The sequence below is a fragment of the uncultured Ferrimonas sp. genome, from assembly GCF_947489035.1.
Lineage (GTDB): Bacteria > Pseudomonadota > Gammaproteobacteria > Enterobacterales > Shewanellaceae > Ferrimonas.
The window spans coordinates 230,076-287,746 of record NZ_CANLCI010000001.1 but is presented as its reverse complement, the minus strand read 5'-3'; the positions used below and the strand labels follow the sequence as shown (position 1 = coordinate 287,746).

At 53.5% G+C, this 57,671-nt stretch carries 51 protein-coding genes (2 of these 51 cut by a window edge); 23 read left to right on the top strand and 28 right to left on the bottom strand.

Going from position 1 to position 57,671, the window contains the following annotated elements:
• Positions 1-588 carry the 3' portion of a branched-chain amino acid transport system II carrier protein gene (brnQ, locus tag Q0796_RS01210; protein ID WP_298439412.1) on the top strand. 732 nt of this gene lie to the left of the window's left edge, so 588 of the gene's 1,320 nt are visible here — the last part of the coding sequence; its start codon lies beyond the left edge, outside the window; the stop codon is at positions 586-588.
• Positions 589-1,365: 777 nt separating this feature from the next.
• On the opposite strand, the gene Q0796_RS01205 is transcribed toward brnQ, so the two are convergent.
• On the bottom strand, positions 1,366-1,734 hold the full coding sequence (locus Q0796_RS01205) for a nuclear transport factor 2 family protein (protein WP_298439410.1): 369 nt from the start codon (positions 1,732-1,734) through the stop codon (positions 1,366-1,368).
• Positions 1,735-1,871: 137 nt separating this feature from the next.
• On the opposite strand from Q0796_RS01205, the gene Q0796_RS01200 reads away from it, so the two are divergent.
• The gene (locus Q0796_RS01200) at positions 1,872-2,747 is read left to right on the top strand and encodes a LysR family transcriptional regulator (RefSeq protein ID WP_298439408.1); all 876 of its coding nucleotides are present in this window, start codon (positions 1,872-1,874) and stop codon (positions 2,745-2,747) included.
• Positions 2,748-2,775: 28 nt separating this feature from the next.
• Here the strand turns inward: Q0796_RS01200 and Q0796_RS01195 are convergent, their stop codons facing one another.
• Complete coding sequence (locus Q0796_RS01195; RefSeq protein WP_298439406.1) at positions 2,776-3,336, bottom strand: TetR/AcrR family transcriptional regulator; 561 nt, start codon at positions 3,334-3,336, stop codon at positions 2,776-2,778.
• A gap of 79 nt (positions 3,337-3,415) precedes the next feature.
• Here Q0796_RS01195 and Q0796_RS01190 point away from each other — a divergent pair, with 79 nt between their 5' ends.
• Entirely contained in the window at positions 3,416-3,949 is a 534-nt protein-coding gene (locus Q0796_RS01190) for a dihydrofolate reductase (RefSeq protein WP_298439404.1), read from the top strand.
• A 38-nt stretch (positions 3,950-3,987) separates the two neighbouring features.
• Here the strand turns inward: Q0796_RS01190 and Q0796_RS01185 are convergent, their stop codons facing one another.
• Both Q0796_RS01185 and Q0796_RS01180 read right to left on the bottom strand, forming a co-directional pair.
• On the bottom strand, positions 3,988-4,485 hold the full coding sequence (locus tag Q0796_RS01185) for a hypothetical protein (RefSeq protein ID WP_298439403.1): 498 nt from the start codon (positions 4,483-4,485) through the stop codon (positions 3,988-3,990).
• A gap of 132 nt (positions 4,486-4,617) precedes the next feature.
• Positions 4,618-6,567, bottom strand: a complete 1,950-nt coding sequence (locus Q0796_RS01180) for a methyl-accepting chemotaxis protein (RefSeq protein ID WP_298439401.1) — start codon at positions 6,565-6,567, stop codon at positions 4,618-4,620.
• A gap of 400 nt (positions 6,568-6,967) precedes the next feature.
• Here Q0796_RS01180 and Q0796_RS01175 point away from each other — a divergent pair, with 400 nt between their 5' ends.
• Complete coding sequence (locus tag Q0796_RS01175) at positions 6,968-8,134, top strand: ricin-type beta-trefoil lectin domain protein (protein WP_298439399.1); 1,167 nt, start codon at positions 6,968-6,970, stop codon at positions 8,132-8,134.
• Positions 8,135-8,238: 104 nt separating this feature from the next.
• Here the strand turns inward: Q0796_RS01175 and Q0796_RS01170 are convergent, their stop codons facing one another.
• Together Q0796_RS01170 and Q0796_RS01165 are read right to left on the bottom strand one after the other, a co-directional pair.
• Positions 8,239-8,385 (bottom strand): hypothetical protein, encoded by a 147-nt coding sequence (locus Q0796_RS01170; protein WP_298439397.1) that lies wholly within the window; start codon positions 8,383-8,385, stop codon positions 8,239-8,241.
• A 111-nt stretch (positions 8,386-8,496) separates the two neighbouring features.
• Positions 8,497-8,868: a VOC family protein gene (locus Q0796_RS01165; RefSeq protein WP_298439395.1), complete on the bottom strand. Its 372-nt coding sequence runs from the start codon at positions 8,866-8,868 to the stop codon at positions 8,497-8,499.
• Between the two features lie 216 nt (positions 8,869-9,084).
• Between Q0796_RS01165 and Q0796_RS01160 the strand changes: the two genes are divergently transcribed.
• Positions 9,085-9,435, top strand: a complete 351-nt coding sequence (locus Q0796_RS01160) for a DUF805 domain-containing protein (protein ID WP_298439393.1) — start codon at positions 9,085-9,087, stop codon at positions 9,433-9,435.
• A 100-nt stretch (positions 9,436-9,535) separates the two neighbouring features.
• Here the strand turns inward: Q0796_RS01160 and Q0796_RS01155 are convergent, their stop codons facing one another.
• The 9 genes from Q0796_RS01155 to Q0796_RS01115 all read right to left on the bottom strand — a co-directional run bounded on the left by Q0796_RS01155 (position 9,536) and on the right by Q0796_RS01115 (position 20,155).
• Positions 9,536-11,662: a type I secretion system permease/ATPase gene (locus tag Q0796_RS01155; RefSeq protein ID WP_298439391.1), complete on the bottom strand. Its 2,127-nt coding sequence runs from the start codon at positions 11,660-11,662 to the stop codon at positions 9,536-9,538.
• Complete coding sequence (locus Q0796_RS01150) at positions 11,659-13,590, bottom strand: EAL domain-containing protein (RefSeq protein ID WP_298439389.1); 1,932 nt, start codon at positions 13,588-13,590, stop codon at positions 11,659-11,661. The genes Q0796_RS01155 and Q0796_RS01150 overlap by 4 nt, the downstream gene beginning before the upstream one ends.
• On the bottom strand, positions 13,587-14,246 hold the full coding sequence (locus Q0796_RS01145; RefSeq protein ID WP_298439387.1) for a transglutaminase-like cysteine peptidase: 660 nt from the start codon (positions 14,244-14,246) through the stop codon (positions 13,587-13,589). The genes Q0796_RS01150 and Q0796_RS01145 overlap by 4 nt, the downstream gene beginning before the upstream one ends.
• A gap of 10 nt (positions 14,247-14,256) precedes the next feature.
• Positions 14,257-14,859: an OmpA family protein gene (locus tag Q0796_RS01140; protein ID WP_298439385.1), complete on the bottom strand. Its 603-nt coding sequence runs from the start codon at positions 14,857-14,859 to the stop codon at positions 14,257-14,259.
• Positions 14,860-14,861: 2 nt separating this feature from the next.
• The gene (locus Q0796_RS01135) at positions 14,862-16,187 is read right to left on the bottom strand and encodes a TolC family outer membrane protein (protein WP_298439383.1); all 1,326 of its coding nucleotides are present in this window, start codon (positions 16,185-16,187) and stop codon (positions 14,862-14,864) included.
• Between the two features lie 14 nt (positions 16,188-16,201).
• Positions 16,202-17,578 carry an HlyD family type I secretion periplasmic adaptor subunit gene (locus Q0796_RS01130; protein WP_298439381.1) on the bottom strand — a complete coding sequence of 459 codons (1,377 nt, stop codon included), beginning with the start codon at positions 17,576-17,578 and terminating at the stop codon, positions 16,202-16,204.
• Between the two features lie 89 nt (positions 17,579-17,667).
• Complete coding sequence (locus Q0796_RS01125) at positions 17,668-18,375, bottom strand: hypothetical protein (RefSeq protein WP_298439378.1); 708 nt, start codon at positions 18,373-18,375, stop codon at positions 17,668-17,670.
• 78 nt (positions 18,376-18,453) lie between these two features.
• A complete protein-coding gene (locus tag Q0796_RS01120) occupies positions 18,454-18,927 on the bottom strand; it encodes a J domain-containing protein (protein WP_298439377.1) in 474 nt (157 codons plus the stop codon).
• 121 nt (positions 18,928-19,048) lie between these two features.
• Positions 19,049-20,155 carry a M14-type cytosolic carboxypeptidase gene (locus Q0796_RS01115; protein ID WP_298439439.1) on the bottom strand — a complete coding sequence of 369 codons (1,107 nt, stop codon included), beginning with the start codon at positions 20,153-20,155 and terminating at the stop codon, positions 19,049-19,051.
• Between the two features lie 1,000 nt (positions 20,156-21,155).
• Here Q0796_RS01115 and Q0796_RS01110 point away from each other — a divergent pair.
• From Q0796_RS01110 to cydX, 3 genes are read left to right on the top strand one after another with little or no spacing between them, the layout of a single operon-like run.
• Entirely contained in the window at positions 21,156-22,769 is a 1,614-nt protein-coding gene (locus Q0796_RS01110) for a cytochrome ubiquinol oxidase subunit I (RefSeq protein WP_298439375.1), read from the top strand.
• Positions 22,762-23,901, top strand: a complete 1,140-nt coding sequence (gene cydB / locus Q0796_RS01105; RefSeq protein WP_298439373.1) for a cytochrome d ubiquinol oxidase subunit II — start codon at positions 22,762-22,764, stop codon at positions 23,899-23,901. The genes Q0796_RS01110 and cydB overlap by 8 nt, the downstream gene beginning before the upstream one ends.
• Before the next feature lie 22 nt (positions 23,902-23,923).
• A complete protein-coding gene (gene cydX, locus Q0796_RS01100) occupies positions 23,924-24,031 on the top strand; it encodes a cytochrome bd-I oxidase subunit CydX (protein ID WP_298439371.1) in 108 nt (35 codons plus the stop codon).
• Between the two features lie 359 nt (positions 24,032-24,390).
• On the opposite strand, the gene Q0796_RS01095 is transcribed toward cydX, so the two are convergent.
• Both Q0796_RS01095 and Q0796_RS01090 read right to left on the bottom strand, forming a co-directional pair.
• The gene (locus tag Q0796_RS01095) at positions 24,391-27,474 is read right to left on the bottom strand and encodes an efflux RND transporter permease subunit (RefSeq protein WP_298439369.1); all 3,084 of its coding nucleotides are present in this window, start codon (positions 27,472-27,474) and stop codon (positions 24,391-24,393) included.
• Positions 27,471-28,568 (bottom strand): efflux RND transporter periplasmic adaptor subunit, encoded by a 1,098-nt coding sequence (locus tag Q0796_RS01090; protein WP_298439367.1) that lies wholly within the window; start codon positions 28,566-28,568, stop codon positions 27,471-27,473. Before Q0796_RS01090 ends, Q0796_RS01095 begins: the two co-directional genes overlap by 4 nt.
• A 113-nt stretch (positions 28,569-28,681) precedes the next feature.
• Here Q0796_RS01090 and Q0796_RS01085 point away from each other — a divergent pair, with 113 nt between their 5' ends.
• Both Q0796_RS01085 and Q0796_RS01080 read left to right on the top strand, forming a co-directional pair.
• The gene (locus Q0796_RS01085; protein WP_298439364.1) at positions 28,682-29,299 is read left to right on the top strand and encodes a TetR/AcrR family transcriptional regulator; all 618 of its coding nucleotides are present in this window, start codon (positions 28,682-28,684) and stop codon (positions 29,297-29,299) included.
• Positions 29,300-29,337: 38 nt separating this feature from the next.
• Positions 29,338-30,204, top strand: coding sequence for a DUF6268 family outer membrane beta-barrel protein (locus tag Q0796_RS01080; RefSeq protein WP_298439362.1), 867 nt, complete (start codon positions 29,338-29,340; stop codon positions 30,202-30,204).
• Positions 30,205-30,263: 59 nt separating this feature from the next.
• Here the strand turns inward: Q0796_RS01080 and Q0796_RS01075 are convergent, their stop codons facing one another.
• The 9 genes from Q0796_RS01075 to dinG all read right to left on the bottom strand — a co-directional run bounded on the left by Q0796_RS01075 (position 30,264) and on the right by dinG (position 37,650).
• The gene (locus Q0796_RS01075; RefSeq protein WP_298439360.1) at positions 30,264-30,824 is read right to left on the bottom strand and encodes a chalcone isomerase family protein; all 561 of its coding nucleotides are present in this window, start codon (positions 30,822-30,824) and stop codon (positions 30,264-30,266) included.
• A 94-nt stretch (positions 30,825-30,918) separates the two neighbouring features.
• Positions 30,919-31,395, bottom strand: coding sequence for a DUF2919 domain-containing protein (locus tag Q0796_RS01070; RefSeq protein ID WP_298439358.1), 477 nt, complete (start codon positions 31,393-31,395; stop codon positions 30,919-30,921).
• Positions 31,395-32,102 carry a DUF3108 domain-containing protein gene (locus tag Q0796_RS01065; RefSeq protein WP_298439356.1) on the bottom strand — a complete coding sequence of 236 codons (708 nt, stop codon included), beginning with the start codon at positions 32,100-32,102 and terminating at the stop codon, positions 31,395-31,397. Before Q0796_RS01065 ends, Q0796_RS01070 begins: the two co-directional genes overlap by 1 nt.
• A 13-nt stretch (positions 32,103-32,115) precedes the next feature.
• Positions 32,116-32,379, bottom strand: a complete 264-nt coding sequence (locus tag Q0796_RS01060; RefSeq protein WP_298439354.1) for a late competence development ComFB family protein — start codon at positions 32,377-32,379, stop codon at positions 32,116-32,118.
• A gap of 10 nt (positions 32,380-32,389) precedes the next feature.
• Complete coding sequence (locus Q0796_RS01055) at positions 32,390-33,304, bottom strand: histone deacetylase (protein WP_298439353.1); 915 nt, start codon at positions 33,302-33,304, stop codon at positions 32,390-32,392.
• A gap of 47 nt (positions 33,305-33,351) precedes the next feature.
• Positions 33,352-34,140 (bottom strand): DUF2057 domain-containing protein, encoded by a 789-nt coding sequence (locus Q0796_RS01050; protein ID WP_298439352.1) that lies wholly within the window; start codon positions 34,138-34,140, stop codon positions 33,352-33,354.
• Positions 34,141-34,156: 16 nt separating this feature from the next.
• Positions 34,157-34,780 (bottom strand): primosomal replication protein, encoded by a 624-nt coding sequence (locus Q0796_RS01045; RefSeq protein ID WP_298439350.1) that lies wholly within the window; start codon positions 34,778-34,780, stop codon positions 34,157-34,159.
• The gene (locus tag Q0796_RS01040; RefSeq protein ID WP_298439348.1) at positions 34,777-35,550 is read right to left on the bottom strand and encodes a TSUP family transporter; all 774 of its coding nucleotides are present in this window, start codon (positions 35,548-35,550) and stop codon (positions 34,777-34,779) included. The genes Q0796_RS01045 and Q0796_RS01040 overlap by 4 nt, the downstream gene beginning before the upstream one ends.
• A gap of 24 nt (positions 35,551-35,574) precedes the next feature.
• On the bottom strand, positions 35,575-37,650 hold the full coding sequence (gene dinG / locus Q0796_RS01035; RefSeq protein ID WP_298439346.1) for an ATP-dependent DNA helicase DinG: 2,076 nt from the start codon (positions 37,648-37,650) through the stop codon (positions 35,575-35,577).
• A gap of 73 nt (positions 37,651-37,723) precedes the next feature.
• Between dinG and Q0796_RS01030 the strand changes: the two genes are divergently transcribed.
• The 13 genes from Q0796_RS01030 to Q0796_RS00970 all read left to right on the top strand — a co-directional run bounded on the left by Q0796_RS01030 (position 37,724) and on the right by Q0796_RS00970 (position 54,149).
• Positions 37,724-40,045: a DNA polymerase II gene (locus tag Q0796_RS01030; protein WP_298439344.1), complete on the top strand. Its 2,322-nt coding sequence runs from the start codon at positions 37,724-37,726 to the stop codon at positions 40,043-40,045.
• A 443-nt stretch (positions 40,046-40,488) separates the two neighbouring features.
• Entirely contained in the window at positions 40,489-41,469 is a 981-nt protein-coding gene (locus tag Q0796_RS01025) for a porin (protein WP_298439342.1), read from the top strand.
• A 127-nt stretch (positions 41,470-41,596) separates the two neighbouring features.
• Positions 41,597-42,748, top strand: coding sequence for a porin (locus tag Q0796_RS01020; RefSeq protein WP_298439340.1), 1,152 nt, complete (start codon positions 41,597-41,599; stop codon positions 42,746-42,748).
• Between the two features lie 268 nt (positions 42,749-43,016).
• Complete coding sequence (locus Q0796_RS01015) at positions 43,017-45,911, top strand: TonB-dependent receptor (protein WP_298439338.1); 2,895 nt, start codon at positions 43,017-43,019, stop codon at positions 45,909-45,911.
• A 59-nt stretch (positions 45,912-45,970) separates the two neighbouring features.
• Positions 45,971-46,237: a hypothetical protein gene (locus Q0796_RS01010; RefSeq protein ID WP_298439336.1), complete on the top strand. Its 267-nt coding sequence runs from the start codon at positions 45,971-45,973 to the stop codon at positions 46,235-46,237.
• 560 nt (positions 46,238-46,797) lie between these two features.
• The gene (locus Q0796_RS01005) at positions 46,798-47,571 is read left to right on the top strand and encodes a DUF3450 domain-containing protein (protein ID WP_298439334.1); all 774 of its coding nucleotides are present in this window, start codon (positions 46,798-46,800) and stop codon (positions 47,569-47,571) included.
• Positions 47,571-48,941, top strand: a complete 1,371-nt coding sequence (locus Q0796_RS01000; protein ID WP_298439332.1) for a MotA/TolQ/ExbB proton channel family protein — start codon at positions 47,571-47,573, stop codon at positions 48,939-48,941. The genes Q0796_RS01005 and Q0796_RS01000 overlap by 1 nt, the downstream gene beginning before the upstream one ends.
• A gap of 2 nt (positions 48,942-48,943) precedes the next feature.
• A complete protein-coding gene (locus Q0796_RS00995; RefSeq protein WP_298439330.1) occupies positions 48,944-49,468 on the top strand; it encodes a MotA/TolQ/ExbB proton channel family protein in 525 nt (174 codons plus the stop codon).
• A 12-nt stretch (positions 49,469-49,480) separates the two neighbouring features.
• Complete coding sequence (locus tag Q0796_RS00990; RefSeq protein WP_298439327.1) at positions 49,481-49,885, top strand: biopolymer transporter ExbD; 405 nt, start codon at positions 49,481-49,483, stop codon at positions 49,883-49,885.
• A gap of 1 nt (position 49,886) precedes the next feature.
• On the top strand, positions 49,887-50,507 hold the full coding sequence (locus Q0796_RS00985; protein WP_298439326.1) for an energy transducer TonB: 621 nt from the start codon (positions 49,887-49,889) through the stop codon (positions 50,505-50,507).
• 14 nt (positions 50,508-50,521) lie between these two features.
• Complete coding sequence (locus Q0796_RS00980) at positions 50,522-51,772, top strand: tetratricopeptide repeat protein (protein WP_298439324.1); 1,251 nt, start codon at positions 50,522-50,524, stop codon at positions 51,770-51,772.
• A gap of 151 nt (positions 51,773-51,923) precedes the next feature.
• On the top strand, positions 51,924-53,723 hold the full coding sequence (locus tag Q0796_RS00975) for a DUF885 domain-containing protein (protein WP_298439322.1): 1,800 nt from the start codon (positions 51,924-51,926) through the stop codon (positions 53,721-53,723).
• A 147-nt stretch (positions 53,724-53,870) separates the two neighbouring features.
• Entirely contained in the window at positions 53,871-54,149 is a 279-nt protein-coding gene (locus Q0796_RS00970; RefSeq protein WP_298439320.1) for an acylphosphatase, read from the top strand.
• On the opposite strand, the gene Q0796_RS00965 is transcribed toward Q0796_RS00970, so the two are convergent.
• Both Q0796_RS00965 and mfd read right to left on the bottom strand, forming a co-directional pair.
• The gene (locus Q0796_RS00965) at positions 54,133-55,185 is read right to left on the bottom strand and encodes a CsiV family protein (RefSeq protein WP_298439318.1); all 1,053 of its coding nucleotides are present in this window, start codon (positions 55,183-55,185) and stop codon (positions 54,133-54,135) included. The genes Q0796_RS00970 and Q0796_RS00965 overlap by 17 nt on opposite strands.
• Positions 55,182-57,671, bottom strand: partial view of a transcription-repair coupling factor gene (gene mfd / locus Q0796_RS00960; RefSeq protein ID WP_298439316.1) — the 3' portion only. 963 nt of this gene lie beyond the right edge of the window; the window shows 2,490 of its 3,453 coding nt (coding positions 964-3,453); the start codon falls outside the window, past its right edge; the stop codon is at positions 55,182-55,184. The genes Q0796_RS00965 and mfd overlap by 4 nt, the downstream gene beginning before the upstream one ends.

The following is a 57,671-nucleotide window of genomic DNA, read 5'->3' as shown; positions in this document are numbered from 1 at the left end:
GTTTCGCTGTTCTACTTAGGCGCAACCAGCTCTGTACTGGGGGCCGGTGCGGATAACGGCGGCGCCATCTTAACCGCCTACGTCGTGCAGGTATTTGGCCAACCGGGTTTGGTGATGTTGGCTGGCGTAGTGAGCTTGGCGTGTTTGACCACGGCAGTGGGCCTGATCTCGGCCTGTTCTGAGTTCTTCTGCGAAGTGATGCCAAAGCTGTCTTACCGCGCTTGGGTTGTGATCACGGCGGTGCTGTGTACCATCGTGGCGAACGTGGGCCTGTCGCAGCTGATTGCGATCTCCATTCCGGTGCTGTTCTTAATCTACCCAATGGCGATGGCGCTGATTGTGTACGCCTTTGCCCGTGGCGTGATCAGCCAGCAAAAGACCGTATTAACCGTACTGATTGCAGTAACGGGGGCGGTTGGGGTACTGAGCGCCTTGAACGTCGCGGGCTTTGCAAAGCCAGTGGTTGAGCTGTTTAACTTCTTGCCGCTGTACGATCAGCACTTGGCGTGGGTGCCACTGACCATCGTGATCCTGATTGTTGGCATGCTGTACAAGCGCGACCAGCCTCAGCTGGCGGCGGCTAAGTAAGCCGCGCCCAGCCTGCGCGGCAGCGGTGGCGTTAATCGCTACCCATGCCATACGCTTGATAAACCACGCCCAGCATCTGCTGGGCGTGGTTGTTTTTGGCGCTTGCTGTGCCAGCCCGCGTGCCACCCGTTGGCGCAGAGCGGCGGGGCATTCAGCAATGGCAAGAAACCGCCGTGGTCACGGGAATGGCAGTAGTGATGTGGCCGTGGCGACGGCCCACTAGCTCGTAGAAAAAAGGGAGGGGGGGATTCTCCCTTTGGGATCCCATTGCCTTAGCACAGCTCAACTTTCGCTCCTTGCACTGCGCCATTCGGCACGGCATCGATGCGCCATCCATGGCTTAGCGATGCACTCGCCACATCCTGTTGCTCAACCTCATTGTGAAGTACACCGCTCAACGCTGTGATGCGGCAGTAAAGCCGGTGCGGCGTATCTGTCACGGCTAAGTCATCATCTGGCGGTGATCACTTTCTGCCGACTTGGTGACGCCGAGTGCAGCAGTGATGAAGTAAAGCCGAAGGCAGGATGCCGCAGAGGCCAGTTAAGCCATGGATGGCGCATCTGGCCGTTGCTGTAACGTAATGCGGCGAGAACGAGGGGCCGTCGTCACCTCGGAGGCGCTCGGGATTGCAAAGGGACGAGTCCCTTGCCCGCCGCCGGGCGGTCCCGGCAATGACCTTTATGCCGCAGCGGGTCATGCACAATAAGTTCAACAGCTAATTGGTACACAGCCTTTTTTTTGCCTAAGTCAATGCCGCCCCGCGCAATGTGAGCGGCTTAGGCGTTGGCTGAAAATTCATCTTCCACTAATTTGGCGCTGCCGTCGGCTTGCAACTGCCACAGTTCGCGTTGGATCTGGCCACTGGCGTTATTCATGGTCCAGTTGGCTGAAAGCACGGCGTGTTTAGCGTCGATCACGTCAAGCTGCACCTGCTGGTATGCCACCTCAGCAAACCCCTGTTCAATGAGCTGCTGCCAAAACCCTTGGATCTGAGCATGGCCTTGGTAATGGCCAAATGGGCGGGCGTCCATCGTGGCCGTGGCTACGTATTGGGCAGCGCAGGCTGCCGCATCGCCTCGATTAAACGCGTCTTGCCACGCTTGGCTGGCTTGTTCAACGGCGGCGATCAGGTTGTGATGGTTCATAAGTGCTCCAAAGAGGGTAACGGGCTGGTCAGCAGCGATGAAGCCAGTGTAGTGGGTGGTTACTGTTAGATATACGGCGGTTATCCTTAAAGATTGTTTGGTAAAATTAAACAATCGGTGGAAAGAGAGAAACCCAGATGCAAGATCACTTACGGCAGATGATGTTGTTTCAAGCCTTAGTCGAGCGTGGTTCCATTACCGCTGCGGCAGAGCAGTTGCAGCTGTCTAAATCGGTATTAAGCCAACACTTAAAGCAGTTGGAAACCGCCTTAGGAGTGCAGCTGTTGCAGCGTACCACGCGCAGGCAAAACCTGACCCCAGCGGGGCAGGCCTTCTATCAGCGCTGCTGCGACATTCAGCAGCAAGCGCAAGCGGCGTGGCAAGACGCCCAACAACAGCAGCAACAACTCAGTGGATCGGTACGGCTAACGGCACCACAGGCGTTGATAGAGCCGATAGTGCAGCAGGTATTGGCTCCGCTGCTGCAGGCGCACCCACAGTTGCAGCCACAGGTGATCGCCGCCGATGAGCGTTTGGGGATTGTGGATCAACAGTTGGATGTTGCGGTGCGGGTGGGGGCGCTGGCGGACTCCAGCATGAAGCAACGTCGCATCGGCCAGTTTCGCGAGCTGCTGGTGGCGAGTCCAGCGTACCTGCAGCAACGGCCAGCAGTGAGTGAAAGCGCTGCCAGTACCCACCATTACATTGCGAATGCGTGGCAAGGGCGGTTGGTTCAGCATCAGCTGTGGCATCAAGATCACGACACCCAATTAACGCTTAAATTCAGCCCAAGTCGATTGGCCAATAACTTGAGTACGGTGGTGGCGTTGGCCACCGCGGGGGCGGGGTTAGCGTATCTGCCCGAATTTGTGCTGGCGCAGCAGCCACAGCTGCAACCGGCGCTGGCGGGTTACTTTGGCAAGCCGGTGCCGGTGTATGCATTGCACGCCTACCAGCAACCGCCGGCGCGGGTGGCGGCGCTGTTGCAGCAATTGCAGCAGCTGCGGTTGTAGTGGTCAACGGGGCGCTGGCGGCCTCAGCTTAGCGGTTTGGGGCGCTTAACCCATCCAGATAGAGGTTAATGGCGGCGCTGCTGTGCGCCACGGTTAACGGCTGCCCACTGCGGTTGCATTGCATCGATAACGCAAAACCGTGCAAGTAATCCACCAACAGATCGCGGGCGGCTTCTTGTTGGGCGGCGGACAAGTTCAGCGGCGCGAGTGCTTGTTCAAACCGCTGGCAAAACACCTGTGCGGGGCCGCTGTCGGCCATGGAGAGCACCGTTTCCAATAATCCGGGGTAGTCGCTAAGCAGTTGTAAATAGCTGTGGCAAAGTCGCTGGATCTGCAGTCGAAAATCCCTGCCGCTTGGCTGATATAACTGGGTAAATAGTTGCAAACACAGTGCTTGCAGCAACGCCGCTTTGTTGTCGAAGTAGTGATACAGCGCCATGGGATCAACCTCAAGCGCGCGACTGACTTGGCGCAGGCTGGGTACTTTACCCTGCTGCTGGAGCAGTTCAGCGGCGCAGATAATGATTTTTTCTGAGCTTAACTTACTGGCTTGTTGACCTTTTGGTCGACCCCGTTGCGGTGTGGTCATGGGCTACTCTTGAATTACAAAATCTACAGTGTAGAATTTTAATCGATTTCTCCCCTGATGCAACAATTAAGAGGTTTCTATGCGCCAACATGTGTTTATTGCAACCAGCTTGGATGGCCGTATTGCCGATGGTAATAACGGTCTGGATTTCTTGCAGCAAACCCCAAACCCTACTGGCGACGATCTGGGCTATGGCGATTTTATCGCCACCGTGGACGCGATAGTGATGGGGCGCAACACCTATGATGTGGTTGCGGCGATGGACATCGATTGGCCTTACCGTATACCGGTGGTGGTGCTGACTAATCGGCCATTAACGCTCACGGAGGAACAGCAACAGCAGGTGCGACCGTGTTGTGGCAGTGTTGCCGAGGTGATGGCGCAGATGAGCGACTGGGGCTACCACAGTTTGTATATCGACGGTGGCCAAATCGTGCAGCAGTTTTTGGCGGCAGATTGCATTGATAGCCTAACGATTACGCAGATCCCAGTGGTGTTGGGGCAGGGGCCACAGCTGTTTGCTGAACTGACGCAGCCGCTGTGGTGGCAGCTTGAGCACAGCCAAGTGTTGCTGGAACAGCTGGTGCAAACTCGCTACCGACGCCAACGTTAACTCACACGTGCGCCGCTGCCGTTACGCCAAGCTGGCGCTTAAAAGCTGCCACGGCAAAAGGGCGTTTCGCTGTTGTTGTCGAGGCAATATTGCTGTTGCTGGGCGGCGCTGATCTGATGTTGTTGGCACCGCGCTTGGTACTCGGCCAGTGTTTGTTGGCGCTGCAATTGTTCCGTGGCGTAATTGCTTTTGCTTTGGGTGTAACTTTGGTTGGCGCTGGCATAGCTGGCTTGCAGCGTATCGAACTTGCGCTGCAACAACTTAATTTTGGCTTGAATGTGATTACAGCCATCGCTGCATTGCCGTAACCGCTGCTGCTGCTTGAGCAGGCTTTGCTGCTGTTGCTGTAACTGCTGATGCTGATCATTAAGCTGTTGCTGCTGTTGGGTTAACTGCTGATGATGCTGGCGTTGATGATCCACTTGCTGCTGCAAGCTGTTGCTGTCGCGAATGCACTGTTCAATTTGGCTTGAGGTCAGATCTGCGGCCAGCAGAGGCAGAGGGATCAGCGCAGCGGCAAGTAACATGGCTTTCAAGGTGGACTCCAATAATGAATGATTTTTACTCAAACTAACTGGAATCCGCGCCGCTGGCTAGGTGCCATGATGTTGATTTCATGAAAAAAGCCCTCGCTTTTGGCGAGGGCTTTTGTGCTTTTGGGTTGGCGCTTAATTTAATTTAAAGCGCGCCATCTCTTGAGTTAACGCTTCGCTGTCGGCGGTCAGCTCTTGCGCCAGTTGAGTCAGTTGTTGCGATACCTGCTGACTGGCGTGATAGATCTCGCTGATCTTAGCCACGTTATCGCTGACGTCGTTAGCCACCGTTGCTTGTTGGGTGGTGGCGGTGGCGATTTGTTCATTCATGCTGTCGATTTCACGAATGTGGGCAACAATGTCGTTTAAGCCGGTTTGGGCGCTGTTGGCGTGGCTGACACTGCTTTGCGCTTGGGCATTGCCGCTCACGATGGTGCTTACCGCTTTGGCGGCTGAGTTTTGCAGATTGTCGGTCATGGTTTTGATGTCTTGGGTCGCTTCTTTTGAGCGTTGCGCCAAGGTCCGAACCTCATCGGCCACCACCGCAAAGCCACGGCCTGCCTCGCCTGCGCGAGCGGCTTCAATGGCGGCATTCAGCGCCAGCAAATTGGTTTGCTCGGCAATGCCGTTGATCACTTCCAGCACCGCATCAATGCCGCTCACCTCGTGCTCCAACTGATTGATCGCCCCTTCCGCTTGGCTCATGTTGTTCGCCAGTTGGTGGATGGATTCCGTGCTGTGGCCCATTTCGCTGCTGCCCAGCTGACTTTGCTGATTGGCTACCGACGAAACCGTTGCGGTTTTACCGGCATGATCGGCAATCTCTGCCACGGTGGCGCTCATTTCCGCCATCGCCGAGGCGGCCAGTTCCGATTGGCGGTAACCCAGATCCACGTCGTGATTCATCTTGGTGGTTAAGCTGGCAATCTCATTGACGGCATGCGCTTGCACGCTGGCGCTTTGCACCACTTGGTGCAGCAATTGCTGGAACTGCGCCATCATCTCGTTAAAGGCTTGGCTGACTTGGGCCAGCTCATCGGTGCCGTCGTTGGTGATGCGGGTGCTGAGATCCAGCTGGGTGCGGGCTTGGGTCACGCCTCGGTAGAGCGATTGAATGCTGTGATGCAGGTAGCGGCTAATCATTAGGGTGATCAGCAGCACCAAAACGGTGGCCGTAATCATGGTGGTGGCGCTGATCAGCAAGCTTTGTTCGGCGGCGCTCATCTTCGCTTCGGTATCGTTGATCAGCTGATTGCCCAGATCGGTATCAAACCGAGCTAAGAGATCAATGCGAGCGGTTGAGGTGGCAAACCACTGTTCGGCGGATTGCGCTGCCAGTTGCTCTGGCATGGCTTTGAAGGCGACTTGACGGAACTGCTCCACTTGTTGCTGGGCATTCGAGCGCAGCAACTGTTGGTAATCATTGCGTAGGGCTACTGGGGAAAACGCCAAGAAACGCTCTTGGTAGCTGTTCTGTTCAGACACCAAGTTGGCAAACTTGAGGAACATTCCCGGCTTAAATTGCGGGTTGCCGAAGGTGGAACTCAGCACCGCGCGCTCAATGCCAGCGCGCTCTTTCATCTGCAAGTAGGCGGCATAGGCGGCGGCATTGATGGCGATCTGTGGATCGGCGCTTTGCATGGCAATCAGATCTACGACCACCAATAACTGTTGGTTTAGATTGGAGTAGTAGGCCACTTCCTCTTTCACGCTGATCTGCAAGCCATCAATGCGGCGGCGCAGCTTATGCAGCTTATCCAGCTCGGCTTGAATGGTGTCGAGCTGACGATTGAATCGGTTGGGCAGAGGATTGTTGCGCAAGAACCGCTGCAGGTTATCAATTTGCTGATCGACGTTGCTGCGCTGGGCGGGCATTTTTTTCGCAAACTGATTGCCATTCGAGCCAAGAAAACCGGCGCTGGCGCCGCGCTCTTTTTGCAGCTCGTGCACCAGTTGGCTTTGCACTAAGGCCAGCCGTGACAGCTGCACCCCTTGTTGCAGCTGTTGCCGCAGCTCCAATTTATTCAGCAGGTAAACGCCACCCACGGCAAAACAGGCTAAGGCCGTAGGTAAGAATACGATCATCAATTTCGTTTTTAAGGACAGATTTTTGATCCAGTTCATCGTTCACCTTTCGCACTATTGTGCTAGTTGCTTTTTTAATTGGTCTAACCAGATAGAGGGCTGATCATTGAGTAATAGCGGCAAAGGTGCAAATTAGATGAATTAAATTTACGTGATCTGGCTCAATTTCCTGTGAATTATATTCTTGCCTTGGGTCTCATTTTTTGAAAGTGGTTTATTTGCGCCCAAGGTGTCCGTTTTTTATTCAAAAATAACGCTTAAAACGGTCAGTAAATTGACGCTCGCCAATTTATTTTCGTTACGGTAAGGGCATTCAATCTACATATTTAAAAAGGCTTGTGCTGATATTGAACTTGGTTTGATGATGACGACGCAATTCAAATAAAACCAAGAGAAACCGATGACAATAACCACCAAATTACTGCTGCCGCTGTGTGTCTTTGCCAGCATCAGTGTGAGCGCCAGTGAACTGAGCCAACAGCATTTTCCGCCACGGCTGGTATTAACCAATGGCACCGACGCTTGCCTTTCGTCGCAATCCGCGCAGCTGAAAGAGGATGGCCGCTTGCTGAGTCGCAGCTGTCAGCAAAGTCAGGGCGAAAGCGGCATGCAGCAGGTGTTTGTGGCCAGTGGCAACACCTTAAGTAATCAGCAAAACAACCAGCTGTGTTTGGGGGTGAACGCCATCGCCAAAGGGGCGGATCTGATGTTTAAGCACTGCGACGACAGCTCGCCGCTGCAGCAGCTGAATTGGCAACACAGTGGCGAGTTACGCCTGGGCCAATATTGCCTATCCCAGGGGCGACAAAGCTCGGCACAACCCAATCGCATTGAACTGTGGCATTGCGATGGCGGAGCCGATCAACAGTGGCAGGCCGAGGAGGGGGCGGTGTTGTTGGCCAAGCTGGATTACCGCACCTTACCACTGACATACCAGCTGCACTTTGATGCCGATTACGATGGCCAGCAAGACAGCGTGCCCTATTGGCAAACCGACGTGTACGCCCACAACTTCTTTGTCAAAACCTTGCAAGTGACGAAGAACTTCAGTGACGAACGTCGCAGCGCCTTTGCCACCATTTTGCCGCGACTGTTGAAAGTGTGGCGCACCCCCGCGTTTCGCGACATGGTGCTCAGTAATTACAAAATTATTAATAAAGGCGAGGTTACGCCGCAATCGGTGTGGCTTAAGTTTCGGGATAACCTGAAACCGGTTTACGTCAAAGGGGTTGCCAGCAAGGGGGCGAACGGCACCGCCAATGGCAGCTACTTTAGTTTGTCGACGGCGATCTACAGCAACATTGAAACCAACTATCAGCAGCACAGTAAGATCGCCCGCAACATGGCCACCATTACCCACGAACAGAGCCATAACTTAGGCTACGATCACGGCACCAATGTGCCCTACGGCATGAGCGAGTATTTTGCGCCACTTTATGTGCCGGCCAATTGGGACTACCCCGTATACGCCTTGGGACAGCAGCTTGGGGTTACCGCGCAGTTGCAGCAACTGGCGATGACCGTGCCGGATGGCAGCAGCACCGAACCCTTTGTGCTGGCGCCGTAATACAGCGCGGCTAACCTTTAAAACCAACACAGCCCCAACCATGATCCGCTGACGCGGTCGCGCTTGGGGCTGTGTTTTATCGGCGTATCCGGATTGTGCCGCGGTTATAAAAACAGCTTCGCAACCGCAACGCCCAAGGTTAACGCCACATAAAATAATCCAATCACCAGCACCACGCTGATGGCGGCCACAATCGCGACCTGTTCGTGATTGGTGCGTTGCCCAAACCAGTGTTTTATCTTGCTAAACATAGTGTTTTATCTAACCAAATCCGTGGATGGGCACATCATAGCCGAAGTTGCCGCCTTGCACAGCAGCCAGAGGCTGTGGTGCGCTTTAGGTTGGGATTGGGCGAGGGCAAATTAGCGGTGTTGATCGATCAGCAGTGGATTGCCGTCGGGATCAAGCAGTGAAAAACTGCCGGGGCCACGGTTGCTGTCGCCACTTCGGTGCTGAATGACCAGCCCCTGTTGCTCGGCCTGCCGTTGCAGTTGGCGTACATCGGTGAAGGGATCGATCGCTTGCGCGTGCTGATCCCAGCCGGGATTAAAGGTAAGGCAGTTGCGCTCGAACATGCCTTGAAAGAGCCCGATCACATGGGGGCCGTTTTTTATGATCAGCCAGTTTTGGTTGATGTCGCCGCCGAAGACGGCAAAGCCAAGCTTTTGATAAAACGCCAAAGAAGCGCGTATGTCGGTTACGGCCAAGCTGATTGAAAAGGCGCCAAGTTCCATAAGTCTGCTCCTGTTATGAATTAACTAGATAATAGAAGCGATTATTTTGCTGGGACTAGAATGAGCGAAAACAAACGTCTTTGTCTTACATTCGCAATGGGTTACAAACACTTGCGCGACCGTATCAATTAACATATTTTGGCCGCTCTCAGCGGGTACGATGCCGCGTTTGATGGCAGCAGGGTTAGCCTCTGGGTTTTAATTTAAGGAATGAAGATGAACCAATTTATTGATGGCTTTAAAAAGTTTGCTGATTTTTCCAGTCGAGCACGACGTAAAGATTACTGGATGTTTTACCTGTTTTATTTCATTACCTATGTCGTTTTGGCTCTGGTAGATATGATGCTTGGTAGCATCATTCTCACTTCAGTCTTTGCCTTACTGACGCTGATCCCAGGCATCAGCCTTGGTGTTCGTCGCTTGCACGATACTGGGCGCAGTGGCTGGTGGATGCTGCTGTTTTTAGTGCCGCTGATCGGCGCACTGGTGTTGCTGGTGTTCTTCTGTTTCGACAGCCAAGGTGATAACGAGTATGGGCCGAACCCTAAGGCAGCCACAGCGGCCTAATGGCGGTTAGCACGGCGAAACGGCGCAGCATTTGCTGCGCCGTTTTTGTGTTTCCCCTTTGGCCAGAGTCGTGATTGGCGGTGACCGTGATTGGGGGCGCTTAGCCAGCCACCTTGGTTAGGGGCGCTCGCACCTTGCCGGACTTCAGTTGTTGCAATACTTGCTCGCGGGGGCCGTCGGTTACGATGCGGCCTCTGTCCATCACCACAATCCGATCGGCGACATCCAGCATGCCGATTTTGTGGGTGATCAGCACCAACGTTTGCTCGGGATCCAGCTGCGCCAACTGCTGTTTGATCGCCGCTTCGCTGCGGTTGTCCATGGCACTGGTGGGTTCATCCATCAGCAAAATGGGCGGATCCGTTAGCAACGCCCGAGCGATGGCAATGGCTTGGCGTTGACCCCCCGAGAGCTGCTGTCCGCCTTCACCCACTTGCCGATCGAGCCCGGCGGGATCCAGATTTGAAAATTCGGTAACCCCGGCCCGTTTGGCGGCGCGTAAGATGCTGCGGTCGTCGGCGTGGGGGCGCCCTAAAATGATGTTGTCGCGAATGGAGCCATAAAACAGGCCGGGATCTTGCGGCACGCTGGCGACATTACGGCGCAGATCGTCAGGGTGCAGCTGGGAAATATCACTGCCGTCGAGACGAATGGCGCCACTGCTGGGTTGATACAGCCCCAGCAGCAATCGCTCAATGGTGGTTTTTCCCGATCCAATGCGGCCGATCACGGCCACCTTTTCCCCCGCTTTAATGCTGAAACTCAGTTGTTTTACCGCCAAGCTGTCGCTGCCAGGGTAGGCCATTGAAACGTCATCGAAATCGACATTGCCTTGCAGCACGGGCCGATGCAGATAGCGCTTTTTGTCTGGTTGCTCGTCGGGCATCGCCATCAGCTGCTGCAAAATGGCGTACGCGCCTTTGGCTTGGTTGTAGCGCATCGATAGCATCGACAACTGCAACAGCGGCCCAATCGCTTTGCCGCTGATCATCGACGCCGCAATCAAGCCACCCATGGTCAGATCCCCTTGGGCGATGAGGTACACCCCCAAAATGATCATCGCAATCGACGCCAGTTGCTGGCCGCTGCTGGCGCTGTTTTGCACCCAATCGGTCAGTCGTTTGGTTTTCAGGCTCCAGTGGCTCATGTGCGCGACCGCTTGCTCCCACTTAAATTGTACCTGCCCTTGGGCGCTGAAGCGTTTTAAGGTTTCCAAGCCGGTTAACGATTCAATTAAGGTGGCGTGCTTTTGGCTGGACAGCTTCGAGCCTTGCTCAATGCTGTCGCGCAGCTTGCGTTGGATCAGCACGCTTTGCAGCAGCAGGGCGGTAACCACCACAATCGGCACCAGCACCAGCGGCCCCGCCATCATCCAGATCACCACTAAAAACAGCAGCGCAAAGGGCACATCAATCAACGCGACGATGGTGGCCGAAGTGAGAAAATCGCGGATCGACTCAAATTCTTGCATGTGGCGGGCAAAGGCACCAACCGACGGCGGCTTGGATTCCATTCGCATCCCCATCACCTTGCTGAAGATCTTGGCCGACAGCAGCAGATCGGATTTTTTGCCCGCCAGATCGACAAAGTGAGTGCGTAACATCTTGATGCCCAGATCGAACAGCAGCACCACAATCACGCCGCTGGACAACACCCACAGCGATTCGAAGGCCAAATTGGGCACCACTTTGTCGTACACCAAGCGGGTGAACATCGGCACCGCTAACGCAAACAGGTTGATCAAGATCGAAGCGATCAGCACATCGCGGTAGATGCTGTGGGAGCGGCGCAGGGTTGACCAAAACCAGTGGCCGCTGTGATCCTCAATGTCGGCGCTGCGCTCGTCGTGTTGAAACAGCTTTTTAAACAGATACAGATCGCCGCGGTAGTGTTGCTGCCAATCGTCTAGGCTAACCCAGCGCTGATTCAGATCCGTTTCGGGTTCGACAATCAGCAACTGTTGCCGTTGTTCGTCAAAGCTCAAGGCGATGCAGGCGCTGCCGTCGTGCAGCAACATCATCGCCGGCAGCACTTGGTCGGGGATCTGCGCTAATTCATATTGGCTTTGGCGGCAGCTTAAGCCAGCGCGCTCGGCCGCTTTGTGCAGCAAGGCTTCCGTTAGGCGGCCATCTTGCAGTGGCAAACCGGAACGCAGGGCGTCGGGGGAATTCGCCAAACCGTGCTGACGCGAGAGGTACACCAAACATTGCATGATGGGATCGATCATAGGGTTTGTACCTCTTGCCAAGTTTGCGACACCAGCCCCTGTACGCCATCAACGTGCAGGTGGGTAAATAGGCTGAGCTGCTCGGAATCTTGAATGTTGGTGGCGATGGTTTTTAAATTGAAGTTGTGGGCGGTGCGGCACAGCGAGATCAACAACCCACGTTGGTTTTCATTGTCGATCTCTTGGCTGTAGAGCATGTCTAATTTGACGTAACGCGGCGGCGGCAGCTCAGCCAGATATTGGATGTCGGTTAAGTAGCGGCCAAAGTTATCAATGCCAAAGCCAAACCCTGCGCTGTCGATGATGTCGCAAGCCAGCACCGCTTGATCTCGTTGGCGATACAGCGCCGCTTCGGAGATCTCGAAAATCATCTTGCCTTGCAGGTGTTGGTGGCTCTTCATGGTGCGCTGCAACCAACGCATAAAGCCGCTGTCGGCCAAGCTGGAAACGCACAGGTTAATCGCCAGCGGCTGCAGATCTTCCTGTTCAATCTTCTCTATCGCTTGTTCAATTACGTAGCGATCGAAGGCACAGGTTTGGCCTAGGCTTTCCAGCGCGGGCAAAAAGGCGTTGGCGGCGAAGAATTGACCACCGTGGTTGAGTTTGCAGAACAATTCGTAGTGCTGCAGTTCGCCGTCGAGGGTGATGCAGGCTTGGCGGTTAAATTCGATGGTGCGCTTTTGGATTGCCTGTTCTACCTGTTTCAGCCACTGCTTGCGCCCTAAGGTGGCTTGCTGTTGTTGATGCAGCTGCACATGCGCTTGCCCAGCAGGGTGCTCTTGCGCCTCTAACAGCAGCTTATCAACGCGGGTGAACATGTCGCTGCGGTGGCTGGGTTTTTGGCTATAGAGCATGGCAACGGTTGCATTGCCTTGGCTGAGCCCCAGAGGATCAACGCCAATCTCATTGAGCAACTGGCTAAGCCGCTGGGATACCGGTTCCAACTCATCTTGGTTCAGTTCGGTAACCAACAAAATCAGCTCGGTTGTGGTTAAGCGGGCCAGGGTCGAGGCGGTGTTTTGCGGCAGCAGATCTTGCATCTGTTGTTGCAGCTGCTGCACCGTTAATTGGTATTGCTCGGGATCGTTGCTGATCTCGGTGAGCAGCGGCACCGTTAGCAAGGCGAGGGCGCCAGGGGTACCTTGATGGCACCATTGGTCAATCTGCGCTTCAATCAATTCGCGGTTGCCAATGCCCGTCAGCGGATCGGTGTACAGATCGTGTTTCAGCCGCTGCGCCTCTTCGGCTTGTTCGTTAAAGAGCTTATTAAAGTGCTCGGCAACGATGGTGAACGCTTGCTGTACTTGGGCAAATTCGGTGGTGCTGGCCCCTTGCTCCGATGGGGGCAAAGGCCGGTGTTGGCTGATGGCGTTGCTTTGGGCGCAAATGGTGGCCAGAGGCTTGGTTAAACGCCGCAATTGCAGTGCCAGCAGGCCGGCACACAGCAACATCACCGCCAACATCACGGCCACCACATTAAGCATCGATTGCCATAAGTTCTGATAAGCCAAGCCGGGATCGCCGGTTAGGCTAAAGTTGGCCAAAGGGCGCCATTGCAGCTCGATCTGTTGGGTAACGGTGATGGCCTCAAACAGCGGCAGTTGTTGGAACCACAGGGGCACCTTGGCTTGATTGGCTCCACTTTGCTGCTGCCAAATGCTGCTGCCATCGGGGGCGGTGATCTGCAACGATTGAAACTGGCCGGAATCAAAGTAGGCGGTTAAGGTGGCGTCGAGCCGCGCTTGATCCCCAAGTTGGATCAGCGGTTTCACGCTGAGGGCGATGCTGTTAAGGCTAGAGAACAGTTGCAGCTGCTGTTGCTGCATAATGAACTGCCGCTGGCTACTGAGCTGGGCAAAGGCCATCAGCAGAGTCATCACCAACAAGCTGCCAACGAAGAGGGATAGCAACTGGCGAAATAGGCTCATTGTTGGTTTCCTAATTGGGGCTGGGGGAGAGGAGTAAAGGGTAAATCCAGCAAGGGCTGCTTGGGTTGGCGCCGTTGCTGCACCTTTTGCCACAGGCTGAAGTCGTTAATGTCGCCCACGCTCTGCTGGTCGTAACGGTTTACGTTCAGCCATAACTGGGCGGCGTTAAAGCTGAATACGGGGATCAGATCCGGGCGCTGATCCGCCGGTAAAATATTGGGGTTCAAATTATCCAACAGCAGCGGTACCGCTTGTTGCTTGGGGTAGTAGGCCAACACCACATGGTATTGCTGCTGTTGCTGGGCTTTTACATAGGCCAGCCGCAGCTGCTTAGGGTTAAACCCCAATTGCAGCAAGGCATGAAACTTCGCGATGCTGAAGTCTTCGCAATCGCCGCCACCGGCACCAATAAATTCCGCATTGCTGGCCCAATAATCGGTTTGGCCCCACAGCTGTTGATCGGTCACTTGCGCCATGCTGTTGGCTAAACGATTTACCGCCTGCAGCTGCTGCGCTGGTGGCAGCGATTGCATGGCCGTTAGCGCTTGCTGCCACTGTTGCAGCCGCTGTTGAGCTGCTAGGCCATAGCGGCTCACCACTTGTTCCGTGAGCGAGTCGGCGGCCGCTGCTGTGGTGCTGGCAACAGTGATGGCCATCAGCAGCGCCTTACAACCTATCCACACTGTAGATATGCCAACGCATGACCGATTGAGTCACTTTACTGTGGTAGCGGATCTCAACACGGCGATTATGGCTATGGGCGAGTTCCTGTTCCCCTTGGTATTTCAATTCTCGTTCACCACGGTAATCATCGCTAATGCGGTTGCTGGCGATCCCCGCTTGGCGTAAAGCCTGCTCGACCGCTTGCACCCGTCGCTGCGACAGCGCCAAATTGTATTGATCGCTGGCGGTAGAGCTGGTGTGCCCCACAAGGGTAACCATCATCGCCGGATCGTTTTTTAACTTGCGGATGGCGGTGCGGATTGTGGCTTGCTGGTTGGGGCGGATCACGTCTTGATCGTTATCAAACAGAATCACGGCTGGGGTTAAGGTGGTGCGGGTGAGGGCACTGGGGCACCCTTCGTTGCTGACTTGGGCGCCGGACAGGGTGCTGGCGCAGTTGTCCCGCTGGTTGATCACGCCATCGCCATCCATATCCAGCAAATCGTAACGCTGTTGAGCGAGCGGTGGTGGTTGTGCCTGCCAGCTGCAACCGTTGAGGCTGGTGAGCAGTAGCAGCCCAAGGGCATAACTAAGACGATGTGGCATGGTTATCTCCTGCTTTGCTGCCAAGGTTCAGGGACCGTTACGCGCAGGGCATCTAACAACACCCCACTGGCGTTCAGCACTCGGTATTTGGCTTCAATTTCGGCGTATTCCGCATCGAGGTAAGCGACGCGGGCATCAAACAGTTCATTTTCGGTATTGAGCAGATCCAGCAAGGTGCGTTTGCCAATATCAAACTGCTTGGTGTAGGCCTGCGCGGTTTGGTGGGCGGCTTCCACGTGGCCTTGCAAATAGCCCAATTGTCGATGGGTAAATTGCCACGCGTTCCAAGCGAGACGAGTGCCTTCATCAAGCTGGCGAATGCTGTCGTCGCGAATGTCTTTGGCAACGGCCATCTGGTAGGCCAAGCGCTTTACTTCGGCGTGATTGGCAAAGCCGTTAAACAGATTGAACCGCAGCCGCAGCATCACACTGAAATCCTCTTGATCCCCTAAACGGCCACCGGTTTCCTCTTCCCACGTTTGCTTTACGTCGAGGTAGAGTTCGGGGTAGAAGTTGCTTTTGGCAACCTCGCGCTCGGCGCTGGCGGCATCAATGTCTGCGCTGGCCAGTTTGATGGTGGGGTTGGTGGCGCGGGCAGTGCCAATGGCTTCGTCTAAGGTGCTGGGCAGGTAGTTGGCGTCGACTTCCGGCCGGATCTGCCCGCTGGGCAGTTGGTTAACCACTCGCAGGTATTCCTCTTTGGCGTCTTGCCAGTTGTTTTCGGCGGCCAATAAGTTGCTGTTGGCTTGGGCTAAGCGGGCGCTTATCTGGGAAAGATCGGCGCTGGTGCCAATGCCTTGTTCTGTGCGGCGGTTGATGTCGTGGTAGATCTGTTGGTGGCGATCGCGGTTGCCGCGTGAAAGGCGATAGATCTGCTCGGTACGCAGCAGGGCTAAGTACACTTCGGCAACGCGCAGGGCCAGATCTTCGGCATCAGACAACAGCTTAAAGCGCTGAGCTTCCGCTTCAGCGCGGGTGCGGTTGACGTTTTCGCTGATCTCAAACCCCTGAAACAGAAACTGGCGCAGGGTTAGCGACACATCCCAAGGATCGTACTCGTCGTTGCCGGTGAGCTTATTGGTGTCGTTGTCGATCTTTTGATACCCCGCGCCCGCATCCAGATCGAGGCTGGGTTGATAGCCGCTGTAGGCTTCGCGGATCTCTTGATTGCGGCTTTGCAGTTGGTTGAATTCGCGCATGATCAGTGGGTTGCTGCTGATGGTATGGGCAACTTCCTGTTCTAAGGTGCGGGTACTTGCTGCGGCTAAGCCGTTAGCCAAGCTGGCACTTACGGTGAGTGCCACCCAAAGGGCGATCCTTGTCATCATGGCAAGTCCTTTTGTTAAAGTTCGCGCAGGGCGGTATGCGACGCAACCCGCACCGGTTTGGTGATGTAATCCAGCACCGTGCGTTTGCCGCTGATGATGTCAACCGAAGCGGTCATGCCGGGAATAATGGCGAACTGTTGGTTGTTGCCAATAAAGTTGGCGTCGGTGCGAATTCGGACCAGATAAAAGGCGTTGCCCTCTTCATCCACGATGGTGTCGGCGCTGATGTGTTCAAGCTGGCCTTGCAGGCCGCCGTAGCGGGTAAAATCGTAGGCGCTGAACTTGACGATGGAATCCAAGCCTGGCCGTAAAAAGGCGATGTCTTGCGGAGCGATTTTGGCTTCAATTAGCAGCTTATCGTCGCTGGGGACGATCTCGACCAGATCGGCGCCGGGCTGAATTACGCCGCCGACGGTGTTGATGTGAATTTTCTGCACGATGCCTGAAACCGGCGATTGCACCTGGGTTCGCTGCACTTTGTCGGCCAAATCGATGCGCCGTTCATCCATGGCAGCCAATTCCCCTTGCACTTGGTTTAGCTCGGTCTGTTTGTCGCTGCGAAACGCGCTGATCGCTTCGTTGCGACGAAACACCGCTTCGTTGGTGCCGGATTTCAGCCCCGGCAGCTGCAGTTCAACGGTTTTCAGCTCCCGCAGGGTGTCGTTGGTTTGCCGCTCTAGCTTGAGGATCTCAACTTGAGACACCACCCCTTCATCGGCTAAAGGCCGAGTGAGATCGTATTCACTTTTGGCTAAGCGATAGCTTTGGCGCAGGTTGGTGAGTCGTGCTTGAGCCTCTAAGTATTCTTGCTTGCGCTGGTTGATTTGCTGTTCCAGCTGGCGCACTTGGTTGCGAATGTTGTTGATGCTTTCGTTATAGCCCGCCTGCTGGCGCGCCACCATCGCTTGTTTGCTGCTTGGCCAATCGCTGGGGAAGGTTAGGGCTTTGGGGCGGATCACGATGTTGTCGCTGCTGCTGATCGATACGGTGTTGAGCTCGGCTTGCAGGCGCACGGCTTGGGCGCGCAGATCCAGTTGCTGTTGCTCTCGTTCACGGAAATCCGCTTGAAAACGGGTGTCGTCGATCACCATCAGCAGTTGACCGGCGCTGACCACTTCGCCCTCTTTGATCAGCAGCTGATCCAGCAAGCCACCTTCGAGGTTTTGCACCACCTGCATCTGCGAAGAGGGGATCACCTTGCCTTCGCCCGAGGTAACGGTATCCAGCTCGCTGAGGCTGGCCCAGATCACCGCGCATAGCAGAAACAGTACAATGGACCACATCAGGTAGCGGCCCGCCTTGGGGGATTCAATCAATAAGGCCATCTGGGCGTCGTTGATGAAATTGGCATCGTCCTTTTTGGGGCCGATAGGAGGGGAACTGTTGCTCATGAGCTCTCGTCCGTGAGGATTCATGAGCAAAGTGTAGAGCAAGAAAAAAGCCTTGGTGTTTCTGTTACTAAGGGCGGCTGGTTCGCTTACTACAGCAGTGGGATCTGGCCACTGGGATCGGCGTGGGTGCCGAGTTGATCTTGGCGCATCAGTTCGGTGGCACCGGGCAAGGCATCGAGTTGCTGCTTCAACAGGGCAAATTTATCGCCATCGGCTTGGGCACCGGCAAAGCGGCGTTGGGCTTGCAAGGCTGCGGTGGCGATGCTGCTGTCGAGCATGAACGGATCAACGACCAGTTCATCGGGTTGGCTGAACTGTTGCAGCATGGGCTCGAATAAGCCGTGGGGCATGGCGTGCTCGGCTGCTAAGGGCAGTTCAAACAGCTGCTGTTGTTGGCGCCAATGGGCGGGTGGCCGTCCTTTACGAAAATGCAGCAGATAGCGTTGCGTGCAGTTGCCACGGCGGTTTTTGAGTTGCGCGACTCGCAGTGGCCCTAAGCGAAAGCCGGCCGCTTGGGCCATCAGTTGCAACGGCCCAATCTGCCCCGCATTGCACAAGGCAAAGCATTCCCGATCCAGCTGCATCACTCGGTACAGTTCGCTAAAAATACTGGCAAAACCGTGGTTTGGGCACAGCTCTAGCCAAGCGTTGTGGGCCGAGCCGGGATTGTGGCTGCGTAACGACGCCAATGGCTGGTTATTGTCGGCCAAACAAAACGCCGCCAGAGCGACCGATTGCTGGCCAAGGGTTGATAACCAGTGTGGTGCGGTTTGTTGACGGATCTGAAAGGTAGACATAAGCCAAGGTGTATGGATATACAGTTCTGCAGTTATAGCGCAAATACTGTTTTTATGTCCAGTGGTTAGCTTAAAAAATTATCGTTGTTGGCGGTGGCTTAGCTGCTGATAGGCACGGTTGATGCGGATCATGGTGTTGCTGTCGCCGCCATGATCTGGGTGGTGTTGCCGTGCCAGCCGGCGCATTCGCTGCTTAAGTTGCTGTCGATTTGGCAAGGTGGCAAAGCCCAGAGTGCGTAGACTGCGCTGCAGTGCGGCGGTGGTCAGCGGCGGCGCTGCAGTGGGGGCCGTTGAGCGGCGCGCCGATGTTGCGCCATTTGCTGCCGTTAAAGCGGGCTTGCGGCAAGGCGATTGGGTGTTAACGGGATGTTGGTTTTGCTGCAGCACCGAGGCGAGCGTTGCCCGGTGCTGTTTGGCTGCTTGAGCCAGCGCCTGTTGCAACTGCTGCTGTTGTCGCTCACTGCGGCACAGCCGCAGAGCCAGCTCGCGCCATTTTAGCTCGATGATGATCAGCGCCAGCAGCGCGGTAAGAATTGCGATGATCGCCAGCATTGCCTTTCCATGACAGTCGCTTGATGCACTGAGTATATGCAAGCTGCAGCAAAGTGAGGGGCGCAGAATGTGAACGATAAAAAAGGCGCCAGTACGGCGCCTTTGCAGTAATAAGGGGGAATTAGAGCTGCGGCAGGGTGCGTAGCAGTGCCAGCAAACAAGGTTGGGCCAGTGCGGTGGCGCGTTCTGGGCTCCAGCCATACAGTGGGCTTGGCAGATCGGCGTTGTCCTTAAACGGCATCTCTAAGGTCATCGACAAACAACCAAAATGCTGGCCAACAAAGTTGCTGCCGATATCAAGATTGGCTTGGCCGGGATCATCAATCGGGTAACCAAACTGGGTTTGGAACTCAGGGGTGGCCGCCACCAGCGCTTGCTTAAAGCCATCAAGTTGGGCTTGGCGTTGTGGGTTCCAATCGGGGATCCCTTCGCTGCCGGCAATAAAGTTGTATGGCAACCCTTCATCGCCATGCACATCTAAGAAGAAGTCGACACCGGTCTGCTCCATCTTCTGTCGAACCAGATACACCTCGGGGCTGCTGTCGAGACTGGCATTACGCCAAGCACGGTTTAAATCGGTGCCTGCGGCATTGTGGCGCAAGTGGCCACGGCGGCTGCCGTCTGGGTTCATGTTTGGCACGACGTAGAACACGCACTGTTCCAGCAGTGCTTGGCCAATGGCGTTGCCATCATCCAGCAAGGTCGCTAAGGCGCCTTCCATCCACCACTGTGCCATGGTTTCGCCAGGGTGCTGGCGGGCGATCAACCAACACACTTTTTTCTCTGGGCTGGGGCAGCCGATCTGCAGCAGATCCATGCTTTGGCCATCTAAGGTTTGGCCTAAGCCTAGGTAGGTGGCATCTGCGGCGGCTTGGCAGTTGGCGATCAGATCTCGGTGGCGCTCGGTGGTGTAGGGCGCGAAGTAGGCGAAGTAGATCAGATCTTCTTCAACGTGATGATTGATCACCAATTTGCCATCAATGTAATCGGTATCAACGCGGAACCAAGTTTCGCGATCGTAGCTGGCAACGGCACGGTAATCCTGCCAGCCACTTGGGTAGGCGGCGCTGCTGGCGTTGTCGAACGTGAGGTTACACAGCTGCGCGGCTGCGTTATGCAGACTGAAGTGAAACCATTGATGTTTTTGGGTGTTGTGATCGGCAACGATGTTAAGGCGGATATCGCTGGCATCGGTGCACGACAGCACTTCGATATTGCCGCTGTCCATGGCGTGATTGATGTACACGGGCAGTCCTTCGGTGGGAGTAAAGACTGCTAATAGTGGAGCGGCGTTAGATTAAAGGCAATGGTTGCCGTGCAGGGGCGAAAGCAGCGGCTGTGCTGGTTTTGCTACAGGCACAAAAAAGCCGAGCATTTGGCTCGGCTTTTTTGTGTGAACGCGTGTTGGCGTTTACTTCACTTCATTCTTGGACAGCTCTTTAAAGCTACGAATGTACAGTGCGGTCAATTCTTTCAACATTGGCTTCATAATGAGCTCCGTAAAGTATTGTCCTGCTCAGCAAACAGTTGGGCGAGCTGGACTGGGTTAATTTCGACGGGGTGAATATTAGCGATCTGCACCGACGCGAACAAACGAGAAAAACCACCTTGTCCAGAATAGATTTTCTAATGTGAAATTCGCCGTTGAATTGTTAAATGCTAGTGTTTGCGGGGGCTGTGGGCTGTATGTTTATTGATTGTTTGTTTTTTGTCACTACTTGTACTTGTGCTTGATGAGGAAGGTGAGGCAAGCATGAATTTGGCTCAATCGAAACTGTGATCTTGATCGGCTTTGGGGTTTTGGTGCAGCCGCAAGTGACACTAAATTGTGAGGTGTCTGGCAAGATTGTTTTGCTTTGGGGTGGGTATTTGTGATGGGGTTCGCAGATTTAATCCTGCGAACTCGGCAGGGATTGGGTGGCTGTATTAGCAATGTTATATATAGCCTCGAATTGATTTTGGATTGCAGCTTGGTTCCAAATGATTTCGAGAGTAGCCACACATTTTTTGTGGAATACGACTGGTATAAGAAGTGCGCTAAGTGACGCAATCGCTCCCACCCACCATCATGATTTTTTCTGTTGGTGTTTCCCCCCAAGAACTGGGTGAGGGCCATGGCCGATCTTTGAATCTTATAACCCGTTTAAAGGCTGCCCTTTCGAATTAGCCTAATTTAAGCGTTGCCTGTCTGGAATACCGCCCCAGATGGAGTTGAGGAGAACGCAACAATGATTATCGATGAAGTCGTCGATCTATCGAGGTTACAGTTCGCGTTGACCGCGATGTACCACTTCCTGTTTGTCCCACTGACCTTAGGGATGACTGTCCTGCTTGCCATTATGGAATCGCTGTATGTGATGACCGGCAAACAGGTTTATAAAGATATGTGTAAGTTCTGGGGTAAGTTGTTTGCTATCAACTTTGCCCTAGGGGTGACCACCGGTATCACCATGGAGTTCCAGTTCGGAACGAACTGGGCATACTACTCGCATTACGTTGGTGACATCTTTGGTGCGCCACTGGCGATCGAAGCTCTGATGGCGTTCTTCTTAGAATCCACGCTGATCGGCCTGATGTTCTTCGGTTGGGATCGCTTGTCTAAGCGTCAACACTTAGCGGTAACCTGGGGTGTGGCCTTTGGTTCCAACATGTCTGCGCTGTGGATCCTGATTGCCAACGGTTGGATGCAAAACCCAATCGGTAGCCACTTTAATTACGAAACCATGCGCATGGAAATGTCCTCGTTTGCTGAGTTGGTGTTCAACCCAGTGGCGCAGGTTAAATTTGTTCATACCGTGGCATCCGGTTACGTAACCGGTTCGATCTTCGTCTTGGCAATCAGCTCTTACTACCTGCTGAAAGGGCGTGATCTGGCGTTTGCCCGCCGTTCATTCTCGATTGCCGCTGCCTTTGGTATGGCGTCCATCGTATCGGTGATCATCCTTGGTGATGAATCCGGCTACGAAGTGGGCGATGTGCAGAAAGTAAAATTGGCCGCGATTGAAGCGGAGTTTGAAACTCACCCAGCCCCAGCGTCCTTTACCGCCATCGGTATTCCAGATAGCGAAAACATGACCGTCGATTACGCCGTGAAGATCCCTTACTTAATGGGCATCATCGCAACGCGTTCCTTGGACGAGCAAGTGATCGGCATTAAGGATCTGAAAGTAGAGCACGAAGGCCGCATTCGTAACGGCATGGTGGCGTACGACTTACTGAAAAAACTGCGTGCTGACGAGATTACTGCGCCAGAACGCGCCCAGTATGAACAGCTGAAATCCGATCTGGGTTACGGCCTGCTGTTGAAGCGCTACATCGACGACGTATCCCTAGCGGATGAAGCGATGATCGCCAAAGCGGTGGATGATTCCGTGCCTGCGGTTGGCCCGATGTTCTGGAACTTCCGCATCATGGTTGGCTTAGGCGTAATCATGCTGATCCTGATTGGTTTGGCCTTTATCCAAGCGTGTAAGCAAAAAGTGGACGAAAAGCCATGGCTGCTGAAAGCGTTGATCTTGGTCTTGCCAGCGCCGTGGATTGCCATCCTGTGTGGTTGGTTTGTGGCCGAGTATGGCCGCCAGCCGTGGACCATCGCCGAAGTGCTGCCAACCTACATGTCAGCCTCTAGCTTGAGCGAAGGCGATCTGATCTTCTCGATCGTGGCCATCTGTGGCTTCTACACCGTGGCCTTGGTGATCGAGATGTTCTTGATGTTCCGCTTTGCTCGCTTGGGTCCAAGCAGCTTGAAGACCGGTCGTTACCACTTCGAATCGGGTACCACTGCCAACACCTTTGATGCGGCACTGACTTCCTCGACCAAGGAGACGCCAAACCATGTTTGATTACGAAACTCTGCGCCTGATCTGGTGGGGTCTGATTGTCGTACTGATGATTGGCTTCGCCGTGACCGATGGCTTTGATATGGGCGTGGGTGCGCTGCTGCCATTCATTGGCAAAACCGACAACGAACGCCGAGTAATGATTAACTCTATCGCCCCACACTGGGACGGTAACCAAGTGTGGTTGATCACCGCCGGTGGTGCCTTGTTCGCTGCTTGGCCAATGGTGTTTGGTGCGGCCTTCTCTGGCTTCTACATCGCCATGGTGATCACCCTGTTTGCGTTGTTCTTCCGTCCTATCGGTTTCGATTACCGCTCTAAGATTGAAGATCCGCGCTGGCGCAACGCGTGGGACTGGGGGTTGTTTATTGGCGGCTTCGTACCACCAATTATGTTCGGTGTGGCCTTCGGTAACCTGTTCTTAGGCGTGCCGTTCTACTACGACGAGTGGATGCGTAACTACTACGATGGCGGCTTCTTTGGTCTGCTGAACCCATACGGCCTGTTGGCTGGGGTGCTGTGTTTTGCCATGCTCACCATGCACGGCGGCGTATGGCTGCAGATGAAGACCGAAGGTGCCCTGCGTGAGCGTGCGAAAGCCGTCAGCATGGTGTTGGCACTGGTTGCGACCGTATTGTTTGTGATTGGCGGCTTCTGGCTGGCCACTGGCATCGATGGTTACGTGATCACCTCAACGATTGACACCATGGCGCCTTCAAGCCCATTGGGTAAAACCGTTGAGCTGCATAGCGGTGCTTGGTTTAACAACTACTACGCTTACCCTGCGTTGTTTGTTGCCCCAGCCCTTGCCGCAGGCATGCCGTTGTTGGTGGTGGTGTTAACCAAGTTGAACCGCTGTGGTTTCGCCTTCTTATGCTCTTCGTTGGCAATTGTTGGCATGGTATCAACCGCGGTAATTTCGCTGTTCCCATTCATCATGCCTTCGTCTAAGAACCCAGCGCAGTCGCTGACCATGTGGGATGCCACCAGCTCAGAGATGACGCTGAACGTAATGACCGTAGCGGCAGCAATCTTTGTACCGCTGATCCTAGGGTACACCGCGTGGTGTTACTACAAGATGTACGGCCGCATCAGCGAGCAGCACATCGAGCAGAATTCAACGTCGTTGTACTAAGCCTAGGGAAGGAGAGTAACTCATGTGGTATTTCGTTTGGTTCCTAGGGGTTCTATTGGCAGCCGCCTTTGGCATCATTAATGCCTTATGGTTGGAAGCCCAAGAAACTTTGGACAAAGAACAAGACTAAGCCTTAGGGTTTAATCACCGAAGAAAACGCACAACGAAAGTTGTGCGTTTTTTGTTGCATTGTTAAACCGACTTGAGGTTTACAAGCCCCTATTTTTACTGCTAGTAATATCGCTAAGCACTTTGTGAATTATCACAAGGCACAATCAAAATGATGACGCTGCTTTGGTGTTTGCGCCGACATTTACGCTGGCCCTCCTTCCTCGTTAATGGCGATTCTGCGCCGCACCAAGATCAGTCCGAGAAGCCTAAGGCTTCTCTTTTTTTTGGCTGTTTCAGCGCTGACCAACCGCCAATAAAAACGCCCCAGTTGAAGCGATTGAACCGGCGCGTTGCTGGTTGCGGGTAACGAAAGGGCGCTTACGCCGCCACGGCTAAGTTGGGGGAGCGCCCTAACGGTGAGCGCCAGTCCCGAGTCAGGCGGTAAGCCGCTGGCACAAACAGGAACGACAACATGGTGGTTAACAAGGTGCCACCGGCAATGGCGATGGCAAACGGTGGCCAGAAGCCGCCCCCAGCCATAATCAGCGGAATAAAGCCGCCAATGGTGGTGATGGTGGTGGAGCTGATGTGGCGGCCACAACGGCCCACCGCCGCAATGGTGGCGTTTACGTCACCGCGTTGAGCGTCGGGGCTGTCCTCTAATTCGGCAAGGATCACAATCGCTGCGTTGATTGCCAATCCCATTAACCCCATTAGGCCAATCATCACATTAAAGCCAAAGGGAAAGTTGCCAAGGTAGACCGACAACAAGCCGAGGCCAATGGACTGTAAGGCACTGGCTAAGATCACCAGGGTGAGTCGGAATGAGTTAAACGACAACGCCACGATGGTCACCAACAGCACCATGATCAGCACCACGCTGGACATCAACTGACCCACGGCGCGATCCCGCTCCGCACTTTCGCCGCCCACTTCCAATCGCACCCCAGCGGGTAACTGATAGCCTTGCTCAGCGATTTGCGTTTGCACCGCGGCTAAGACGGTTGATGGCAGCACACCCGCTTGGATGTAGGCCATTACGGTATTAACCCGCTCGCCATTGCGCCGAGGGATCTCGCTGCGGCTGGTTTCGACCGAAGTGGTGCCCAGCGCCGACACCGTTAGCCACTGCCCCGATGGGGTTGTGAGCGGCAGGTTGGCCAGATCGCTGCTATCGCGCCGTGCCTCGGCCACCAGCCGAACGCGCACCGGCACCGATTCTGGCCCCTCTAAAATGGTGCCGCCAACGCTGCCATCTAAGTTCCCGCGCAGCTGAGTGGTGACTTGATTCAAATCCAGCCCAGCGGCGCGCACCGCTTGTTCATCTAAGGTCAGCTTGACCCGCGGCAAACCGCTTTGTAACGAGGTGCGCGTGTGGGTGACTTCCGCTTGCTGTAACAGCATCAGGCGCAGGGCTTCACCGGCTTGATCCAAGGCGGCAAAATCATCGCCCACTAAGCGCAGCTCAACCGGCGCATTAAACGGAGGCCCTTGCTCGAGCTTCCGCACAATAAATTGCGCCTGTGGGTAGCGGCTATCCAGTTGCTGCTGCAGGTAAGGGATCAGTTCGTTGGCGCGCTGGTAGTTGACGGTGGTGATCATGCCGTGGGCAAAGTTATCAACGCCACGCTGAGCCGAGCGCAAGTTGTAGTAGAACGACGGCATATTGCGGCCAACATCCCAACTGGTTTGAATGATGCCCTCTTGGCTGCGAAGCCACCTATCCATCTTCAGCGTGAGTGCTTCGGTTGCATGGTGGCTGGCCGAAGGCGGCATCCACAGCTCGATTTGGAACATGTCGCGATCCGACGGAGGAAAGAACTGTTCCTGCAGCTGCGTGGCAGCCCAAAAGCCGGTTAAGGGCAAACACATCACTAAAGCGATGGTGGTTTTCGGGCGGTTCATGGCAAACAGCAACCCGCCTTTGGCGCGATCGATCAGCCCCGGCAGTTGAATGCCGTTATGCCACCAGCGCGAGCCGCTTTCGGCACTGACAAAGCGGCCAGCTAAGCCTGCAATCAGGGTGTGTGACACCCCATAAGAGGCGAGCAGGGCAAAGCTAACGGCCAGCGCAATGCCACCGACAAATTCACCCGCCGGCCCAGGCATTAAGAAGATTGGCGCAAACGCCAATACGGTGGTTAAAGTGGAAGCCAACAACGGCAGCCACAGGTGAGCAAGGGTTTGCCCCACCGCCTGTACTGGGCTTAGCCCCAGGCGTTTGCGCTGGGCGATGGCATCCACAATCACGATGGCGTTATCCACCATGATCCCCAGTGCCACCACTAACCCAACCACCGACATCTGGTGGATCGGCAAGCCGTAAAACTGCATCGCCGTTAGGGTGATCAACACCGTTAACGGCAAGGCCGCCGCCACCAACAACGCCGAGCGCAGCCCCAGTGTGACCAGCAACACCAGCACAATCAGCACAAAACCTTGAGCCAAGTTTAAGGCGAGATCTTGCAGTCGCAGCTCGGTGTATTGGCGCTGATTGAACAGCGTTTCAATGGCGATGTTGGCGGGCAGTTGCTGTTGCAGTAAGGCCAGTTGTTGATCCACCAGTGGATCCCACTGATCAACCCGCACCTGCGGCAGCATGCGTGCCGCCACCAGAACGGCGGGCTCGCCATTCACAAAGGCGCTGTCTTCCGAGGGCTTAAACAGATCGCGGCGCACCTGCGCGACATCCCCAATGCGTACCCCTTGCTGGTTTTCCCCTAAGCGCAGTGGCAACTGGCGAATGCGCTCGAGTGAATCCAGCTCACCGGCCAGCTCAACTTGCGCGCGCACCGAATCGTTACTTAAGCGGCCGCTTGAGCCTTTGCTGTCAGAGGATTGGATGATCTGCGCCACTTGGGCGGTGGTCAGCCCTAATGCTTGCATTTGGGCATCGCCGATCTCCACCGAGATCTGCTCTTGCTGGCGACCGTGCACCTTAATGTAATCGGTGCCGCTGATCCGTCGCAGTCGATTGGCTAAGGCTTCGCTGTAACGGCCTAAAGCCATCATGTCGGCTTGGCCGGGGCCATTCCAACGCAGGCTAAAGATGCGAGTAAAGGCCGAGGATACTTGGGTATCCAGCTGCGGCTCGGCGCTGCCACGGGGTAAGCTGGCGCTTTGTTCGGCGATGATGGCGCGGGCTTTGCTCCAGACCTGTTCGTGATCAACGATGCCGTTACGCAACTCAATGGTGATGCGGGAAAACCCCGGCCGAGATGACGATTCCAGCTTCAGCACTTCATCAAGGGTACGCAGGCTCGATTCCAGCGGTTCGGTGATCTGGGTTTCAACCCGCTCGGCGGTGGCGCCGGGATAGGGGGTGATCACCGCGGCAAAGCGTTCACTAAAGGCGGGATCTTCCGTTTGTGCTAATTGCTTAAAAGAGCTGAAGCCCGCCACCATGATCAAGGCGATGGCCATGATCATCAGTCTAGGGTTGCGAACCAGCGCGTTGATCATTGCTTGGCCTCAATCAGGCTAACCGCCTGGCCTTGCACCAAGGCTTGCAAACCGGCACTGACAAAGGGTTCGTTGCCATTGATGGCGCCGCTGATCACCGCGATGTCTTGGTCGCTGTGCAAGATGGTGACATCACGCCGTTGCAGCAACCACTGCGGCTGTTGTTGATCGTGGCTTTGGGTCGGCACCATTAAATTCCAGCGGCCACGTAAGCCACTGACCAAGGCAGACAGCGGCACCTGAGCATTGCTGGCCTGCACGGTTTCGGTTAATGACAAATAGATCAGATCGCCATCAAACCACGATCTGTTTTCTGGTAAGGCAAAACGCAGATCCACGGTGCGAGTGACCGGATCAACGCTGGCACTTTGCCCCAGCAGTTGCGCGCTCAGTTGGTTATCGCCATGGCGCAATTGGTATTCGAATTGATTGCCCAGTTTATTCAGCAGCGCCACGGGCACACCCACCCGCGCTTCCGCGCCGCGCTCTGGCACCAAAGTAAGCACCGACTGACCCACGTTGACCACTTGCCCCGGTGCTAACTCGCGCTGAGATACTGTGCCGCTAAAGGGCGCTTTCAACTGGCTTTTGTTGAGCCTAAGCTGGTTGGCGGCCAATTGCGATTGGGCTTGTTGCAACTGAGCGCTCAGGATTTGTTGTTGGCTGTTCAATTCATCCAACTGCTGCTGCGACTGATAGCCCTGTTGTTGCAGCGTTAGCTGGCGGTTTAGGGTGGACTGATTCAACTGCCGCTGCGCGTTGAGCTGACGAATGTTGGCCTGTAACTGCTGTGCTTCGGTGTTCAGTAGGGCGGTATCGAGCTGAGCCAAAACGTCGCCGGTGCGCACCTTGTCGCCCACCTGGGCGGGAGCATGGGCGATCACCCCGGCTAATTCAAAGCCAATGGCGCTGGTGCGTTGATTGCGGATCTGCCCCACCAGTTGATGCTGTATTTGGTAGTGGTCACTGAAATTGAGACGCTCAGTCTGTACCGGCTTTGGTTCAACCGGGAGCACGGCTTGGGGGGCTGGGCCACAGCCGCTGAGCAGCAAGGCCAAGGCGGTGACTGCGAGCGTATTGAGTCGCGTATCCATTGGGTGGTAGTCTCGTTTATAACTGTACTGGACAGTCTAGTTTGAACCATATTGGACTGTCCAGTTTGATTGTGATGCTAAAGTTATTTTAAGTTGCGTTTATGACCGCCAATATGACCACCAAAAGATCGCCGCGCAGTGAGCGCAAACGAACCCAGATCCTCGACGCCGCTGGAGATCTGTTTATTTCTAATGGTTATTTTGAAACCAGCATGGATGACATCGCTGGCCAAGCGGGGGTGTCTAAGCAAACCGTTTACGCCCATTTCGGCAGCAAAGACGATCTGTTCACTTATTGCGTTGAGCATAAGTGTGCCGAGGTTGAGCTGGCGCCGATGAACTTTGCCGCCGATCTGAAACCGCAGCAGCAATTGCTGCAGTTTTGCCTTGGGGTGGGGGACGTGATGCAGTCGGCGGAAGCGCTGTATGTGATGCGTCTTTGCGTGAGCCAAGCGGAAACGCACCCGCAGTTGTCGCACAGTTTTTACGCCGCGGGCCCCGGTCGGTTGTTGCAGCAATTGGCCGATGGCTTAACGCAATTGGCGCAGCAGAGCGATTGGGCGATCCCAGATCCCTTCGCCGCCGCTGAGCAGTTGATGGTGCTAACCAAAGGCATGGTGGGCTTGCGCCGAGACTTAGGGATCGGCGACGAAGATGAGCCCCAACGGCAGCAACGGATTGAACAAGCGGTTAACCTATTTTGTCGTGCATATCAGCGCCAAGGCTCGTAAAATTCTCTTTTATATAAAGTCAGTTAGGAAGATTGGAAATGAAGCAGATCCGATGGATAGCACCAATGCTGTTGGCGTTCAGTGCCGGTGCACTGGCTCAACCCGAATCGATGAGTCCGTGGCAATTTGAAGCCTATGCGGTGTCCGGTGGCGACGGCGACGTTGAGCGTGGTGGCGAAGTCAGCGAGCAGCAGTTTGGTGCCAGCGTAGGCTACCGCTATAACCTTGGCCGTGGCCGCATGGCTGGGGTCAATGTGGCGGTGGATAAGCGCCAGTGGGATTTTGCTGATCTGCGTCTTGGTAATGGGGCCCTTGCCAGCTTAGACAGCCGCAACAGCTATCAAGTGTCGGCGTTTGCGATGCAGCCGCTGTCTCGGGATTGGATGTTGCTGGTTAGCCCGTCGGTTGAGTGGGCGTATGCCGATGGCGCCAGCGCCAGCGATGGCATGAACTACAGCGTTGTGGCGATGGCGAACTACGGCGGCATTGAGCACCTAAAGTTGGGCGTTGGCTTGGCGTACATCAATGGCGTGGTGGAAGTAAAAACCATGCCGTTTATTAGCTTTGATTGGCAGATCAACGATCGATGGCGTCTGTCTAACCCCTTCGAAGCGGGCTTTAATGGCCGAGCTGGGGTTGAGCTGTCGTACCAATACAGCGACAACATCAACTTAGGTTTTGGTGGCGGCTTCCGGACCGACCAATTCGCTTATCAAGATGGCGCCATTGAAGAAGAGCTGCCATTAAGCTTTGCTCGTGCCAGCTATCAGCTGCAATCAGGGCAAACGGTGTCGCTGATTGCCGGCTTGCGTAATGCCGGTGACATCACCGTTCATAACGCAGGCTCGGAAGTGGATTACGAAGTAGATAGCCGTTGGTTGATGGGCTTGATGGTTAACTTTTAGATTCATCATGGCAACAAAAAAACGGAGCCAATCGGCTCCGTTTTTTTATGATTTTGGGCTTAGTTACCCAGCATCTTTCGCTTCAGTTTGTCATCGGCGGGTTCATCCCCTAACCAGATGGCGAACAGAGTTTGGCGGAAATCATCGCCTTGCACCACGGTAAGCAGCTGGCCATTTTTATAGGCTTCTACGCCTTCGCCAGGCAGAGACACCAAGGTGAACTGATCGCCCACTTCGATGGCTTGATCAAACACCGCCACAAAATTATTGATGCGTTGGCGCAGCGGCGCCATGTTGCCGTTACTGGCTTGCTCGAAGCCCGCTTCGATGGTGTCGATCATCCGCTCGGAGGTGATCATGCTCGAGAGAATATTCAGTCGTACCGCGCTGATGCTGTCGCCGCTGATCACCGCTTGGGCAGACAAGCCCGCTTGCTGGGCATAGAGAGAGCCCACGTACAGTTTCATAAAGAACTTAGAGCGGATCCCCGCACCGTAATAGTTCAGGCTTTGGCCTTGCACGTCGATGGTTGGTTGCAGTTCAACGTCGGCAACGGTAGCCGCTTGGGCACCGCTAAGCAGGGCTACGGTGAGCGACAGGGCAGAGAGTAATTTTTTCATCAGCGATACTTCGAGCTGTTAATGGGGAATTGGGCGCCATAGTTATCACGCCGTTGGAATTCATCGCAACGTAAAACTGGCTAGACCAGTAACGCTAGCTGTTTTTATCATCAAACAGGTGGCCTTTATGGGCAAAGACCAAGCGACTGCTGCGGCTTTTTAGCAGATACCACAGTGCCCACAGCGACAATAACAGCACTGCGGCGGGGCCAGCCACAAACCGACCATTATGCAAAAACAGCTGTTGCAGCTGTAAGGCCAGATCCAGCAATAGGGTCACGATGATGGCGCTAAAGCCCCAACGCCAGATCTTACCAACCCAGGCAAAACGATGCCTTAACCCCTGCAGCCACAATAGGCATAAGGCGGGGGTACCAATGGCAAGGCCACAATAGAAGCTGAGTTTATTGGGGTAGAACAGCGCCAAGAGATCAGCACCGGCTTCACGACTGGCAGCGGCACCAACAAACAGCAGCCAAGTACGCCCTAAGAAGATCAGGCACAGATAAAGCCACGGGCTAGGGCGAAACCAGCCTTGATCGGTCATGCGGTGCAGCGGAATTGACTGCATCAGTGGCTTTGGTATTCGTTAATCACAAAATTAACCCAAGACACCCCAAGGCGACTGACTTTGGCTTGCACCATAAGGCCATCGTATTTCGGGCTGAACCACAAGGTGGCGATGCGGCTTTCGTTGGGGTGATCTTGCTGGTATTTGTGGGTGAGCAGCGGCCCTAACTTCGTGTCGATCACTTCACTGCCTTGGTATTCAAACCAGTAATCACGGGTTTCTTCGCCCCAGGTGTAACTGAGCTGCTGCGATTGTTGGCTGTGGCCCAGCTGGTACATCATGATGGTGGGCTCGAGCGTTGCCGCAGGAAATAATTCGGTGGTTAACGGTTCGCCGTTGAGCGTAACCGCATAATGGCCATCTTGCTGCTGCCCTTGCAGTAAGCGCTGGCTAAACCAGCCGGAAAACTGGCTTTGGTATTCATCGCCTTGTAATGGCGCCAGTTGGAAGCGGCTGTAGTGATCCAGCGACTGGCTGAGCACGCAGGCTTTGCCCTTGGCGCGGTACTCGTAGCGGCCATCGTCGAGCTGGCGCAAACTCAAGCTGCCTTTGCCGCAGGGCAGGCCAGCACTGTAGGCGCGGTAAGAGGCCGTAAATTCCGTTGGCGCGGCGTTAGCTACGCCAGCCAGCAGCGAGAAAGCGATAAATAGCAGGGATTTCATTAACAGCTTGAGTTCAGAAAAGGGCGCCATAGAGTAAAGGCTCATGGCGCAATTGCAACTACTCTTGGCGCGGGTTGTGGGCCAAAAACTGAAGGGATTGGGCAAGGGCATCGTCCACTTGCTGATCCATGGCTTGCCGTTGTTCACCGGCCAAGTAGTTGGCCATATCAACGTGAAACCGAATGTAACGGGCGGGCAGCTTGTTTAAGGCTAAGCAGACTAAATCCAGCAGCTCATCTTCGTTCATTGTTTTATGAATGCCACGATCTACGATGGCTTGCTTTACCAAGTATTCGTAGTAATTACGGATATCCCATTCCATCTTGCGCTTCCTATTGCTGGTTGCCCCATACCTGCTCAGCGGCAATAAACAGTTGCCGGTGGCGGGGAATAAGCTCTTGCTGCTCAACAGCATACCCACCTCCAATAACAGCCGCTAGTGGCAGTTGTCGTTGTTTGCATTGGGCGATCACCAACTTGTCTCGTTGCAATAACCCCTGATCGGTCACCTTGAGGTAGCCCAATCGATCGTGTTGGTGAATGTCTACGCCCGCATCGTAGATAACCAGATCCGGTTGATATAAGTCCAGTGCCCAAGGCAACACTTCGGTCAATGTGGCCAGATAGCCACGGTCATCCAGATCGTTGTCCAGCGGAATGTCGATGTCGGACTGCGCTTTCCGGCTCGGGAAGTTCCGTTGGCAATGCAGCGACACGCTGATGATGTCGGGGTTATCACGGGTTAAGGTGGCGGTGCCATCGCCCTGATGCACATCGCAATCAAAGATCAACACCCGCTGCGCCAACTGCTGATCCAGCGCCAACTGTGCGGCAATCACCAAATCGTTAAAGACGCAGTAGCCAGAGCCAAAGTGATGGTGGGCATGATGATAGCCCCCAGACAGGTGCAAGCTGATCCCGTACTGATGGGCTTGCTGCACCGTTTGCCAAGTGCCGCCACAGGAGATCAAACAGCGCTGCGCCAGTGCGTGGCTCCAGGGAAAGCCAATGCGGCGCTCGGCTGCTTTGGCTAACTGGCCGGTTAATACCGCCTCGACATAATCGCTGTGGTGCACCCGTTTGATGTCAGCGGCGGTCAGTGGGGCAGGGGTAGTGCAGTGGTGGGCGCTGATTAAGCCCCGCTGCAGCAGATCTTGATGCAGCAGTTGATACTTTTGAATTGGGTAGCGGTGCGTTGCCGGTAACGGCAGCTGCGAATAGATAGGGTGGAAGACAGTTGGGATCATCACGTCGGCATTAAAAAGCCGAGCACTGGGCTCGGCTTAGGGGGGGATTACAGGTTTTGGATGGCCCAGCTCATAAAGGTTTTACGAGTCTGTTGGTCGGCTTTGATAAACCAGTAGTGCAGCATGTTTTGCGTTTGGTTATCGCTGTTGCTCTGCTGCGGCGCATCTTGGCTCACCAAGTGCTGCACTGCCCAACCGGTAAAGGCGTTGCGAGTGGCACTGTCGGCCTCTTGCCACCAGTACTGCAGCATGCTGTGTGGTTGGTTGGCAACCGTTGGTGCAGGGGCAACCACAACAGGGGCGGTGGCTTGAGCCATCTGTGCTGCCGGTGCCTGTGTGGCCGCTGCTGCAGCGCCACCGGTGGCGGCAACAGAGCTGGCTTCGGCGTTCGGGTATTGGCCCATCAGCTGATTGAAGATCCCGCGCTCGTGGCTGTCAGACATCTCCAGTGTAAATTCGACCGCAGCGCCTTGGCTGGTGGTTACGTGCAGTTGTGGCTGCTTGGCAAACGCTTCGGCTTGCTCTTGATCAGCAATCTCTATCGCCGTTTTTAGGCGGTAGTCGATGTCGTCGCTGGCGTGAAAGCTGATCACAAACGGGGCCGACTTTACTTTTACGTGGCCATCGCCGATCTCTTCGCGGATCAGATCTTTGTACTGCAGAGCAATCTTATTGTTGCCGTCGATCAACGCTTCTTCATCGTTGTGGCTAAACAAAGAGGAGCTGACGCTTTTGCCGTTAATAGCGATGAATTCAAATTCTTGCGGGATGGTTAAGGTGCCAGCCAAGGTGATCGGTGAGATCACCAGCATGGCGGTAGCAAGTGCCTTTTTCATTGGGGCTCCAAATAGTTTAATCGCGGCCTTTTTCTAGCCACGCAATGCGTTGTTCTATGTAGCTGATCGCTTGGCGGCATTTGCCCAGCCGTTGGTGGGTTTGCAAGATAATATTTTGCTGTTCGATTTTGTCTTTACCTTGATAAATGTCAAGATTTTGTTCCAGCTGAGCGATCTTCTGCTGTAATTGGTTGTCCCAATTTTGATGTTTGCGAAGTTCGTCATAAAGTTGGTGGCTGGAATTCATCACCGAACGGGCGATCCATTGGTACTGGCTGTCGCCGCGCTTGTGACTGCGACGCCGTGCCGTTTGCTGCAAACCACGGGCAACCGTGGGGGTGTTGGCAATGGCTTGCAGTACCGCTTCAAAGCGATTACTGAACCGTTGGCAAGCCAGATCCAGTGCATCGCCTTTGACCCCAAGCGACAGCATCTGCTCTATCTGTTTAAGATCTTTATTCAGCACCGTTAAACATCCGCCTAAGGTTGCCCCTTGCTGATCAAACAGCTGATCGTGAAAACGGCTGCGGTTGTTTAGCCATTTTTTATCGCTGGCCGACAATTGCGCGTCGTGAAATTGCACCTGTTGTTCCAGTTGCGCCAGTTTTTGCTTCAGTTGTTGCAGCTGTGGGTTTTTCATAACCAGGCTTCCCATGCCAGTTTGGCGGCGATGATCAAAACCACGGTAATAAATACCGGTCGGATAAAGCGGCCGCCAAAGCGGATGGCGGAATGGGCCCCAAGCCAAGCGCCCGCCATTAAGGCCGAGCCCATGGTGATGCCAATGCCAAAATCCACATAGCCTAAGCCGATAAAGAACCCCAATGAGGTGGCGTTGCTGACAAAGTTCATGCAGCGGGCTAAGCCAGAGCTTAGCAAAATGCTCATTTTGTACAGCACCATATTCGACACCACCCAAAAGGCGCCGGTGCCGGGGCCGGCAAACCCATCGTAGAAGCCGATGCTCAGGCCTTGCCACCATTGGGTGCGAAGGATTTTGACGGTGCGTTTGGGCAGCTGGTGTTGATCTTCGTTTGGGCTTTTACTGCACAGGGTGTACAGCGCAATAACCATAATCAGCAGCGGCAACAGCCGATCCAGCCACGCCACGCTTACCGCACTGACCACCAAGGTGCCAAGGGCGGCGCCAATAAAGGTCGCGAGAACGGATCGCTTCCAAAAAGAGGGGGTGAACAGTTGCTTGCGATAGAAGGTCCAGCCGGCAATGGCGCTGCCAAAGCTGGCGGCCAATTTATTGGTGCCCAGTGCCATATGGGGCGGCAATCCGGCGGTCATTAACGCCGGGATGGTTAATAGCCCACCACCACCGGCGATGGCATCAACAAAACCGGCGGCAAAGGCCACCGCTGCCAACGCCAAAATTACATCTAATGAGAGAGCCAGCTCCACGGTATTACTCCTTCTGAGCCAGGCTCAATATTCGATATGTCGGCGATAATCAGGCAGAGAGTCAAGTAACGAACTGCCGTACCGTTTGCTCACCAAACGGCGGTCGAGGATGGTGATCCTGCCATAATCCTGTTCGTTACGCAGTAAGCGGCCACAGGCTTGCACCAGTTTTTTTGCGGCCTCTGGCACCGTTAGCTGCAAGAACGGGTTGCCGCCACGGGCTTTAACGTATTCGGCGTGGGCTTGATCCACGGGCGAAGTGGGCACCGAAAACGGCAATCGAGTAATGATCAAGTTGGTTAGGTAGTCGCCGGGCAGATCCATCCCTTCCGAGAAACTGCTGGTGCCAAATAAGATCGATGGCTTACCCGCATCGATGCGCGCCTTGTGTTGATCGATGATCTCCTGTCGCGGCGCTTCCCCTTGCACCAGCACCGGCAGGCGCTTAAAGCGCCGCAGCGAATCGGCCACGGATTCCATCTGTCGGTAAGAGGTAAACAACACCAAACTGGCTTGTTGCTCGTCCAGCAGTTCGGGGATCCGCTTATTCAGTTCATCGCTAAAATCATCGTGGCTCGGCTCTACGGCCATCTTGGGGATAAACAACGTGGCGTTTTCTTGATAATTAAACGGCGAGGGCAGGTTGATAAAGCGGGTGCCGTCGTCACTGCGAAGCCCCACTTGATGACGGTAATGATCGAAGCTGCCCAGCGCCATTAAGGTGGCCGACATCAATGCCACCCCGGCGGCTTTGCTCCACAGCATGTCTTCCAGCATAAAGCCGATCTCAATTGGCGAAGCGCAGATCAAAAAATCGTCGCGTTTGCCTTCCAACTTTTCAATCCAGCGGGCTTGTGGCGCGCCCCGCTCTGGTACGGGTTTAGTCAGCATCATCCAGGTGCAGTTTTGCCCCTCAAGTCGCTGCATCGAAAAGCCAACCTCAGCAACCAACGGTTCCGCTTTATGGCTTTTCAGCTCGCCATCTTTGATCGCTTCCATCAGCATCTGTTGCAGCTTGCCCAGTTTCTTCATCGATTCGCTGGAGGAACGAAACAGGTTTTCCGCCAACGTCACTATCGCCTCTGGCAGCACCCCGCCACTAAATCGGTGGCGCAGATCTTCGTTATTGAACAGTTGCAGGTTGTTGTCGCAAAACGATTGCAGGTGGCCGATCCCTTCATTTTGGTTGCTGATCTCCTCGGACAGATCCGTGGCCAGCACCGCCGCTTTATCCGAGGCCAGCTCTCGCGCTAACTTGTGCGCCAGTTTCTCTAGCTTGTTGAGGGTTTCAACCGAGCCCTTGAGCTGTGCATTAGCGGCCGAAAAATCCCGTGCCACCGTGGGCAAGTGGTGGGCTTCATCCAAGACGTAATACATGCTGTCGGGATCCGGCAGGATCACCCCACCGCCAAGTTCCAGATCCGCCATCAGCAAGCTGTGGTTGATGATCAACACGTCCCAGCTGTCCATGTTGTCGCGGCTTTTGTGAAACGGGCATTGGCGGTGCGCAGGTAGCTGTCGATTGCAGCTGTGCTTATCCGAGGCGATCTGACTCCACAAATAATCTGGCACGGGTTCCGGCACGGCATCCACTTCGCCGTCCCATTTGCCCTCGTGATAGGCATGGTGCAACCGCTGCAACATCTTCACGTCGCCATCGGCGGGTTTGGTTTCAAACAGCGCCTGTTGATCCGCCGGCACTTCCCCAGCCAGCAGTTCCAACTTAGACAGGCACACGTAACGCTGGCGACCTTTTGCCAAGCCATATTTGAAATCAAGGCCGCTGTGGCGCATTAACATGGGCAGATCTTTGTTCACCAGCTGCTCTTGCAGCGCCACGGTAGCGGTTGAGATGCAGATCTTTTTTCCCTGCGCCAACGCCAGCGGCAGGGCACCCAAGGCGTAGGCGAGGGATTTGCCGGTACCGGTGCCCGCTTGGCACACCACAATGCGCCGCTCTTTGTCGTAACTGCCGGCAAAGGTTTTGGCAATTTCCGCGATCAGATAGTTCTGCTCTTTGCGGCGGACAAAGTTCGGGATCGCCTCAGCAACGTTGTTATAAGCAGTGCGGGTGGCGTGTTTGACTTTGTCACTGAGCATTGGCGATCCGAGTTTCTCTAGGGGAGCGGGAATATGGCTGTACATATTAACAGTGGTTAATGACAATAGGCAGATGCAAAACGAAGTAATTATTGATGGCTGGCTGCTTGGCCGCGAACAACGGGCAACGGCCACCGGCTTAGAGCTGGTGTATTGGCTCAGTGGCGAACAGCAGCCCCACTGCGTGGTTGCCCCATCGCAGCCATGGCAAGCCTTTATCTTGGCGCAGCATGAATCCCTGTGGCGGCAGTTTTTAGCCAACCATAAAGGCTGGCAGCTTAAGCCTATTGCCGCGCAAAACTTCCAATTGCAGCCGGTGTTGGGGCTGTACGTGTATCAGCAGTCGCTGTGGCAGAAGCTAAAACAGCACGGCCAAAGCATGGGCTGGCCCTTGTTAGAAGCGGATATCCGCAGCTGCGATCGCTTCTTAATGGAACGCTTTGTGCGTGGTGCCATGACCGTCCGCAGCCAAGACAACCAGATAGTGGCCGCCAAGCCCGGTGCACCAAACCATCAACCTAAATTGGTGTCGCTGGACATCGAATGCAGCCGTGATGGGGTGTTGTACAGCGTCGGCTTTTATAGCGACGCCGATAAACGGGTGCTGATGGTGGGGCAGCCAACTCAGCAGCCGAGCCCAGATTACCTGCATTATGTTGCCGATGAAGCGGCGTTATTGCATGGCGTGCTTGATTGGTTTGAACGCTTTGATCCCGACGGCATCATTGGGTGGGCGGTGGCCAGCTTTGATTTGGCGTTATTGCAGCGCCGCGCCGCCGTACACCGTTTGCGTTTAAGCCTTGGCCGCGATGGCAGTGAACCGCGCTGGCAAGAGCGGGCAGGGCCAGGGCGAGAATGCAACATCAGTGGCCGTTTGGTGCTGGATGGGATCGAGTGGTTGCGGGCGGCCTTTTACCACTTCGACAGTTTTGCGTTAGATAATGTCGCGTTTGAGCTGCTGGGTGAAGGCAAAGTCTGCGACGACAGCGCCAATCGCATGGACGAAATTGAACACAACTTTCACCACAACAAACCGGCGCTGGCGCATTACAACCTGAAAGATTGCGAGTTGGTGTGGCGGATCTTCGCCAAAACCAAATTGTTGGAATTTGTGTTGGCGCGGGGGCAAATCACCGGTATTGAGCTGGATCGCCTTGGCGGCTCGGTGGCGGCCTTTACCTTTCGCTATCTGCCGCTGCTGCACCGTGCCGGTTTTGTTGCCCCCGATCTGTTGGATACCGATATCGAGCCCAGCCCCGGTGGCTACGTGATGGATTCGGTGCCCGGCCGTTTTCAAAACGTCTTGGTGCTCGACTTTAAAAGCCTTTATCCCTCAATTATTCGCTCTTTTTTGATTGATCCGATGGGAATGGTGAGCGGCGCAGTCGCTCCGCCCCAAGATCGAGTTGAAGGCTTTCGCGGCGCTTACTTTCATCGCCAACAACACCGGTTGCCCGAAATTGTGGCCGAGCTGGCGCAGCAGCGAGAACTGGCCAAGCAAGCCAAGGATCAGCCGCTGTCGCAGGCGATTAAAATTTTGATGAACTCATTCTATGGCGTGTTGGGGGCAGGGGGCTGCCGTTTTCACCATCCCCATCTGGCCAGTTCGATTACGTTGCGGGGCCACCAAATCATGAAACAAACCCGAGCGTGGATAGAAGCCAAGGGCTATCGGGTGATCTACGGCGACACCGATTCCACCTTTGTTCACGTGGGCGATCAGCTTACGCCGCAGCAGGCGCAGGCCATTGGCCCGCAGCTGGTGAAGATGGTAAACGACAATTGGCGCCAACAGCTGCAGCAGCTTGGGCTAGAGAGTGCCCTTGAATTGGAATACGAAAGCCATTATCGCCACTTCTTTATGCCGACGATCCGCGGTTCAGAAAAGGGCAGCAAAAAACGTTATGTGGGCGTAATTGAGCAGAACAACAAGACCGAGCTGGTCTTTAAAGGGATGGAAACCGTTCGCAGCGACTGGACGCCACTGGCGCGGGAATTTCAACAACAGCTGTATCGAGCCTGGTTTGCCAATCAGCCGATCAAGCCCCTAATTAAAGCCTTAGTCAGCCAAGTGCAAGATGGCCAGCACGACAGCAAGCTGATTTATAAGAAACGGCTGCGGCGGCCGTTGGCCGATTATCAAGCCAATGCCCCCCATGTGCATGCGGCCACCCAAGCCAATCTCGCCTGTGGCCAGCAAAAGTACCGCAAAGGCAGCACCATTCGTTATGGGATCACCGCCCACGGTGCCGTGGCCTACGAACAGCAAGCGCTGCCCTTGGATCATCAGCATTACATCGATAAGCAGATCCGACCGATCGTGGAACCTATTCTGGCGCTGAGCAATGACAGCTTCGATCAGCTGCTCTCAAATCAATTGGGGTTGGGCTTTTAGTGTCGGGATCACGGGTGTGAATTCTTGCGCTTTTACGTCTTGGCTGGCGTGATTTTGCGTTAATGTGCACCAGAAAGAACAGTTCGTTTAATTACACTTGTGTATTCTCTTTTCTCTTTTGCTCAAAAATTAAGCGCAACTCGGCGATTGTTCAGGTTGTCGCCATTAATTTTGTAATGCTTGATGTCCCGCAGCTTGCACGAGTGTATCCAAAAGTGATTGATTGTAATTTTGCTGTTAAATTTGGTTGTTTTTGCTGTTGCCTCACTGTTCTTTAATGACGAAAGTGTTGTCTCGATACAAAAAAGTGTGAACTTCCTCGCTTTGCCACTGCCTCGCCTTTGTTACTGTCCAAATCAGTCCACGGACGTACTCAAAAGTTCCCATGGAATCGATAGGGAACAGTAAAGAATTTTTATGCTCGATTTGGTTAGGCAATTCCAATGAAAAAAACTCTGCTTGCAGCCGCTATTCCGGCTCTGATGATGGCAACCTCTGCTTCTGCTGTTGAACTGTACAATGACGGCGCGAACAGCGTTTCTCTGGGCGGCCACGCTACGGTAGAACTGCGCGACGTTAAAAACGGCGACACCAAAGTAACCGACAACTCCGGTCGTATTAACTTCGCATTCAACCGTGCCATCAACGACGATCTGTCTGTTGAAGCCAAAATGGAATGGAGCATGGATTTCGTTGAGCAGGAAGGTGACCTGTTTGGTGAACGTCTGGGTTACATCGGCCTGAAATCTGAAAAGTACGGTCTGGTTCGCGCTGGTCAACAGTGGGGCGTATTCATCGACGTGGCTGGCGTAGCAGATATGCCTATCCAGTTCGGTAACGATTACTTGTACACCGACCACACCGCTCTGGGTATTGCCCGTGCAGAGCGCGCTATCACTTACCGTAAAGGCGTTGACCTAGGTAACGCTGGTAAGCTGAACATTGGCCTGCAATGGCAGGGCGATAACGAAGAAGCAGCAGGCATGTACGATGCACGTACTGCATTTGCTATCTCTTACGAGCTGATGGGTGCTACCGTTGGTTACGCACAATCTACTGGTGAAGTAGACGGCGTTGACCATGACGTTGATGCAATCTCCCTGAAGTACGGTTCTTGGGGCAAAGGCTTGTACGTAGCAGGTAACTACTCTACCTCTGAAAACGTATTCGGCGGCTACGCTGACGCTGTAGCTTACGACGCAGTTGTTTCTTACGCTTACAGCAACGGTCTGAACCTGTCTGTGAACTACGAAACCGTAGAAGACGACAACTCTTCTGAAGTTGATCTGGAAACTGCTGCTTTCATCGCAGCTTACCCAGTAGCGAAAAACCTGACCGTTTACGGTGGTTACGAAGCGGATCTGGAAGACAAGTACAGCGAAGACAACAGCACTGCTGTTATCGGTGCTCGCGTATACTTCTAATCGAAGTTTAAACGCAACACCTAAAACCACTGCCTAAGGGCGGTGGTTTTTTTTGTCTATAAAACAGGGAATAACGGCATTCTGTTAACTACGCTTCGAAGGTATTTACCTACCAAGGAGCGATCTGATGCGTGTGTTTGCAGCCATAGTCTTGTGTTCTAGCCTGCCGCTGTCGGCGGCGTCGATTTACGATGACGGCACCAATTCGTTGGCCATTGGTGGCTGGGCCGGATTGGCACTGGTGAATAGCGACAGCGACAATCAACTGGTGGACAGTTCCTCCCGCCTTAATCTGCAGTTTCAGCGTAAGTTAACCGGCAACTGGCACGCCGAATCGAAACTGGAATGGGGCTTCAATCTGGTGGATCGGGGCGACAGCATCAGCCTGAATGGCGATTCGCTGCAAGCGGGGCGCGAAGGCCAGTTTCTCTTTAACCGCCTTGGTTACGTTGCCTTTACTCACCCTCAATACGGCCGTTTCTCGGCGGGCAAACAGTGGTCGGTTTACTCCGACGTGGCCGGCTTTACCGATAACTTTTTTGTTACCGGTGGCTTGGCGTTGGGGATCTATAACTTCAACACCGATGGCGGTTTATCCGGCACTGGCCGGGCAGATTCAGCGCTGCAATATCGCCAGCAGTGGGGCAACCTAAAAATAGGGCTGCAATATCAAGCCCGCACCGAAGACAGCGTGGGCGCCTTTTTACCAGAAGAGTGCGAGGTGGCCATGCCGCCGCCAGAGTGTACAGACTTCATTGAGCTGCAAGATTTGCAGGTGCAATACGATGACAGCTGGGGCGCTAAAATTAGCTATCAATCAGGGCTTTGGTATGCGGGGCTGGCAGTCAATCGCGGCGATTTAGACCCAAATCAGATGGGCATAGACGACGAAGATGCGGCAATGGTTGGCACATTGATGTACGGCAAGCTTTATCAGCCAGGTTGGTTTGGGGTGATCTCTCATGCGCGCTCTGAAGGCCACGAGCTGGACAGCAATAACCGCGGCTTTGATGGTCATGGCAGCGAAATGATGCTGGCGTGGACCAATCAGCATGGGTTATCGCTGGTGGCTGGGATTAACTCGCTGCAATCTGATGATCGCAGTTACGAGCAAGCGAACGGCAAATTCAAACGTGAACTTTATGTTACCGGAATTCATTATTTCTGGGGTGAAGGCACTTTGTTCTTTGCAGAGGTTAAAATCGACAACAGCGAGATTGGCGTTAATAAGGAAGACGAGCAAAACGTATATGGCACTGGCGTTCGCTTTATTTTCTGAATAATCCTCTCAACACTTCCCTTCCAAAAGCCCACATTGCCTGATGTTGGGCTTTTTTTATTCCCCCCTGCTGATCGCTGGATCTTTCCTTGTGTAGCTAAGTTGCGCCTCAATTGTAAATCAATTGTTGCGAAAGGGTTGATTGTGGGTTGTCGATCTGATTACATCTGGACGTGACAGATTGGGTTCAACCCAACACTACCTCAGTGTGAAGTGGTCACTGGGGCAAGGAAATAAAACACAAATAAATGTGTCCAGGGAGATAAACATGCTTAACACCAATACAGTGTCTAAGGCTGTGCGTTTTGCGCTGATTGCCGGCGCCACAACGGCCGCTATGACCACTGCCCCCGTTGCTTTTGCAGCCGAAGGGGATGAAGTAGAACGTATCGAAGTAACCGGCTCGCGTATTAAACGCGTAGACATGGAAGGCTCTAGTCCTGTAGCCGTAATTACTGCCGAAGAAATTAAAGCAACGGGTATTACCCGAATTGAAGATTTCTTGAATGATATGCCGCAAATTTTTGCCGGTCAGACTTCTGGCTTAGCAAATGGCGCGACTGGTACTGCAACTGTTGATTTACGTGGCTTAGGTTCAACTCGTACCTTGGTGCTGGTAAACGGTCGTCGTCTGCCTTCAGGTTCGCCTGCTGCTGGTGGTATTGGCGCTGATGTTAACCAAATCCCTGCTGCATTTGTGGAACGAATCGAAGTGTTAACCGGTGGTGCCTCGGCAACCTACGGTTCTGACGCTGTTGCCGGTGTTGTTAACTTTATTCTTAAAGATGACTTCGAAGGTTTCCAGTTCGATTATCAGTACAGCTTTTATCAGCACGATAACGATAATGGCACCATCCAAGGCTTACTTGACGATAACGGCTTTGCCAAACCAAGTGGCAACGTAACCGACGGTTACACCAACGATTTTACCTTTATGCTGGGTGCAAATACTGCGGATGGTCGTGGTAACGTAGCGATGTACGGTAGCTACCGTGACATTGATGCGGTGTCTCAGTCTAACCGCGATTACAGTGCCTGTGCTTTGTTCCCTTCAGCTGATGGCGGTGTGGTTTGTGGTGGTTCATCCACGATTCCAGAAGGCCGATTTACTGATTTCGGTGCAGCCGTTAATGGTAATAGCTTTGATTTCATGGTTGCTGGCGACGAGTTCGTTGACCGTAACGGCACCCAGTACAACTATGGCCCACTGAACTACTTCCAGCGTCCAGATGAGCGCATGACTTTGGGTGCAATTGGTAAGTACGAACTTAACGAATACGTTGAACTGTATTCTGAAGTTATGTTCATGGATGATCGCTCTGTTGCCCAGATCGCTCCTTCTGGTGCGTTCTTTGTAACGGACTCTTTGAACTGTGATAACCCATTGATGTCAGATCAGCAGCGACAAGCTATCTGTTTCGATGATGGGTTGACTGTTGATGATAGCCAGAACGCTTTTATTGGTCGTCGTAATGTTGAGGGTGGCCCTCGTCAAGATGACTTACGTCACACTTCATGGCGCGGTGTCTTTGGTGCCCGTGGTTTGATCAACGACGATTGGTCTTACGATGCATTCTTCAACTACGGCACCGTTTCCTACGTTGAAACTTACCGCAACGAATTATCCATCACCAACATTGGCCGCGCATTGAATGTTGTTGCTGATGCCGATGGCAACGCTGTGTGTCAATCCGTGGTTGATGGGAGCGATCCAAACTGTGTGCCTTGGAATATCTTCCAAGAAGGCGGTGTTACCCAAGAAGCGATTGATTACTTAGTTAAGCCTCTGTACTCACGTGGTGAAACGGAATCTATCCAAGTTGCTGGTATCGTAACCGGTGATTTGACTAGCGCCGGTGTTGTTCTGCCAACGGCATCTGATGGTGTTGGCTTGGCCGTTGGTCTGGAATACCGTAACGAAAGCTTGTTGTTAGAACCTGATTCAGGATTCACTTCTGGTGATGGTGCTGGTCAAGGTGGCCCAACTGCTGGGGTAGAAGGTAGCTTTAACGTTAAAGAGATCTTCGGTGAAGTGTCTATCCCGCTAGTGCAGGATATGGCTATGGCCGACAGCCTGACTTTAGAGTTAGCTTACCGTTACTCTGATTACTCAACCGACAAAGAAACCAACACCTACAAGTACGCAATGGACTGGCGTCCAATTCAAGACTTGTTGGTACGTGGTAGCTTCCAGCGTGCGGTTCGTGCCGGTAACATTCGTGACCTGTTCCGCCCACAAACCTTGGGGCTGTTCAACATGGATTCTGATCCATGTTCTGGTCCGACCCCTGAGTACACCTTCGAGCAGTGTGCTCGTACCGGTGTAACTGCGGCGCAATACGGTAGCATTGCGGATTCTCCAGCGGGCCAGTACAACTCAATTACTGGTGGTAACCCAGATCTGGATCCTGAAGAGTCTGATACCGTTTCTTTCGGTATCTCTTACAGCCCTGAATATATTGAAGGTCTGGCTATCACCTTAGATTACTTCGATATTGAAGTAGATAAGGCGATCAGTAACGTATCTGAGCGTTACATCCTTGATCAGTGTGCTTTGGAAAATAACCAGCAATTCTGTGACCTTGTTAACCGTGGTGCCACTACTGGTACGCTTTGGGTTGGCCAAGATAACATCCTGTCTACCGACATTAACATTGGTCGCTTATCGACTACCGGTGTTGATTACGATGTGAACTACAACTTTACTGTGGGCGAGATGGGCGATATCAAGTTGAACTTGGTAGGTACCTGGTTGGATTCTTATGAAATCCAAAACACGCCAGAGGCAACTCCTGATCAGTGTGTAGGCTTCTGGGACCGCACAACTTGTGGTTCTCCGACGCCAGAGTGGCGCACTAACTTGCGCGGTACTTGGGTAACGCCATGGGATGTCAATGCTACTGCAGCAATCCGCTTTGTTGGTGAAGTTGATGAGTTAGGCGACGGCCCTACTAGTATTGATTCGCAAACTTATTTGGATCTGCAAACCACTTGGCAAGCAACTGATAACCTGACTCTGAACTTAGGTATCAACAACCTTCTGGATGAAGAGCCGCCAATCATTGGTAACGCTCCTTCTGGTATCGGTAACGGTAACACCTTCCCTGGCACATACGATGCTCTGGGTCGTTACATCTTCGCCGGCGCGAGCTTGAAGTTCTAAGCTTTTGTCTGCTAGTAAGGCCAGTCTTCGGACTGGCCTTTGTTATCCGAGGGAACATTGTGAAGAAATTATCAGTCATTCTATTTGGTTTGTTGTTAACAGGTTGTGCGGCCAGCAGCAGTGATATTGCAGAAGATGCCGAGTTAACAGAGCAAGAGATCGTCGAAAATAAAGCCGGATACAAATGTAAAAAGGAAAGGGTAACCGGTTCTATCATGTCGAAGCGTCGCTGCACGACACGCGCCCAGCGTGAGGAAAGTGCCCAGCGTGCAAAAGAGATGATGAATTCTAGAAAAAGTAATATTGGGGCCGATATTGGCGGTTAGTTTTTCGCTATTTAAATTGCAGTTAATGCTTCCACTACTGAAATGAAGTCCTTAGCCAAATTGGTTCGGGGCTTTTTTTGTTGCAGCAGTAGGGGGCTTTTTCATAATTCGAATGTATTTTGAGCAATGTCGGTGTCGAAAAATAAAATCGTACCGGATGTGAATGGAACGTTACTTCGCTGCTGCAAATGCGCCCATCGGTGATTTTTTATGCACTTTTTTGTGTTGTTAACTCGATCGTAAAATGAACTTAATAATTAATTTATCGCGAAAGATGAAGGGTTATTTTTTCTAAATGGTTAACATCTAATGAAATTAATTTTACGCCATTTGGTTGTTGTGGATGTTTGAATGAAGTTTGAGTAGCTGTTGCAAAGGTAACATCCTTGACACAACTCGTTACGCTATGGAATGATGCGGAAGCCTGTACTTTCGTAGAAACGTGAGACAGCGCAGAAAAACAAAAAACGGGACTAGCCACGACGCGAAACTGAGTATAGCGCAGTAGTAGTGATTGAGGCTTAGGCTCACAACAAGACTGGTTGGGAACTATGTCCGTGATGAAAAGAACCAAACTTGCCTCTGCAGTATTTGGTGCGATTGCACTTTCTGTAAGCGGTATGTCTGTAGCAGCAGACAAGCTGACCGATATCCAAAACGCCGATAAGCAGATCCAACAGGACTCTGCGAAGTCTCAACAGAAAGTCAACAAGCTGTACGATCAAGCTCAAGACATGCTGTTTGAGTACCGTCTGGTTGTGGATGAAACTGAAACCCTCAAACACTATAACGATTACGTTGCGACTCTGGTGGCTGATCAACAAGCGCGCATTGCGTCTTTGCAAGATCAGATCAATGGCATCGAACGCACCAAGCAAGGTGTTGTGCCGCTGATGACCAGCATGATCAACTCGCTAGAGCAATTTGTTGCTCTGGATGTTCCATTTGAGATTGAAGAGCGTACCGCTCGCGTTGAACGCCTGAAAGAAGTCATGGGCGATTCCGACGTGTCGACCTCTGAAAAATACCGCTTGGTTCTGGATGCTTACCAGATCGAGAACGAATACGGTAACAAGATGAACGCGTACGAAGGCACTCTGGCCATTGATGGCAAAGAGAAAGTGGTTGATTTCTTCCACTTAGGTCGCGTGGTGTTCTTAGCGCAATCCGTAGATCAGAAGCAAGCTTGGGTATGGGATAACGAAGACCGTACTTGGAATGCGATGCCAGAAGACTCAATGCGTAATGCATCCAGCGCGATCAAGATGGCGCGTCGTCAGGCAGCACCTGATCTGTTCCGAGTTCCAGTTAAAACCGCGGAGAGTGCAGAATAATGAAAAAGCTCATCACTACTGCCGTAGTTGCAGCCGCAATGACTTTCTCTGCTACCACTTTGGCAGCAGATTCAGCTCCAGTAAGCGCAGCGCAAACACTGGATCAATTGCTGAACCAAATCAAAACCGACCGTCAGTCCGAAGCTCGCTTGAACAAGAAGCGTGAAGCGGAGTTCGTTTCTGAGCGTGCTGATAAGCAAGCCCTACTGAAGCGTGCTAAGTCATCATTGGCTGCTGAAAAACAACGCGGTAAAGACTTGCAGAAGTCTTTCACTGACAACGACCAAAGCATTGACCGCTTAAGCCGCGATTTGGCTACTGCGACCGGTGATTTGGGCGAAATGTTTGGTGTTGTTCGTCAGGTTTCCGGTGACATGTCTGGTCAGTTGGCCAGCTCTTTGGTAAGTGCACAGTACCCTGGTCGTGACGATGTCATGATGAAACTGGGCATGGCCAAAGAACTGCCAACCATTAAAGAGCTGGAAGAGCTGTGGTACTCCCTACAGACTGAAATGACTCAGTCCGGCAAGGTGGTTAAGTTTACTGCGGATGTAACCAACTCATCTGGCAGCGTTGAAGCGATGGAAGTAACCCGTGTTGGTTCTTTCACTTTGATGGCCAATGGCGAATACCTGAACTTTAACCCAAACACTGGCACCATTTTGCAGCTGCCTAAGCAGCCAGAAGGGTACAAGGTCGCTACCGTAGGTGCGTTCCAAAGCGCGGCTGCTGGTGCAGTTACCGAAGTGTTTATCGATCCGTCACGCGGTGGTTTGCTGCAGGTTTACACCCAAAAAGCGACCCTGCAAGAGCAGTTTGAAGCGGGTGGCATCGTAGGTAAGATCATCGCTGGCCTGCTGGCATTTGGTCTGTTGATTTCTCTGTGGAAGATCTACTCGCTGACTATCGAGTCCGCCAAGATCCGCTCTCAGATGAAGAACCTGGAAGATCCTCGTAACAACGCCTTGGGTCGCATTATTAAAGTGTACAAAGAATCCGGCGACGTTGACGTTGAGACCTTGGAGCTGAAACTGGATGAAGCCATCCTGCAAGAGACTCCAAAGATCGAATCTGGCGTAAACATCATTAAGGTTCTGGCCGCGATTGCACCAATGCTGGGTCTGTTGGGTACCGTAACCGGTATGATCGCAACCTTCCAGGACATCACCCTGTTTGGTACTGGTGATCCTAAGATTATGGCCGGCGGCATCTCAATGGCATTGGTAACCACCGTATTGGGTCTGGTTGCTGCCCTGCCACTGTTGTTGATGCACGCGTTTGTAGCGGGTCGTGCTAAAGCCGTTTCCGACGTACTGGATAAGCAAAGCACTGGCATCATTGCTGCTCACGCTGAACAGCGAGGCAAATAATTATGCTTTACCTGGTAGAACTCTGGGAGTCTGTCAGGGACTTCATGGCCACGGGAGGCGATGTACTCTGGTTGGTTGCAGGAGCGCTGTTCCTGATGTGGGTGTTGATGTTAGAGCGTTATTTCTACGTTAGTTTCGTCTTTCCAGGCGTACGCAAAGAAATCATCGCTAAATGGGACGCACGCGCAGACAGCACTTCTTGGTATGCCCATCGCATCCGTGAAGCGTGGATCTCCCAGGCACAAGAACAATTAAATGCACGTATGGGTTTGATTAATACCTTGGTGGCTATCTGTCCAATGTTGGGTCTGCTCGGTACGGTTACCGGCATGATTGCAGTGTTTGAAGTGATGGCGGTACAAGGTACTGGTAACCCACGTCTGATGGCTGGTGGTATTTCGATGGCCACTATCCCGACTATGTCGGGCATGGTTGCCGCTCTGTCTGGTGTTTTCTTCAGTACCCGTTTGAAAGCGCGTATGAAAATGTCCACCGAGCAGTTAATTGATAACTTGCCGCATCATTAAAGAGAGTTTTTTATGGCACGTAAGAAGCATTCCACAGTAGTGGACGAAGCCGAAGTCGACATGACTCCGATGCTGGACATCGTTTTCATCATGCTGATCTTCTTTATCGTAACTACCTCGTTCGTTAAAGAGTCTGGTATTGAAGTTAACCGTCCTAAAGCACAACAGGCTTCGAAAAAGCCATCGGCTAACATCTTCATTGCTATCAATGAAAACGGCATCGTTTACATGGAAAAGCGTGAAGTTGACGTACAGCGTGTTCGCGCTAACGTTGAACGGATGTTGGCTGAGTCGCCAGAAGCACAGGTTATGATCCAAGCAGACAAAGAAGCCAAACATGGTGTCGTTGTTAAAGTGATGGATCAGGTTAAAGCTGCCGGCATCGACCAGATTTCGGTCTCGGCGGAGGCAGATTAATATGTTGAGATCACTGTTAGCCCTACTCGTTGGTGCTGCGGTGACCTTCGCTTTGTTCTCTTTCATGGCGTTTCTGGTAAGTGGTGGTGCTAAGCGCCACGACAATAACTTTGATACGCCACCGATCGAGATTGTGATGGAGCGGCAAGACGCGCAAGCGCAGAATCGTGACCGTCCAAAGCCGAAGCCACCAAAGCCACCGCAACAGCCGCCAAAACCGGTTGAGATGGAGCCTGATACTGCCGATGTAAGTGATTCTATTTCGGTTAATATCTCTGGCCCTGACTTAGGTGGGATCGATACCGGTCTTGGTGATCCAAGTAACGCGATGGCCCGTGATGGCGATGCCACACCTATCGTACGAATCGAACCTCGCTACCCTGTGAAAGCAGCCCGCGACGGTAAAGAAGGTTACGTAGTGTTGAGCTTCACCATTAACGAGTTAGGCGGCGTGGAAGACGTTAAAGTTGTCCAAGCTGAGCCTCGTCGCTTGTTTGATCAAGAAGCGCGTCGTGCACTTCGCAAGTGGAAGTACAAACCGAAAATTGTTGATGGTAAGCCGGTGAAACAAACGGGTCAGCAAGTTCGTTTGGATTTCGCCTTGGATAAAGCCAACGGCTAAGGCAGGAGGATACTATGTCGAAAAAGACCAAATTGATCCCTGCACTGCTACTCGCTATCGCCGCTGGTGTGGTTGCCACACCAGCATTAGCGGCTAAGTGTCCAATCGATGATCGTAAGAGTCGTGCGGTATCTGAGCGAGTTGGTAAGAAGGTTCAAAAAGCATACGAATTGTACAGTGGCGAACAGGTGGATGAAGCGCTTGGGATCTTGTTGGAAATTAAAACCAGCAGCGATTTCGATAAAGCGTACGTTTCCCGCATGATCGGCAGCCTGTACGCTGGGAAAGATGGCAAAGTGAATACCGCAATGAAACACCTTAAGGTGGCGGTAGACATTAACCAGTTAGGTGGTAGCGACCACGGCAATGCAATTAAGTTGCTGGCGGATCTGAGCATCTCTGAGCGTAAGTTCGATGATGCCCTGAAGTACTACCAAGACTGGATGTCGTTTACCTGTAAGGAAGACGTTAACGTCTACCTGCGTATGGCGAGCGCACATTACGAAAAGAAAGAGTACAAGCCAGCAATTAGTTTTGCTGATAAGTCCATCGCCTTGCAAAAAAAGCCTAAAAAGGCGGCTTACAGCTTGAAGATGGGCGCTTACTACGAGACCAAGCAGTACAAAAACGCAGCAAAAATTGCCGAAGAAATTGTACGTTTGTTCCCGCATGAAGGCCGAGCTTGGGTTCAGTTAGCGCAGATGTACATGTTAAGCGAAGATTTCAAAAAGTCGCTTTACACCATGGATGTTGCGTATCGTAATGGTTACCTGGAAAAGGCGAGCGAGTTTAAAATGCTGGCTCAGCTGTACGCCCAGAATAACGTGCCGCTGAAATCCGCCAAACTTCAGGAGAAATACCTGAAAGATGGTCTGGTGGAGCGTGATGAGACCAGCGTGTCGATGTTAGCGAACACTTACCATCAGGCGAAGCAGATTGATAAGGCAGTGGTGTTCTATGGCGAGGCGGGCAAAATGTCCAACAACGCCAAGCATTTTATGCGTCAAGCTGGTTTGCTGATGGAAAAAGAGCGCTACAAAGAAGCGAAGGCTGCAGTGCGTAATGCGATGGACGGCACTGGCCTGAAGAGCATTGGCGAGGCACAGATGCTGCTGGCTCAAGCGCACTTCTACTTAGGTGAATTTAAAGCTGCATACAAAGCGTGTAAGGCTGCCACCAAAGATAAGAAGACTGCGAAAAATGCTAAGAGCTGGTTGTCTTACATTGAAGACACCGCCAAGCGCAAAAAAGTGTCTGTGAAGTAACGTTCGCAGCGAAAGGAAAAGCCCCGCATTGCGGGGCTTTTTATTGGTACCCACTTTGTTTTTCCCACTTCGATTTTGGAGGGCAGCAAAGTGAGATTGGGCGTTCCCGCATCAGCAGGACAGCCCAGAGGTATGACGCATGGAGCACAAGATGAAATTGAAATTATCTCTAATCGCTGCGGTTACTGCCGCAATGTTGACGGGTTGCCAAGCACCCGCAACGGATCCTGTGGCAGTGGCAGCACCGGTTGAAGCACCGGCTTTTAACTTTAATCAGTTTACTCAGCAATATTTCGATGCCGGTTTGGATCTGGATCCAATCATGGGCACCTATGTTGGGCGGCCAGAGTTTAACGATCGCCTTGCTAACTCGGTCAGCGATGAATACTTAGCCAAGCGCAATAAGTTACATCAACAGTTTTTAGCGCAGGTGCAAGCAATTGATGCTGATGCATTAACCGCACAGCAGCAACTGAGCCGTGACATTTTAGAGTATGAACTGAGCGTGGCGGTGGCGGGGGACGCCTTTGCCGAAGAGCTGTTACCGATGAATCAATTTTACAGCCGAGTGATCTCGTTTGTGCAGTTGGGCAGTGGGCAAAGCGCCCAGCCATTTAATACGGTGCAAGACTACGACAACTTTATTGCTCGAATGGATGATTTTATCGCTTGGAGCCAAACCGCCCAAGAGCGGATGGACCAAGGGGCAAGCCAAGGGGTTGTGCTGCCTAAAGTGTTGGTCGAAAAAATCATTCCGCAACTGAGCGCCTTGGTTGATGCCGATATCAACGATAGCCCGTTTTATGGGCCGTTGGCTTCGATGCCAGAATCGATTTCAGCAGAAGACGCCCGCCAATTACGTTCGCGTTACCAAGATGCCTTGGTGACCAAGTTGATGCCGGCGATTACCCAGTTGCGTGATTACTTTAATGATGAGTATTTGGCGAACAGCCGTGATTCCGATGGATGGGGGCAGTTACCAGGCGGTGCCCCGTGGTATCAGCACTTAGCCAACATGCACACCACCACCACCATGCCGGTAGCGCAAATTCATCAGCTTGGCTTAGATGAAGTCGCCCGCATTTTGGCCGAGATGGACAAAGTGCGTACCCAAGTGGGCTTTGAGGGCGATCTCAGCGCCTTCTTTGCGCACCTTAGCAGTGAGCCTAAGTTCTTTTTCACCGAAAAAGAGCAGCTGGTGGCGGGCTATGGCGAGATTAAGTTGAAGATCAATAAAGTGTTGCCGCAATACTTTGATATTCAACCGAAAGCGGATTACGTGGTTAAGCCGGTGGAACCGTTTCGAGAGAAATCGGCTGCCGGCGCCAGCTACGAATCGCCGGCGCCAGATGGCAGCCGCCCAGGGGTATTTTACGTCAACACCTATAACTTGAAGGCTCAGCCGAAATGGGGCATGACAACGTTATCGCTGCATGAAGCGTCGCCGGGGCACCACTTCCAAATCGCCATTAAGCAAGAGCTGCAAGGGGTGCCAGAATTTCAGCGTTTTGGTGGCTATACCGCCTTTGAAGAGGGCTGGGCGTTGTATGCGGAATACCTAGGCATTGAGATGGGCTTGTTTACTGATCCCTACCAGTACTTCGGTAAGTTATCTGATGAGATGCTGCGAGCAATGCGCTTGGTGGTAGATACTGGGCTGCACGCGAAAGGCTGGAGCCGAGAGCAAGCGATCCAGTACATGTTGGATAACAGCCCGATGGCGCCGAGTGATGTTACTGCTGAAGTGGAGCGCTACATGGCGATCCCAGGGCAGGCACTGTCTTATAAAGTGGGCCAATTAACCATTTTGCGTTTGCGCGCTGAAGCAGAACAGACGCTAGGCGATAAATTCGATCTGCGCGACTTCCACAATCAGGTGCTGTCGTCAGGCTCGCTGCCAATGGCGTTGCTAGAAAAGAAGATTGATCGCTGGGTTGCACAGCAACAGTAAGCGTTTTGTCACCGTATTTAAGGCAGCCGATGGGCTGCCTTTTTTATTGGGCGTGGTTTAGCGCTTTACTACGCTTAGCAAGTCGGATAAAACCATAATGATGGTTACTTGTTAACCGCTGCCTGAATTGCCACCAAGGGGATTGTGATGAAACAGCTTATCGCTCGAGTTTCGGGCAAGGTGCAAGGGGTTTGGTTTCGTGCCAGCACACAACAGCAGGCGCAGTCGCTCGGGGTTACTGGCTACGTGCGAAACCTCAGCGATGGTTCGGTTGAGATCTTAGCGCAGGGGGGCGATCAGGCGGTGGAGGCTTTGATTGATTGGGCCAACTCCGGCCCAGAGTCCGCTACCGTCAATGATGTGCTGGTGAGCGACTATGACGGCAGCGATCTGTATCTGGATTTCGAGATCAGTGAAGGCCAGTAGCGCCTGCCGCAGCTTCAGTTAAAGTCGCGGCATTGACGTTTTCTTTCGCGTCGACGTCGATGCTGTCGGTGTCATCCACGGCGAGGGGTTGGGGTTGCTCCATGCGCCGGATCTGGATAACCATGCCGAGTTTCGGGTTGTCGAAATAGTGAATTTCGCGACTGCGAACTCGGCGATTCTGATCTAGGGCAATCGTCGCTAAAAAGGGTTCGGTTGCGCTGGGCTCCGTCAAGGTTGGCTGTTGATCAATCGCAAACACTTCAATGGCACCCCCGCCTTCATGGCTGTCTGGCGACGGCCGTTCCACCATCACCTTCCTTTGGCTTGGCTCGCGCAGCCCCAAGCGCGATTCAATAAACAGATAGTGATTCAGATAGATGGTGAGCTGCCCATCCAGTTGCCAAACCGGTTGGGTTTGCTCTGGTTGGGTTAACGTATCGAGCCAACTGAAGCTCGACATGATGTCGTTATCGTTGCTGATCACATTGCCGTTGCGCTGATATTCCGATTGGAAATTGTTGCCGCCGTACACCCGCAGCGCTTGCGCTTGGCGCTTACCATACACCGGCATCTGCCAGCCGCTGTGCACCAAAATGGTGCTGCCTTTGCGGCGTAAGGTGCTGGCTTGCTCGCCAAATTGCAGCAACTCTTTGGTGAGCAGATAAGGTTTGCCATCAAGTGGATCCGCCAATTGAGTCGCCGCGGCTAGGCTTGGCAGCTTAGAAGGGGCTTGGTTGGACTGGCTTTGTTGTTCACGCTGTTGGCAACCCAGAGGATCTAAACTCCACTGCTGGCTGTCGCAGCCATTCAGGGCGAGCTCTAATGGGCTTAAATCAGGATTCCACACCGGCTTAAAGAGATCCAAGCTGCCCGTGGTGGCAAAAGGCTGCTGCTCTGGTGGCCAGTGTTCGCTGCTGTTATCAGCTTGGGTAAACACCAATAGCTCAACTTCAAACCAAGTTGGTGGCTCGGCGTACGCGTTGGCGCTTGCGAACAGCGCGGCGGCTGCAAGGGTGTTGCTTATCAGGGTTCTCATTGAGGTATGTCCGCCGAAACTTGGTTAAGCCAGTGTTCAATGGCATCGAAGCGTTGCTCTGCGGTTTCCATTTCTTGGATAAAGCGCAACTTAGTTGGGCCATCCATTTTAAGGGTAGATGGGTTGCTCTGCAGCATTTTAATCAGCGTCATCGCCTCTACCGGCGTTTGTTCGTTGAAATCGAAGCTGCCGGATTTGGCATTGGCTTCGATGCGGCGGATCCCTAAGGTGCTGGCGCGCAGTTTCAGTTTGGCGGTGTTGATCAGGTTCTCGGTGGCGCTTGGTAGGCGGCCGAAGCGATCAACCAGTTCCACCTTGGCCATAATCAGCTCGTTCTCGGTGTTACAAGAGGCGATCTGTTTGTAGATGGCTAGGCGGGTATTCACGTGGGGGATGTAGTCGTCTGGCAACAGTGCCGGTAAGCGCAGCTCCAACTCGGTTTGTTCCGCCAAGAGGGCATCCAGCGACGGCTGCTGTCCCGCTTTCAGTGCTTCTACGGTTTGCTCAAGCATATCCATGTACATGCTAAAGCCAACTTTGGCGATGTGGCCGCTTTGTTCATCCCCCAACAGTTCACCGGCGCCGCGGATCTCCAAATCTTGGGTGGCCAGCATAAAGCCTGCGCCCAGATCTTCCAGTTGCTCAATCGCCTCTAACCGTTTTTGGGCGTCTTTGCTTAACCGTTTTGACGGGGTAAGAAGATAGGCGTACGCCTGATGGTGCGAACGGCCCACTCGGCCACGCAACTGGTGCAACTGCGCCAAGCCAAATTTGTCGGCGCGTTCAATTAAGATGGTGTTGGCGCTGGGGATATCGATGCCCGTTTCAATGATGGTGGTACACACCAATAGGTTAAAGCGGCCATGATGGAATTCGCTCATCACCTGCTCTAGCTGTCGCTCTCGCATCTGGCCGTGGGCAACGCCGATGCGGGCTTCTGGCACCAGGTCGGCCAGCTCTTTGGCGCAATCTTCAATGGTTTCAACGCTGTTGTGCAGGTAATACACCTGACCACCGCGCAGAATTTCTCGTAATAGGGCTTCGCGTATCAACGCCCCTTCTTTGGGGCGCACAAAGGTTTTTACCGATAAACGCCGTTTGGGTGGGGTCGCGATGATCGACAGATCGCGCATGCCCGACATTGCCATGTTGAGGGTACGGGGGATTGGTGTGGCGGTTAGGGTAAGAATGTCCACCTCGGCCCGCAGCGCTTTGATCTGATCCTTTTGGCGCACACCAAAACGGTGTTCTTCATCGACAATCAACAGCCCCAAATCAGGGAATTTGATGTCGCTTTGCAGCAACTTGTGGGTGCCGATGATGATGTCGATTTTACCTTCGGCCAGTTGCGCCATCGCTTTTTTTTGCTCGCTGGCGGTTTTAAAGCGTGACATCACCTCTATCTGTACTGGCCAATCGGCAAAGCGATCGCGGAAGTTGTCGTAGTGTTGCTGGGCAAGCAGTGTAGTGGGCACCAACACCGCCACTTGTTTGCCCGCATGTACGGCAACAAAGGCGGCGCGCATGGCCACTTCGGTTTTACCAAAGCCAACATCACCACAAACCAAGCGATCCATTGCTTGCGGGATCTGCATGTCGTTGATCACCGCATCAATGGCGTTGGCTTGGTCTTCGGTTTCTTCAAAGGGGAAGCCAGCAGAGAAGCGCAGGTATTCGCCGTGCTCCAACTTAAAGGCGAAGCCTTTTTTGGTTTCGCGTTGGGCGTAGATCTCCAGCAGCTCTGCCGCCACATCACGCACTTTCTCTGCGGCCTTACGGCGGTTTTTCTCCCACGCTTCGCTGCCCAGTTTATTCAGGGGGGCGCTGTCGTCGTCGGAACCGCTGTAACGGCTGATCAGATGCAGCGCGTTCACCGGCACATACAGTTTGCTGCCGGTGGCGTACTCCAGCATCAAAAATTCAGAGGTCATGCCGCCGGCGTCAATCAGTTCCAGCCCAAGGTAGCGACCCACTCCGTGTTTGAGGTGCACGACCGGCTGGCCGATTTTCAGTTCAGCAAGGTTTTTCACCAGAGTGTCTGAGCTGACGCCGCGGGATTTACGTTGGCTGCGTTGCCGCACACGGTTGCCAAACAGCTGGGCTTCGGCGATTACAGCGATGCTTTCCTGCGCGAGCAAAACCGAATTTTCCAGCGGGCTGACGATCACGCCGCAGCTGTCGTTACTGGCTAGAAACTGCTGCCAGTGCTCAAATCGTTTGGGCTTGATGCCGGTGGCGCGCAGCAGCTCGGACAGGGCTTCGCGGCGGCCTTCGGATTCCACCGTAAACAGCAGCCGTTGCCACTGCTGGCGCTGCTCCAATAACTGGGTGAGCGGTTGCTTCAGTTGATGGTTGGCTTCGATGCCGCTGATCACTTGGCATTGGGCTTGGTTTTCTTTGGCGATCTCGCTGCTGAGTGCTTGCAGCTGAATGCGGCCGTGGGGCTTCATGGCCGCGAACAGTTCGTCGCTACGCAGGAACAGCTC

Bases quoted from the DNA above. Each gene is read 5' to 3' on its own strand.
- Q0796_RS01155 (WP_298439391.1), bottom strand. From the start codon at position 11,662: ATGATCGATCCCATCATGCAATGTTTGGTGTACCTCTCGCGTCAGCAC.
- Q0796_RS01075 (WP_298439360.1), bottom strand. From the start codon at position 30,824: ATGAAAAAATTACTCTCTGCCCTGTCGCTCACCGTAGCCCTGCTTAGC.
- Q0796_RS01205 (WP_298439410.1), bottom strand. From the start codon at position 1,734: ATGAACCATCACAACCTGATCGCCGCCGTTGAACAAGCCAGCCAAGCG.
- Q0796_RS01115 (WP_298439439.1), bottom strand. From the start codon at position 20,155: ATGGACAGCGGCAATATCGAAGTGCTGTCGTGCACCGATGCCAGCGAT.
- Q0796_RS01015 (WP_298439338.1), top strand. From the start codon at position 43,017: ATGCTTAACACCAATACAGTGTCTAAGGCTGTGCGTTTTGCGCTGATT.
- Q0796_RS00990 (WP_298439327.1), top strand. From the start codon at position 49,481: ATGGCACGTAAGAAGCATTCCACAGTAGTGGACGAAGCCGAAGTCGAC.
- Q0796_RS01160 (WP_298439393.1), top strand. From the start codon at position 9,085: ATGAACCAATTTATTGATGGCTTTAAAAAGTTTGCTGATTTTTCCAGT.
- Q0796_RS01150 (WP_298439389.1), bottom strand. From the start codon at position 13,590: ATGAGCCTATTTCGCCAGTTGCTATCCCTCTTCGTTGGCAGCTTGTTG.
- Q0796_RS01165 (WP_298439395.1), bottom strand. From the start codon at position 8,868: ATGGAACTTGGCGCCTTTTCAATCAGCTTGGCCGTAACCGACATACGC.
- Q0796_RS01000 (WP_298439332.1), top strand. From the start codon at position 47,571: ATGAAAAAGCTCATCACTACTGCCGTAGTTGCAGCCGCAATGACTTTC.
- cydB (WP_298439373.1), top strand. From the start codon at position 22,762: ATGTTTGATTACGAAACTCTGCGCCTGATCTGGTGGGGTCTGATTGTC.
- Q0796_RS01145 (WP_298439387.1), bottom strand. From the start codon at position 14,246: ATGGCCATCACTGTTGCCAGCACCACAGCAGCGGCCGCCGACTCGCTC.
- Q0796_RS01045 (WP_298439350.1), bottom strand. From the start codon at position 34,780: ATGAAAAACCCACAGCTGCAACAACTGAAGCAAAAACTGGCGCAACTG.
- Q0796_RS00965 (WP_298439318.1), bottom strand. From the start codon at position 55,185: ATGAGAACCCTGATAAGCAACACCCTTGCAGCCGCCGCGCTGTTCGCA.
- Q0796_RS00970 (WP_298439320.1), top strand. From the start codon at position 53,871: ATGAAACAGCTTATCGCTCGAGTTTCGGGCAAGGTGCAAGGGGTTTGG.
- Q0796_RS01065 (WP_298439356.1), bottom strand. From the start codon at position 32,102: ATGAGCCTTTACTCTATGGCGCCCTTTTCTGAACTCAAGCTGTTAATG.
- dinG (WP_298439346.1), bottom strand. From the start codon at position 37,650: ATGCTCAGTGACAAAGTCAAACACGCCACCCGCACTGCTTATAACAAC.
- Q0796_RS01080 (WP_298439362.1), top strand. From the start codon at position 29,338: ATGAAGCAGATCCGATGGATAGCACCAATGCTGTTGGCGTTCAGTGCC.
- Q0796_RS01200 (WP_298439408.1), top strand. From the start codon at position 1,872: ATGCAAGATCACTTACGGCAGATGATGTTGTTTCAAGCCTTAGTCGAG.
- Q0796_RS01060 (WP_298439354.1), bottom strand. From the start codon at position 32,379: ATGGAATGGGATATCCGTAATTACTACGAATACTTGGTAAAGCAAGCC.
- Q0796_RS01090 (WP_298439367.1), bottom strand. From the start codon at position 28,568: ATGGATACGCGACTCAATACGCTCGCAGTCACCGCCTTGGCCTTGCTG.
- Q0796_RS00975 (WP_298439322.1), top strand. From the start codon at position 51,924: ATGAAATTGAAATTATCTCTAATCGCTGCGGTTACTGCCGCAATGTTG.
- Q0796_RS01005 (WP_298439334.1), top strand. From the start codon at position 46,798: ATGAAAAGAACCAAACTTGCCTCTGCAGTATTTGGTGCGATTGCACTT.
- Q0796_RS01020 (WP_298439340.1), top strand. From the start codon at position 41,597: ATGCGTGTGTTTGCAGCCATAGTCTTGTGTTCTAGCCTGCCGCTGTCG.
- cydX (WP_298439371.1), top strand. From the start codon at position 23,924: ATGTGGTATTTCGTTTGGTTCCTAGGGGTTCTATTGGCAGCCGCCTTT.
- Q0796_RS01195 (WP_298439406.1), bottom strand. From the start codon at position 3,336: ATGACCACACCGCAACGGGGTCGACCAAAAGGTCAACAAGCCAGTAAG.
- Q0796_RS00985 (WP_298439326.1), top strand. From the start codon at position 49,887: ATGTTGAGATCACTGTTAGCCCTACTCGTTGGTGCTGCGGTGACCTTC.
- Q0796_RS01050 (WP_298439352.1), bottom strand. From the start codon at position 34,140: ATGAAAAAGGCACTTGCTACCGCCATGCTGGTGATCTCACCGATCACC.
- Q0796_RS01030 (WP_298439344.1), top strand. From the start codon at position 37,724: ATGCAAAACGAAGTAATTATTGATGGCTGGCTGCTTGGCCGCGAACAA.
- Q0796_RS01125 (WP_298439378.1), bottom strand. From the start codon at position 18,375: ATGTCTACCTTTCAGATCCGTCAACAAACCGCACCACACTGGTTATCA.
- Q0796_RS01055 (WP_298439353.1), bottom strand. From the start codon at position 33,304: ATGATCCCAACTGTCTTCCACCCTATCTATTCGCAGCTGCCGTTACCG.
- Q0796_RS01070 (WP_298439358.1), bottom strand. From the start codon at position 31,395: ATGCAGTCAATTCCGCTGCACCGCATGACCGATCAAGGCTGGTTTCGC.
- Q0796_RS01175 (WP_298439399.1), top strand. From the start codon at position 6,968: ATGACAATAACCACCAAATTACTGCTGCCGCTGTGTGTCTTTGCCAGC.
- Q0796_RS01190 (WP_298439404.1), top strand. From the start codon at position 3,416: ATGCGCCAACATGTGTTTATTGCAACCAGCTTGGATGGCCGTATTGCC.
- Q0796_RS01085 (WP_298439364.1), top strand. From the start codon at position 28,682: ATGACCACCAAAAGATCGCCGCGCAGTGAGCGCAAACGAACCCAGATC.
- Q0796_RS01170 (WP_298439397.1), bottom strand. From the start codon at position 8,385: ATGTTTAGCAAGATAAAACACTGGTTTGGGCAACGCACCAATCACGAA.
- Q0796_RS01110 (WP_298439375.1), top strand. From the start codon at position 21,156: ATGATTATCGATGAAGTCGTCGATCTATCGAGGTTACAGTTCGCGTTG.
- Q0796_RS01140 (WP_298439385.1), bottom strand. From the start codon at position 14,859: ATGCCACATCGTCTTAGTTATGCCCTTGGGCTGCTACTGCTCACCAGC.
- Q0796_RS01180 (WP_298439401.1), bottom strand. From the start codon at position 6,567: ATGATCGTATTCTTACCTACGGCCTTAGCCTGTTTTGCCGTGGGTGGC.
- Q0796_RS00995 (WP_298439330.1), top strand. From the start codon at position 48,944: ATGCTTTACCTGGTAGAACTCTGGGAGTCTGTCAGGGACTTCATGGCC.
- Q0796_RS01095 (WP_298439369.1), bottom strand. From the start codon at position 27,474: ATGATCAACGCGCTGGTTCGCAACCCTAGACTGATGATCATGGCCATC.
- Q0796_RS01135 (WP_298439383.1), bottom strand. From the start codon at position 16,187: ATGATGACAAGGATCGCCCTTTGGGTGGCACTCACCGTAAGTGCCAGC.
- Q0796_RS01025 (WP_298439342.1), top strand. From the start codon at position 40,489: ATGAAAAAAACTCTGCTTGCAGCCGCTATTCCGGCTCTGATGATGGCA.
- Q0796_RS01120 (WP_298439377.1), bottom strand. From the start codon at position 18,927: ATGCTGGCGATCATCGCAATTCTTACCGCGCTGCTGGCGCTGATCATC.
- Q0796_RS01130 (WP_298439381.1), bottom strand. From the start codon at position 17,578: ATGAGCAACAGTTCCCCTCCTATCGGCCCCAAAAAGGACGATGCCAAT.
- Q0796_RS00980 (WP_298439324.1), top strand. From the start codon at position 50,522: ATGTCGAAAAAGACCAAATTGATCCCTGCACTGCTACTCGCTATCGCC.